The sequence below is a fragment of the Mucilaginibacter sp. PAMB04168 genome (genome assembly GCF_039634365.2).
GTDB lineage: Bacteria > Bacteroidota > Bacteroidia > Sphingobacteriales > Sphingobacteriaceae > Mucilaginibacter.
In genome coordinates this window covers 4556048-4613718 of record NZ_CP155079.2, presented here as the reverse complement: position 1 = coordinate 4613718, position 57671 = coordinate 4556048, and the positions used below count along the sequence as shown (strand labels likewise).

The 57671-nt window shown below is 43.1% G+C and carries 51 protein-coding genes (2 of these 51 running past the window's edge); 19 read left to right on the top strand and 32 right to left on the bottom strand.

The annotated features are described in order from the left end of the window. The 3 genes from ABDD94_RS19450 to ABDD94_RS19440 all read right to left on the bottom strand — a co-directional run. Nucleotides 1-2228, bottom strand: the 5' portion of a protein-coding gene (locus ABDD94_RS19450) for an outer membrane beta-barrel family protein (protein WP_345953623.1). 223 nt of this gene lie to the left of the window's left edge; the window shows 2228 of its 2451 coding nt (coding positions 1-2228); its start codon is at nt 2226-2228; its stop codon lies off the left edge, out of view. 330 nt (nt 2229-2558) lie between these two features. After that, the gene (locus tag ABDD94_RS19445; protein WP_345953622.1) at nt 2559-4316 is read right to left on the bottom strand and encodes a PspC domain-containing protein; all 1758 of its coding nucleotides are present in this window, start codon (nt 4314-4316) and stop codon (nt 2559-2561) included. A gap of 25 nt (nt 4317-4341) precedes the next feature. After that, entirely contained in the window at nt 4342-4674 is a 333-nt protein-coding gene (locus tag ABDD94_RS19440) for a PadR family transcriptional regulator (RefSeq protein ID WP_345953621.1), read from the bottom strand. Between the two features lie 171 nt (nt 4675-4845). On the opposite strand from ABDD94_RS19440, the gene ABDD94_RS19435 reads away from it, so the two are divergent. From ABDD94_RS19435 to ABDD94_RS19420, 4 genes are read left to right on the top strand one after another with little or no spacing between them, the layout of a single operon-like run. Continuing rightward, nucleotides 4846-8043, top strand: a complete 3198-nt coding sequence (locus tag ABDD94_RS19435; RefSeq protein ID WP_345953620.1) for a SusC/RagA family TonB-linked outer membrane protein — start codon at nt 4846-4848, stop codon at nt 8041-8043. Between the two features lie 15 nt (nt 8044-8058). After that, on the top strand, nt 8059-9522 hold the full coding sequence (locus ABDD94_RS19430) for a SusD/RagB family nutrient-binding outer membrane lipoprotein (protein ID WP_345953619.1): 1464 nt from the start codon (nt 8059-8061) through the stop codon (nt 9520-9522). Nucleotides 9523-9548: 26 nt separating this feature from the next. Next, a complete protein-coding gene (locus ABDD94_RS19425; protein ID WP_345953618.1) occupies nt 9549-10202 on the top strand; it encodes a DUF5011 domain-containing protein in 654 nt (217 codons plus the stop codon). A 19-nt stretch (nt 10203-10221) separates the two neighbouring features. After that, the gene (locus tag ABDD94_RS19420) at nt 10222-10695 is read left to right on the top strand and encodes a lipid-binding protein (protein WP_345953617.1); all 474 of its coding nucleotides are present in this window, start codon (nt 10222-10224) and stop codon (nt 10693-10695) included. Between the two features lie 65 nt (nt 10696-10760). Here ABDD94_RS19420 and ABDD94_RS19415 read toward each other — a convergent pair whose 3' ends face one another. Then, nucleotides 10761-11087: a hypothetical protein gene (locus ABDD94_RS19415; RefSeq protein ID WP_345953616.1), complete on the bottom strand. Its 327-nt coding sequence runs from the start codon at nt 11085-11087 to the stop codon at nt 10761-10763. 197 nt (nt 11088-11284) lie between these two features. On the opposite strand from ABDD94_RS19415, the gene ABDD94_RS19410 reads away from it, so the two are divergent. The 3 genes from ABDD94_RS19410 (at nt 11285) to ABDD94_RS19400 (ending at nt 16421) form a co-directional block, all read left to right on the top strand. Then, nucleotides 11285-12409 (top strand): DUF6515 family protein, encoded by a 1125-nt coding sequence (locus ABDD94_RS19410; protein WP_345953615.1) that lies wholly within the window; start codon nt 11285-11287, stop codon nt 12407-12409. A 338-nt stretch (nt 12410-12747) separates the two neighbouring features. After that, a complete protein-coding gene (locus ABDD94_RS19405) occupies nt 12748-14535 on the top strand; it encodes a PAS domain-containing protein (protein WP_345953614.1) in 1788 nt (595 codons plus the stop codon). Nucleotides 14536-14816: 281 nt separating this feature from the next. Next, the gene (locus tag ABDD94_RS19400) at nt 14817-16421 is read left to right on the top strand and encodes a catalase (RefSeq protein WP_345953613.1); all 1605 of its coding nucleotides are present in this window, start codon (nt 14817-14819) and stop codon (nt 16419-16421) included. A 90-nt stretch (nt 16422-16511) separates the two neighbouring features. On the opposite strand, the gene ABDD94_RS19395 is transcribed toward ABDD94_RS19400, so the two are convergent. The 13 genes from ABDD94_RS19395 to pdxA form a co-directional block, all read right to left on the bottom strand. Next, a complete protein-coding gene (locus tag ABDD94_RS19395; protein ID WP_345953612.1) occupies nt 16512-17090 on the bottom strand; it encodes a dihydrofolate reductase family protein in 579 nt (192 codons plus the stop codon). A 2-nt stretch (nt 17091-17092) separates the two neighbouring features. Continuing rightward, complete coding sequence (locus ABDD94_RS19390) at nt 17093-18484, bottom strand: LutB/LldF family L-lactate oxidation iron-sulfur protein (RefSeq protein WP_345950440.1); 1392 nt, start codon at nt 18482-18484, stop codon at nt 17093-17095. Nucleotides 18485-18633: 149 nt separating this feature from the next. After that, entirely contained in the window at nt 18634-20181 is a 1548-nt protein-coding gene (locus tag ABDD94_RS19385; protein WP_345953611.1) for a M28 family peptidase, read from the bottom strand. Nucleotides 20182-20263: 82 nt separating this feature from the next. Then, on the bottom strand, nt 20264-20698 hold the full coding sequence (gene rpiB / locus ABDD94_RS19380) for a ribose 5-phosphate isomerase B (protein ID WP_345953610.1): 435 nt from the start codon (nt 20696-20698) through the stop codon (nt 20264-20266). A gap of 39 nt (nt 20699-20737) precedes the next feature. Continuing rightward, the gene (gene tatC, locus ABDD94_RS19375) at nt 20738-21610 is read right to left on the bottom strand and encodes a twin-arginine translocase subunit TatC (protein ID WP_345953609.1); all 873 of its coding nucleotides are present in this window, start codon (nt 21608-21610) and stop codon (nt 20738-20740) included. 71 nt (nt 21611-21681) lie between these two features. Next, a complete protein-coding gene (gene accC / locus ABDD94_RS19370) occupies nt 21682-23022 on the bottom strand; it encodes an acetyl-CoA carboxylase biotin carboxylase subunit (protein WP_345950444.1) in 1341 nt (446 codons plus the stop codon). Nucleotides 23023-23110: 88 nt separating this feature from the next. Next, the gene (gene accB / locus ABDD94_RS19365; protein WP_345950445.1) at nt 23111-23590 is read right to left on the bottom strand and encodes an acetyl-CoA carboxylase biotin carboxyl carrier protein; all 480 of its coding nucleotides are present in this window, start codon (nt 23588-23590) and stop codon (nt 23111-23113) included. A 78-nt stretch (nt 23591-23668) separates the two neighbouring features. Next, the gene (locus ABDD94_RS19360) at nt 23669-24658 is read right to left on the bottom strand and encodes a beta-ketoacyl-ACP synthase III (protein ID WP_345950446.1); all 990 of its coding nucleotides are present in this window, start codon (nt 24656-24658) and stop codon (nt 23669-23671) included. Nucleotides 24659-24672: 14 nt separating this feature from the next. Then, complete coding sequence (plsX, locus tag ABDD94_RS19355) at nt 24673-25611, bottom strand: phosphate acyltransferase PlsX (RefSeq protein WP_345953608.1); 939 nt, start codon at nt 25609-25611, stop codon at nt 24673-24675. Between the two features lie 15 nt (nt 25612-25626). After that, the gene (gene rpmF, locus ABDD94_RS19350) at nt 25627-25818 is read right to left on the bottom strand and encodes a 50S ribosomal protein L32 (RefSeq protein WP_345950448.1); all 192 of its coding nucleotides are present in this window, start codon (nt 25816-25818) and stop codon (nt 25627-25629) included. A 17-nt stretch (nt 25819-25835) separates the two neighbouring features. After that, nucleotides 25836-26357 carry a DUF177 domain-containing protein gene (locus ABDD94_RS19345; RefSeq protein WP_345953607.1) on the bottom strand — a complete coding sequence of 174 codons (522 nt, stop codon included), beginning with the start codon at nt 26355-26357 and terminating at the stop codon, nt 25836-25838. A 108-nt stretch (nt 26358-26465) separates the two neighbouring features. Continuing rightward, nucleotides 26466-27647, bottom strand: coding sequence for a DUF5009 domain-containing protein (locus ABDD94_RS19340; protein WP_345953606.1), 1182 nt, complete (start codon nt 27645-27647; stop codon nt 26466-26468). A gap of 97 nt (nt 27648-27744) precedes the next feature. Further along, nucleotides 27745-28800, bottom strand: coding sequence for a 4-hydroxythreonine-4-phosphate dehydrogenase PdxA (pdxA, locus tag ABDD94_RS19335; protein ID WP_345953605.1), 1056 nt, complete (start codon nt 28798-28800; stop codon nt 27745-27747). 210 nt (nt 28801-29010) lie between these two features. Here pdxA and rsmA point away from each other — a divergent pair, with 210 nt between their 5' ends. From rsmA to ABDD94_RS19315, 4 genes are all read left to right on the top strand, one after another. After that, the gene (gene rsmA / locus ABDD94_RS19330) at nt 29011-29790 is read left to right on the top strand and encodes a 16S rRNA (adenine(1518)-N(6)/adenine(1519)-N(6))-dimethyltransferase RsmA (protein WP_345953604.1); all 780 of its coding nucleotides are present in this window, start codon (nt 29011-29013) and stop codon (nt 29788-29790) included. Further along, entirely contained in the window at nt 29791-30723 is a 933-nt protein-coding gene (locus ABDD94_RS19325; RefSeq protein ID WP_345953603.1) for a 2-hydroxyacid dehydrogenase, read from the top strand. A 167-nt stretch (nt 30724-30890) separates the two neighbouring features. Then, a complete protein-coding gene (greA, locus tag ABDD94_RS19320) occupies nt 30891-31364 on the top strand; it encodes a transcription elongation factor GreA (RefSeq protein WP_345950454.1) in 474 nt (157 codons plus the stop codon). Nucleotides 31365-31444: 80 nt separating this feature from the next. Continuing rightward, nucleotides 31445-31846, top strand: a complete 402-nt coding sequence (locus ABDD94_RS19315) for an HIT family protein (RefSeq protein ID WP_345953602.1) — start codon at nt 31445-31447, stop codon at nt 31844-31846. Nucleotides 31847-31925: 79 nt separating this feature from the next. Here ABDD94_RS19315 and ruvC read toward each other — a convergent pair whose 3' ends face one another. The 4 genes from ruvC to ABDD94_RS19295 all read right to left on the bottom strand — a co-directional run bounded on the left by ruvC (nt 31926) and on the right by ABDD94_RS19295 (nt 37255). Further along, nucleotides 31926-32465, bottom strand: a complete 540-nt coding sequence (gene ruvC, locus ABDD94_RS19310; protein ID WP_345952088.1) for a crossover junction endodeoxyribonuclease RuvC — start codon at nt 32463-32465, stop codon at nt 31926-31928. An 81-nt stretch (nt 32466-32546) separates the two neighbouring features. After that, complete coding sequence (gene aat / locus ABDD94_RS19305) at nt 32547-33185, bottom strand: leucyl/phenylalanyl-tRNA--protein transferase (protein ID WP_345953601.1); 639 nt, start codon at nt 33183-33185, stop codon at nt 32547-32549. Nucleotides 33186-33325: 140 nt separating this feature from the next. After that, a complete protein-coding gene (locus ABDD94_RS19300) occupies nt 33326-35266 on the bottom strand; it encodes a DUF3857 domain-containing protein (protein WP_345953600.1) in 1941 nt (646 codons plus the stop codon). Nucleotides 35267-35275: 9 nt separating this feature from the next. Continuing rightward, a complete protein-coding gene (locus ABDD94_RS19295; RefSeq protein ID WP_345953599.1) occupies nt 35276-37255 on the bottom strand; it encodes a DUF3857 domain-containing protein in 1980 nt (659 codons plus the stop codon). Nucleotides 37256-37489: 234 nt separating this feature from the next. Between ABDD94_RS19295 and ABDD94_RS19290 the strand changes: the two genes are divergently transcribed. Together ABDD94_RS19290 and ABDD94_RS19285 are read left to right on the top strand one after the other, a co-directional pair. Then, nucleotides 37490-38872, top strand: a complete 1383-nt coding sequence (locus tag ABDD94_RS19290) for a DUF1800 domain-containing protein (RefSeq protein ID WP_345953598.1) — start codon at nt 37490-37492, stop codon at nt 38870-38872. 102 nt (nt 38873-38974) lie between these two features. Further along, nucleotides 38975-40174, top strand: a complete 1200-nt coding sequence (locus ABDD94_RS19285) for a DUF1501 domain-containing protein (protein ID WP_345953597.1) — start codon at nt 38975-38977, stop codon at nt 40172-40174. Nucleotides 40175-40415: 241 nt separating this feature from the next. On the opposite strand, the gene mfd is transcribed toward ABDD94_RS19285, so the two are convergent. After that, nucleotides 40416-43769, bottom strand: a complete 3354-nt coding sequence (mfd, locus tag ABDD94_RS19280; RefSeq protein ID WP_345953596.1) for a transcription-repair coupling factor — start codon at nt 43767-43769, stop codon at nt 40416-40418. Nucleotides 43770-43962: 193 nt separating this feature from the next. Between mfd and ABDD94_RS19275 the strand changes: the two genes are divergently transcribed. From ABDD94_RS19275 to ABDD94_RS19255, 5 genes are all read left to right on the top strand, one after another. Next, entirely contained in the window at nt 43963-44373 is a 411-nt protein-coding gene (locus ABDD94_RS19275) for a DUF4199 domain-containing protein (RefSeq protein WP_345950463.1), read from the top strand. 169 nt (nt 44374-44542) lie between these two features. Beyond that, nucleotides 44543-44911, top strand: a complete 369-nt coding sequence (locus ABDD94_RS19270) for a TM2 domain-containing protein (protein WP_345950464.1) — start codon at nt 44543-44545, stop codon at nt 44909-44911. Then, nucleotides 44911-45144, top strand: a complete 234-nt coding sequence (locus tag ABDD94_RS19265; RefSeq protein WP_345953595.1) for a DUF2905 domain-containing protein — start codon at nt 44911-44913, stop codon at nt 45142-45144. The genes ABDD94_RS19270 and ABDD94_RS19265 overlap by 1 nt, the downstream gene beginning before the upstream one ends. 12 nt (nt 45145-45156) lie before the next feature. Further along, complete coding sequence (locus ABDD94_RS19260; protein ID WP_345953594.1) at nt 45157-46254, top strand: Nif3-like dinuclear metal center hexameric protein; 1098 nt, start codon at nt 45157-45159, stop codon at nt 46252-46254. Beyond that, the gene (locus ABDD94_RS19255) at nt 46254-47000 is read left to right on the top strand and encodes a C4-type zinc ribbon domain-containing protein (protein ID WP_345950466.1); all 747 of its coding nucleotides are present in this window, start codon (nt 46254-46256) and stop codon (nt 46998-47000) included. Before ABDD94_RS19260 ends, ABDD94_RS19255 begins: the two co-directional genes overlap by 1 nt. Nucleotides 47001-47158: 158 nt before the next feature. Here the strand turns inward: ABDD94_RS19255 and ABDD94_RS19250 are convergent, their stop codons facing one another. Further along, on the bottom strand, nt 47159-48031 hold the full coding sequence (locus ABDD94_RS19250; RefSeq protein WP_345955996.1) for an acyltransferase: 873 nt from the start codon (nt 48029-48031) through the stop codon (nt 47159-47161). A 155-nt stretch (nt 48032-48186) separates the two neighbouring features. Continuing rightward, the gene (locus tag ABDD94_RS19245; RefSeq protein WP_345953593.1) at nt 48187-49317 is read right to left on the bottom strand and encodes an acyltransferase; all 1131 of its coding nucleotides are present in this window, start codon (nt 49315-49317) and stop codon (nt 48187-48189) included. A gap of 32 nt (nt 49318-49349) precedes the next feature. Here ABDD94_RS19245 and ABDD94_RS19240 point away from each other — a divergent pair, with 32 nt between their 5' ends. After that, nucleotides 49350-50843 (top strand): tetratricopeptide repeat protein, encoded by a 1494-nt coding sequence (locus ABDD94_RS19240; RefSeq protein WP_345953592.1) that lies wholly within the window; start codon nt 49350-49352, stop codon nt 50841-50843. A gap of 179 nt (nt 50844-51022) precedes the next feature. Here the strand turns inward: ABDD94_RS19240 and ABDD94_RS19235 are convergent, their stop codons facing one another. From ABDD94_RS19235 to ABDD94_RS19200, 8 genes are all read right to left on the bottom strand, one after another. Next, nucleotides 51023-51421: a VOC family protein gene (locus ABDD94_RS19235; RefSeq protein ID WP_345953591.1), complete on the bottom strand. Its 399-nt coding sequence runs from the start codon at nt 51419-51421 to the stop codon at nt 51023-51025. Between the two features lie 180 nt (nt 51422-51601). Further along, nucleotides 51602-51847, bottom strand: coding sequence for a DUF1456 family protein (locus tag ABDD94_RS19230; protein ID WP_345950472.1), 246 nt, complete (start codon nt 51845-51847; stop codon nt 51602-51604). A 12-nt stretch (nt 51848-51859) separates the two neighbouring features. Further along, on the bottom strand, nt 51860-53161 hold the full coding sequence (locus ABDD94_RS19225; RefSeq protein WP_345953590.1) for a DEAD/DEAH box helicase: 1302 nt from the start codon (nt 53159-53161) through the stop codon (nt 51860-51862). Between the two features lie 161 nt (nt 53162-53322). Beyond that, a complete protein-coding gene (locus ABDD94_RS19220) occupies nt 53323-54393 on the bottom strand; it encodes a PA0069 family radical SAM protein (RefSeq protein ID WP_345953589.1) in 1071 nt (356 codons plus the stop codon). A 69-nt stretch (nt 54394-54462) separates the two neighbouring features. Beyond that, nucleotides 54463-55077, bottom strand: a complete 615-nt coding sequence (locus ABDD94_RS19215; RefSeq protein WP_345953588.1) for a SprT-like domain-containing protein — start codon at nt 55075-55077, stop codon at nt 54463-54465. A gap of 37 nt (nt 55078-55114) precedes the next feature. Next, nucleotides 55115-57226 carry a ferrous iron transport protein B gene (gene feoB / locus ABDD94_RS19210; RefSeq protein WP_345953587.1) on the bottom strand — a complete coding sequence of 704 codons (2112 nt, stop codon included), beginning with the start codon at nt 57224-57226 and terminating at the stop codon, nt 55115-55117. Between the two features lie 8 nt (nt 57227-57234). Further along, entirely contained in the window at nt 57235-57453 is a 219-nt protein-coding gene (locus ABDD94_RS19205; protein WP_345953586.1) for a FeoA family protein, read from the bottom strand. 88 nt (nt 57454-57541) lie between these two features. After that, nucleotides 57542-57671 carry the 3' end of an outer membrane beta-barrel protein gene (locus tag ABDD94_RS19200; protein WP_345953585.1) on the bottom strand. 2702 nt of this gene lie beyond the right edge of the window, so only the last 130 of its 2832 coding nucleotides appear in the window; its start codon lies off the right edge, out of view — the gene reads right to left on this strand; it ends in the stop codon at nt 57542-57544.

Below are 57671 nucleotides of genomic sequence, written 5' to 3'. Positions count from 1 at the left end.
TGCGCAAAAGATTTACTGATACCTGCATCAAAGTTATATTGATGACCAATATGGAATAAAGCGTAGGTTAACGGAGACTGATAGTTAAAGGTTCCTTCAAATTTTACGGTTTTACTTAAGGTAAAGGTGTTGATTGAATTGCCTTGAAGGGCATACTGCCCGTTATCTAATTCAAGTGCAGCAGATTTAAAGCCCAGGTAAAAACCGGTAACGTTGTTATTCATGTTCCACCATTTGGTGATACCGAACGGTAGGCTTAGGTTCAGGTTAAATGAATTTTGCTCGGCCAGGTTTTCGCGGGTAATAAAAGTTATCTTTTTATCGTCAATTTGTCTAGGTACCTCAGCCATTACATCGGTTGTTAGGCTGTAGCCTAAAGTAGCATTAAACCTCTTTTTAAAAGTGTATGACAATTCATAAGAGTTGGTGTACTGTGGCTTTAAATTAGGATTACCTTGCACATAAGTGTAAGCGTTCAGTATCTGGGTAAAGCTGTTCAGGTCATCATAACTTGGGCGATCTATACGGCGGCTGTAATTTAACCCGAGGCTGTGATTGTCCGAAAATTCATGGTTTACAAACACGCTTGGAAATAAGCTCAGGTAATGTCTGTCGTTCACGGTGGCTACATTGTAAATGTCGCGTGAATCGCCTTTAGAGTTCGTTTGCTCCGCACGCAAACCAGCCTGAACTGAGGTTTTTTTCCAGCTCTTACTAAAGTTAAAATAACCGGCATTAATGTTTTCAGTGTACTTGTACAGGTTAGTGCGTCCGGCATCTGTTACCCAATTACCGTTCAATATCGAGTCGGTACGTAAATCATTATCAGTACCCACATAGCTAAATTTTATACCTGCTTCCAACTTCATGGTTTTGCCAATTGGGTTGGTATAATCGGCTTTGTAGGTGGCAATGTTTATTTTGGTAGGCAGGTTGTTTCTAAGCAACGAGCCATATTTCAAAGTGCTGCCATCAGCCTGGAAAAAGTTGTTGGTGTAATTATTACTCTGCCTGTTAGCGAAGTGTGAATAATCGGCATCCATACTTAACTCTTTGCCTAAAGTGTCTAAAACAATCCGGTTGTTAATATTAGCGGTAATGTTGTTATATCTCTCGGCAGATGTGTTGCGGGTTGTGGTCACCGCACTGTTATTGATCCGATCCAGACTAATTAGTGTGTTATTGAAAGTATTGGCATCAAACGATGAGTTGTATCCGGTTAGTTGAATGCCAAGCGTGTTGGTTTTGCTCAAATCATAGTCTGCACCTAATTTATAATTGTGAGCGCTACGACTGCCTAACATATCGGTCGACTCGTTAAAAAATGTATTAACACCGGCATTGTTTATAGTCCGGTTCAGGTTTATATCCTGCGGACGTTTGTTGTTAAAGTAGCTGTAGTTACCAAAAACATTTAGCTTACCATCTTTATGGTTTAAGTTTAATGATGAACTGGCTTTGTGATTGTTGCCATAACCGCCTGTAGCTGCAATACTGCCGTTAGTACCGGCGTTGCGGTTCTTTTTCATCTTAATGTTAATGATGCCTGAATTACCGGCAGCATCATATTTAGCCGATGGGTTGGTGATAATTTCTATGGATTGAATAGAGTTGCCATCAGTAGAACGCAGCAGGCTTGATAGCTGTTGTGCCGAAAGGTAGGTAAGCTTACCATCAATCATCACAGTAACACCTTGTTTGCCTTTTAAGCTTATGTTGTCATCCTTATCAACCGTAACACCAGGGGCGCGCTCCAAAATCTCCATGGCAGAATTGCCGGCGGCCAACACACTGTTCTCCACATTCATTACGGTGCGGTCTATCTTGCGTTCAATTAAGGGCTTGGTGGCTACAACACTTACAGCTTTTAAGCTGTTGCTGCCTGGTACAAGTTTCAGCACGGGCACGCTTACTACAGCGTTTGCAGCAACGGTTACTGGTCCGCTAACTGATTTATCATACCCTATAATGGTGGCTTTAATTAAATAAGTACCGGCTACAACACGCTCAATAGCGTATTGGCCGCTTTCGTTGGTTAGGCTGCTTTTTACTATAGAAGAGTCTTTAACGCGTAACAGGCTAACGGTAGCAAAATCGGCAGGTTTTCCTTGTTCTGTAATTACCGAACCGGTGATTTTGCCGGTAGGGGCTGTATTTTGTGCTTTTACTGTACCTAGGCAGGTTGTAAGCCCTAAAAGTAAAAGTGTGTTATATAATATTGATTTCATGTGGGGTTAGGGTTTATGTGATTTGTAAAGTTTGGGCAATAGATATCCAGCTAAAGATTTATAGTCTTTTTTTAATTTATTAAACCTGATTGTTTTTGATTTATCTGCCAGTGCGGGCAGCTTGTGTTCTGTTATTTGATAGTAAGATGCAGAAAGGGGGCTTCTGGTTACACAAAAAATGAAATTTTTTAAAATACTATCGTCACCAGCTTTCAACCATAATTTTTTAACAACACACTTCCTCTACGTTATGGTAAATAATCGGTGTTAGCAAAATTAGCGCCCTGCCCATGTCATCATGAACCTTAGTACACAGGCAGGGCGCCGGTTTTATTGCTTTTTGTGTAAGCGGCGTATTACCACCGTTTTTTTGCGCACTGGTGCCGGAGCCACAGTGCTATCTATATAAACCGTATCTGTTGATACCTTAACTGTGGTATCCATTTGAGCTATGGTTGTATCTTTAACAGGAGCGTCTTGTTTTACAGCTGTTATTGCGCTGTCTAACTTACACTTTAAACCTTCCTCGGTCATGATGAATGGTGCGGGTTCAGTGCGGGAATGGTTTCGTTGACCCGGAAAGCAAGCATCAACATCCATATAGTTGGAGATAAATTCATTCATCTTATTGCTTACCATTATGGTTGCGTTAAGCGGAATGCGTAAAGTAAGTTTTACTTCTTCATTGTACCACTGATTGTTCTTCAATCTGCGAAGTTTTGAATCAAATTTTAAGATAGAATCCTGCTGAACAAAAACATAGCGGGTGTTGCGGGCATGATCCAGTGCATCCTCAAAATTTTTGCCCCGGGCGGTAAATTCTTCAATTAATACAGGGTAAGGTACATCACCTTTTTCGATGTCAATCCTAACGTTACGCGGCTCAAAGTCATCATCGCCCTCATCGGTCAGCGTTAGGTTTTTAAACTTGTTTTTGATGTCTAAACGGGCGCTGTCTTCTGCGGTTAAAAACATGGCATCGTTCAGTTCCAGGTAGTATATCTGTTTAGCATTAGGCTTTATATTTATAGTTTGCGTAAACCCGGCTGATTCTTTGAACTCTGCGGCCGCACGTGCACCATGGTAAAGCAACACAAACAAGGAGCTTACCCATATAATAAGCAAGGTATAACCAGCAGACCTGTTTAACGATACGGTATTAAACACAGCAGTTGAAATAACTACAATAAGCGCTGTAAGCGGTATAATAGTTAACAAGGCAAAGGCAACTCTCACCTGGTTGATGTACTCGTAGCTAAAAAACATGTCGGGTACGGAGAAATTGGTGTTCCCAAAAAACATGGTGCCTATTAATAATACTATAATGGCTATAATACCGGCAATACATGACAAGATGATGCCGATACCCAGCACCTTTACCAGCACACTGCCAGCACCTCCTAAAAACTTGCCAAGGTGATGGAAAAAATCGCTCACAAAATCGCGGGTTTTATAAGCTAAGGGGCGGGCTTCCTGCTTTACATCATGTAAACGGCCCCCAACTGCACTCAATTCAGCTTCAAAGTTTCGTTTAAAGCCTTGTAAATCTAAAGGTTCACCTTTCATGGCCATCCTGTCGGCACGGGTAACTGCCTTCGGAACGATTAGCCATAATATAACATACACAAGGAAACCGGTGCCGGCAAATACGAAAGCTACGGCAAAGAATAACCTTACCCAAACTGGCTGTATATCAAAGTAGTTAGCAATACCAGCGCAAACGCCGCCTATTAAATGGTCATCCTGATCGCGAAACAAACGGCGGGTACCAACAGGCGTTTCGAAAACGGGCTCACTAAAGCCTGCAGTACCTGTTTCATCAAGGGTTTCAAAATCCTTTACCGACCCCATCTGCTCTATAACTGCTTGTACATCCTGATCAACCAGTGCCTGGCGATTTTCCCGAGCAAGGATTTCAGTAAACATTTCGGCAATGCGGTTTTCGATGTCGGTTGTAATCTCCAAACTGTCGGCCGAGTTGAAAAAATGACGTTTTACGTCGGTCATGTACTCCTTAAGTAGCTCGTAAGCCTGCTCCTCTATGTGAAATACAGTGCCGTTTATATTGATAATGATTGTTTTGTTCATGATGATTTATAGTTTACTAAGGTTTTTATTTTCTTCCTTCGATAGAGGATTGCACGGCAAATGCCAGTTCCTGCCAGGTTTTGTCTAGCTGTTGGAGCACGTGGCGGCCCTCGTCAGACAGTACATAATATTTTCGTGGAGGCCCCGAAGTAGATTCGACCCAGTTGTAACTGAGCAGGCCGTTGTTTTTTAATCGGGTAAGCAAAGGGTATAGAGTTCCCTCAACTACAAGAAGTTGCGCTTTTTTCAATTCGGCAATTATATCCGACGCGTATATTTCGCCTCTGGCAATTATACTCAGTATGCAGTACTCGAGTATGCCTTTTCGCATTTGGGTTTGGGTGTTTTCTACAAGCATAATACAAAGATATATGTTTTGTAATGTATTATGCAATACATAGTACTAAATTATTTTTCTTAAATGGAATGTTTATAAATTTTTAATAATTTTTAACTAATACTTGTGTATTTGGGAACTTCAGCCTACTTTTATTAATTAACTATTAACTGATCTTATATTAACAAACAAATGAAGAAACTTCTACTTCTGAGTTTGTGCATGGTTTTGCTCTTTTTTGGGCAGAGTTATGCGCAAGACCGTACAGTAACAGGTACGGTTACAGGTAAAGACGACGGACAACCCCTACCTGGCGTTGTTGTGAAAATTAAAGGGACCCAATCTGCGGTTAGTACGGATGGGTTCGGTAAATACTCTATCAAGGCGCCAGCCAACAGTGCTTTGGTGTTTTCATTTATCGGCTACGTTCAACTTGAGGCTGCAGCTAAAGGCAACGTACTGAATGTTGCCTTGGAGCCTAACGTAAAGCAACTAGGTGAGGTAGTGGTAACAGCTTTAGGTACACGCCGCGAAAAGAAATCATTAGGCTATGCCCAAACAACAGTTACTGCTGAGCAAATTAATGCTTCATCATCAATAAACCTGTTTAGTGGTATACAAGGTAAAGTAGCTGGTGTTAACATTTCTAACACTTCGGGTTCACCCGGTGGTTCAACTAAGGTGATTATCCGTAGTTTCTCTTCTATCACTGGAAGTAACCAGCCTTTATACATCGTTGATGGTGTGCCAATTGACAACTCTCGCCCCGGCTCTGATAATAACTTCGACTTTGGTAACAACGCGAACGACATCGATCCTAACTCTATTGAGAGCATGAGCATTCTGAAAGGTTCAGCTGCAACTGCTCTATACGGCTCTCGTGGTTCAAACGGTGTTATTTTAATTACTACTAAAAGAGGTAAAGCAGGCAAGCCTGTTGTTGACGTTACACTGGGTACTACCCTAACAAGCTTGGCTTCAGTATATAACCCTCAAAAGGTTTTTGGACAGGGCTGGGATTCTCAATCTTACATATCTGAAAATGGTAACTGGGGCCCCAAATTTGATGGTGTAGTAAGGCCTTGGGGTGCTATTGTAAATAACTCACAATTGCTTAAGCCATTTTCTTATGTAGATAATAACGTAAAGAATGCTTTTGATACTGGTTTTGAAACCAACAACCAGATTGCCTTAAGCGGTGGTAACGAAACGTCTACCTATTACATGTCATACGGTAATGTATATAGCAATGGTATTCTGCCAACCAGCAACGATAGCTATAAAAGAAACAACTTCAGCTTAAAAGGATCTACCTCTTACAAAGGCTTTACTGCCGAGGCTTCAATGAACTACGTAAGCAAAGCTTCGAGGTTTGTAGCTACCGGCCAGGGTGATTCTGGTATTGGTGCTGGTTTTTATGAGGAAATACTGCAAATTCCGGGTAACATTCCAATCCGTGACTTACGCGATTACAAGAACCGGTATTTCAACGTAGATAATTACTTTACGCCATTTGCTGAAAACCCATACTACGTTTTAAACGAAAACGGCAGCCGTTATCGCAGTGACAGGATTTACGGTAACATTAACCTGAATTACAAAGCCAACAAATGGCTGTCATTCCAGATACAGCAAGGTGTTGACGTTAATAATGCCGGCGACAAAATCTGGCATAATGTAAACAGCCCTGTGCCGGGCAGCTGGAACGGTGGAGATGATACAATAGATCCAACCAATCCGGAAGGCGCTAAGCGCGCAGCTGATGTTGGTAACGTTATTGAGGAATCGTTTAAGCAATTTGAATATGATTCAAAACTTAACGCCTTATTCAATACAACAATTACATCAGACTTTGACGTGAATGGCTTGGTAGGTGTGAACTATAATGACAGAGGTACCCGTAGCCTGTATACTGAAGTTCAAGGATTAACTATTCCTGGATTCTATCAACTATCTAATACTTCTAACTTGCCAACTGCTAGTGAATCAGAAACACATCGCCGTTTATTAGGTGTATACGGACAGGCAACATTTGGCTACAAACGTTACCTTTATTTAACCCTTACAGGCCGTAACGACTGGTCTTCAACACTACCTAAAGGTGGTAACAGCTATTTTTATCCAGGAGCTAGCTTAGCGTATAACATAATTGAGTCGTTAGGTTTACAAAACACTGCTGTTTCGAGCGCTAAATTAAGAGCGAGCTATGGTAAAACCGGTAGTGATACAGATCCATATCGTATTATTAACACGCTTAACGCTACAAACGTGGTTTTGGGCTTTGGTAATAATACATTACCTTTTAATGGAGTTCCAGGTTATACCATCAATAACCAGTTAAACAACGGCACGCTGAAGCCTGAAACGCAAACCGAGCTCGAGTTGGGTGCCGAAGCTAACTTCTTTAAAAACCGTTTAGGTTTTGATTTTACCTACTACGCCCGTGTTAAAAAAGATCAAATATTACCGGTTGCTACAGCTCCTTCATCAGGATACACCACTGCGATATTGAACTTTGGTAAAGTAAGAAACCGTGGTATTGAGCTTGCCATTCATGGCACCCCAATACAGACCAAAACAGTTACCTGGGATGTAAACTACAATTTTACACGCAACCGCAACTTGGTACTTGAATTAAATAACGGTCTTGAAAAAGCTGTATTGACTTCTGCCTATGATGCTCAATTTGCTGCTATAGCTGGCCAACCATTGGGAGTTTTCCTGGCACCTGTACCAGTTTATGATCCAGAAGGCCGTATTGTAGTTAACAACCAGGGCTTCCCGGTTACTTCTACAGCGTTGGGTAACTATGGTACATCACAATCTGATTTTCAGATGGGCTTAAGCAACAGTATCCGCGTAAAAAACTTTGCACTAAGTTTTACATTTGACTGGCGTCAGGGTGGCCGTTTCTATTCTGGAACTGCAGATTTGTTGAATTTTGTGGGTGCTGATCAAAAAACATTATATAATGATCGTCGTCCGTTCATCGTTCCTAATTCGGTACAAGCTGTTGCAGGCCCAAATGGTACGACAACGTATGTAGAAAACACTACACCTATCAGCGAAATCAATTACGACGATTACTACTATACTAACCAAAACAAGGGGATAGCTTACCAAAACCGTATTTTGGACAAAACCTTCGTTAAGTTGCGTGAACTTACATTGTCTTACACTCTCCCAGTAGCTATTGCTCAAAAGATAGGTGCACAAAGAGCAATGTTTACGGTATTTGGCCGCAACCTATATACATGGTTGCCAAAACGTAATCAAACTATTGATCCGGAAGTGTCTAACCAGGGTATAGATTTGACCAGTGAGTTTGGAGAGTTTAGAACAGCACCTCCGTTAAGATATTTCGGAGCGTCATTGAAAGTTTCATTTTAATTTGATCTGAAAAACATGAAAAGAAATACATTATATAAATCAGCGCTTACATTTGGCATAGCATTTTTGTCATTTGGCTGTAGCAAAATTGCTGATATAAACGTTAGCCCCAACAACCCTTCGGTTGATGCGGCTACACCACAAATTTTGTTTCCTTCGGCTGTTCTTTCAGCAGCGGGCCGCATTGGCGGCGAGTTAAATATATTAGGAGGCGTTTGGTCACAGTATTGGACACAATCCAACAGTTCAGCCCAATACCGCAGTATTGATTCTTACAATCTGATACGTACCGATCTAAATGCGAACTATAGCGAATTATTTGCTGGCTCGTTAAGCGATTTGCAGTTAGCTATTACGCAGGCAAAAGCCGCGAATAACAATCAGTACTATTTAATGTGTACGGTGATGAAAGCTGTTGTATATGAAACACTGGTTGATTTGTATGACCAGGTTCCGTATACCGAGGCATTTAAGGGAATTGAGAACATACAACCAAAGTTTGATGACGGTTATAGCATTTACAAAGGTTTATTAGCCGAAATTGATGCGGCTTTGGCTACGAACTACAATGGTAAGCTGGTTGGATCAGCTGCTACCGCCGACCTAGTACTTGGCGGTGATATGGATAAGTGGCGCCAATTTGCAAATACATTAGAATTAAGAATGTATTTACGTATGATTAATGCCAAGCCGGCTGAAGCACAAGCCGGATACCAAAAGCTGGTAGCCCGAAAAGCTGATTACCTTACAGTAAATGCTGGCGTTACGCAGTACACTGATGCCACAGATAAACGTAATCCTTTTTACACTTATAACGTATTTGCCTTAAACAGTTCAACTAACTTAAGGGCCAGTACTACGTTGGTTTCTTACTTGAAAACCAATGGCGACCCACGTATAGTGCCTTATTTTACCTCAGCTACCACTACCTCAATTAATCAGGGCGATTTTAATGCAACACCTGCGGCACGCCCTGAATACTCAACTGCTAATACTCCTAATCAGGACGCTACAGATCCTGTTTTTTTCCTGACTGCTGCTGAGTCTTATTTTTTGCAGGCTGAAGCTGATTTGCGGTTTAATGGAGGTGTAAATACTGCTGCTTTGTACAACGAAGGTGTTAACGCAGCTTTTGAACAAGTTGGTGCTGTGCGCGGTAACCTTTATCCTTTCCCAACTGCAGGAACAACGGAACAAAAGATTGAAGCTATCATTGTACAAAAATGGGCCTCTTTGCCTAAAACCGGCCATACTTTAGAAGGCTTTTTTGAGCAGGAGCGTACAGGCTATCCAAGAATTAGCCCTGTGTACTCAACTGCCCTTGCTTATGTACCTGGTCAGTGGGTTTATTCTGCCACTGGTGTAACTACTGGCAAATTGTTCCCTAAGCGCCTGGTGTTTCCTGATGTTGAGCGTAGCCGTAACAACAATACTCCGGCCGAGGTGCCTATAACTACACCGGTATGGTGGGGTAAATAATTGTTCAAAAAAAATTGATTCTTATTATGAAAAAATATATAAAGCTTATTGGAATAGCATTAGTTTGTATTTCGGTATACTCATGCCAAAAAGATAAATTCGATTATAAGGAAGGGTACGTTGGCGAGTCGAAAATAACGAACTACGCGACGTTTACCATGAAAGGGGATACTTATACTTCTGTAGTAAAGGGTAGTACTTACACTGATGCCGGAGCGGCTGCAAAAGAAGGTAGTTCGGATTTGAAAGTAACTGCAACCGGTACAGTTAACACAGCTGTTGTTGGCTTATATACCATCAGCTACAGTGCAACCAACAGCGATGGTTTCCCTGCAAGTGTAACCCGTTACGTTGCTGTAATACCTACTGCTGAAGTGGCTGGTGTGAATGTTGCCGGAAGTTATGATTATGCTTCCGGAGGTACTACTGCTACGGTTACTAAACTAGCTCCAGGTTTTTACAGAACAAGTAATTTGTATTCAGCAGCTACAACAATTCCTGCATACGTTATTACAAGCGATGGTTTAAGCTGGACTATTCCGCTGCAAAGTACAGCCTATGGCCGCTTGCAGGGGACAGCAAAGTTAGCCGGATTTACATCGGGTAGTACTTTGAATTACTCTGTTGATTTGCTTGATCAAGGTATAGCCGGCTCAACTCGCAGATGGTTAAAACAATAACAAATTATTGATGAACATTATGAAAAAGATAGTTTATATACTGGTAGCATTTGCGTTTGCGTTTAGCTCTTGTCGCAAAGATGAAGTAGAAGCTGGAGGCACAAACGTGCAAGAGATGGCTGGTGAATTTTGGGTTCAGGCCAATGATGGCGATGATTCTTTTTATAAAATTACCACCTTTAATACTGCATCTAATTCTTCTACCCAAATGTGGCTAAAAGAAGAAGATTACGGGTACCAAACTTTGGTCAACGTAAATTTAACTGATGGTACGTTTTCTCAGCCAAACGGCACCGATATTACAGGAGGTTATATAGCTAAGCCAATAGTTATAACAGCTGGTAAAATTGTAAAAAATGGCACAAAGGCACCTGGCTCTGGTGTTCCTACCGACTTGATTACGTTTACTGCTACGTTTTCAAATGCTTCTGGTAACAACCAAGTTACTTACACCGGCTACCGGAGAACCAAATTTTTATCAGACGATCATTAATCGTTTACCACATTAAACAAAAAAGGAGCAGGTAACTGCTCCTTTTTTGTTTAAAACAATTCCGGTTATTCGCCATCAAGTCCTTCCGGGTCACCTTCCTGCTTCAGCTGGTCAAGCGACAGGTTTGTGGTGCCGCCCATATTTTCTTCAACCTCGCCAATATCACCTTGGGTAGTTAAAGGAGGCTGCGTTTCATTATGTTGCACTGCGCTACCGGCGTCAATGTTTTCAGCATCTCCGTATTCGGTCTCTTCGCGTTCATTTACGGCCTCTTCCTGCTCATCTGTGTTAAACTTTGCAGCATCGCTGTTGGCCATATCTTGTATTTTATCGTTATCGGTGTTTAAATAATCGTCCTGATTAGTTAAACCAGCATCATCATATTCTGTCATATATATAGTTTTATTAAACAACGTACAAAGCTGTTACTGGTTTTACTTTAAGTTAACAAGGGGTGTGCGCAGGGAATTAATGTTTAGTAAAAATTAATAGAGCGCTGTTAAACCGTAGGTAGTTTATACAGTCAAACTAATCAAATAAACAAAAACAACAGCTTGCTTAGGTAAGCTTTAAACTCCTCATATCATACATGAAAAAACTTAATAAATATTTGCTTACACTGGGACTTAGCGTTTTAACAACACTGTCCCTTTCCTTAACTGCAGATGCACAACGCGGCGGAAGAGGCGGTGGTTTTGGTGGTGGCAACCGCGGCGGCGGCGGCAGTTTTGGCGGGTCTCGTGATGGTGGTTTTGGCGGTGGCGGTTTTCAAGGTCGTTCAGGCGGTGGTTTCCAGGGCCGCTCAGGTGGCAGCTTTTCTCCACGGGGTGGCGATTTTGGTAATCGGGGCAGTTACAATACGCCACGAGGTAATTCAGGCCCAGGCCGCCAGAGTTACGGCATGCGTCCAAATTTTGGCGACAGGCAAGGCATTACACCTCGCGGAAGCTTTGATCGTAACCGTACTTACAGCGCACCCAGAGGTTCTTTTGGTTATCCACGCGGCAATTACAGCTACCGCGGCAATGTAGGCCGTCAGGGTTTCTATGGTCGTCCGGGTTACAGAGGCAGTGTTGGGCGCAGCTATTTTTATGGCCGTTCGTACTATCGTGGTGGTATAAGAGGTTACTACGGTCGTCCGTATACTGGCTTCTACCATAACTACCGGGGTTATTACAACAGTTATTATTACCCACGTTTAGGTTTTAGTCTTGGTGTGTTACCTTTTGGTTATTACTCATTTAATTGGGGAGGGAACCCGTATTTTTACAGCAATGGTTTTTATTATCAACAGTATAACAATCAATATACTGTGGTTGAACCGCCGGTAGGTGCCGAGATAGATCGTTTACCTGATGATGCCGAAGCCATCACCATTGATGGTCAGCAGTATTATGAATCGAATGGTGTATACTACCAGCCGGTTACTAAAGACAACGGCCGCATTGCTTACCGTGTAGCCGGTAAAGACGGCGAGTTGAATACCGATAATAACAACAGCCAATACAATGGCGACGATAATGGTGATTATCCGCAAATAGGAGACGTTATTGAAGAATTGCCTGATGGCGCCCGTAAGGTGAAGGTAGATGGCGAAAAATATTACGTAACTCCCGAGGGCGTTTATTTACACGAGCAACGCGATGCCAGCGGCAAAAAGATTTTCGTAGTAACCAGCGTACCCGGTAATGACGATAATGATGATCAGAATTAATTAATAAATGATAATAGTTTTTTTCTAAGGGTACGGCATATGCCGTACCCTTTTTTGTTCTTATACAAATAAAAATGTTTGCATTAACAAAGCACGGCAAAATGATAGCGGGTAATATGCAGCACTTTGCTCTTAGGTTTGGTGTATCGGAATAATTAAGAAACCGGCTCTCTGCTTTTGCTGTCCTATCAGCTAACAGCAGGATTCTTTTTTTCCGGCCATAACTTCTTTTGTAGTCTATACGTAAATAAGCTTTATAGGGATGCTGTATTGTTAGTCGTAATGATATATTTGCTTGCATCTATCTATGTATAAGTACTCCCTAATTAAGCCCGTGTATGGATGGAATTGTAAACCAAGGCGTAGAGCCATTTTTTAAGATCCTTTTTTATCAAAACCCACAACCCATGTGGTTTTTCGATACCGTTACTTTGCGATTTCTTGAAGTGAATGATGCCGCTACCAAGCACTATGGTTACAGTCGTGAAGCTTTTTTAAGCATGACGGTACGTGACATTCGTCCGGAGGAAGATCTGGAAAGATTTGAGGAGGTAAGGCGGGCCCTGAATGGTGCCAACACAATGCAACGCCCGTTCAGGCATATAAAAGGCGATGGCGCCATCATTCACGTACAACTTATTTCTTATCCTGTTGCATATGAGGGTTATAATGCCCGCCTAGTGATGGTGCATGATGTTACCGAACAAGAACTGCTTATTGAGCGGTTTAATCTGATTTCAAAGGCTACCCATGATGCTATTTGGGACTGGAACCTGGAAAGCGACGAGGTTTTGTGGAGCAAATCGTTTACGCAGATGTTCGGCTATACGGCCAGTGATATCGAGTCAAGTTCAAAATTCTGGTCGGCCCGTATCCACCCCGATGACCGGGACCGGGTAATGAGCAGTATATATGAGGTAATTAACACCCAAGAGAAGAACTGGACCGGGCAGTACCGCTTCTTAAGAGCTGACGGTAGTTATGCCTACATTTTGGATCGTGGTTATACCCTGTTTAAAGATGGCAAAGCTCTGCGTATGGTAGGGTCTATGATGGATACCAGCGAACAGGTTGAATTGTTGCAGGCCCGGTTAGATACGGAGGCGCGCTTGCATACCCTTACATCAGCATCGCCCACAGCTTTATGGATGTCAGATCACGACGGGGCTATCATTTACGCCAACCAAAAATGGAAAGACTGGTGTGATGTACAAGGCAATGAGGATTTGCGAGGCCAGTGGAGCCGGATCATTCATCCGGATGACCTGGAGATGGTTGTTGACCGTTTCACAAAGGCGCATATTAACCGGGTTGAGTACAACGTTGATTACCGTATTATATTGAAAGATGGTTCACTGCACTGGCTAACTTCAACTGGTTTGCCCCGTTATCAGGAAGATGAATTTTTGGGCTTTGTGGGTTCGTGTACCGATATTACCAGGCAAAAGTACCTGGAGTTGCAAAAGGATGAGTTTATAAGCACTGTAAGCCATGAACTGAAAACGCCGATTACCTCTATTAAAGCTTATGAGCAGCTAATATCGCGCTTAAAAACCGTAGATGACCCTAAAGCAGTTAGCTTCTTAGGGCGCATGCGACTACAAATAAGCAGACTGGATGCATTAGTGCAAGACCTGCTTGATATATCACGTATAGAATCGGGTAAATTAACATTCAATGCAACTGAACTGGAAATGGATGTGCTGCTTGCCGATCTGGTTAGCGACCTGCAATTGGTATTTACATCCCATCGCTTAGTAATAACCAAAAATCAGCCTTGCAAGATCAACGCCGATCGTAACCGTACAATTCAGCTCATTACCAATTTAATAGATAACGCCGTTAAGTACTCACCGTTAGGCAATGAAATATTTATTAACCTGGTGTGTGATGAAGCGTACCTGACATTTAGTATTCAGGATTTTGGGCGAGGTATACCGCGGGAGCAGCAGCCGTATATTTTTGACAGATTTTACCAGGTGAACGATGTTTATAAAGCACCAGGCTTGGGCATTGGGCTGTACTTGTGCAAGGAGATTGTTAAACATTTGGACGGTAAAATATGGTTTGAGAGCGAGCCGGGCGAAGGCACTACATTCTACTTCAAACTTTTACGGAATATCTAATGCCAAGAAGAACGGCGTATTAATTATTCGTTTATAAAACTTCCGTTTATCTGGCTTGTTTGTAATAAGCCTTATGCTGTGATTACAAATAGGCACATGTACGTTTATAAACGTCGTCTAATCACTTGATATTTTATATAGACAAATACTATACATTATCTTATTATTTGATACCCTGAACTTTTACAAAGTGTAGCTGTACTTTTATAAGTAGATTCAAAGAATAAACAGATTATAATTGATCTAAACCGTTAATTCTTACGCCAGCAAAACTTAACATTATGGACAACGGAAAAATTTTAAACTCAAACAGCCAGCAGGAGGGTGAAGGTGCTAAAACCTTAACCACCCGCCAAGGGCACCCCGTTACGGATAACCAGAACATTCGTACAGTAGGTAACCGCGGACCGGCAACGCTCGAAAATTATCAGTTCCTGGAGAAGATATCTCATTTCGACCGGGAGCGTATCCCCGAGCGGGTAGTGCATGCCCGCGGTGCAGGTGCTCACGGTATCTTCGAAGCTTATGGAACGGTAGGTGATGAGCCGGTAGGTAAGTATACCCGTGCCAGGTTATTTCAGGAGAAAGGCAAGCAAACACCCGTGTTCGTACGCTTTTCATCGGTTATACACGGCGGTAACTCGCCCGAGACCTTACGCGACCCGCGTGGTTTTGCCGTTAAATTTTATACAGAGGATGGTAACTGGGATTTGGTAGGTAATAACCTCAAAGTGTTTTTCATTCGCGACGCGATGAAATTCCCCGACCTTGTCCATGCCTTTAAGCCCGATCCTGTAACCAACAGGCAAGACGGCGAGCGTATTTTCGATTTTATCAGCAATACGCCTGAGGCTATGCACATGATTACGTTCTTGTTTTCACCCTATGGCATTCCGGCTAACTACCGCCAAATGCAGGGTTCGGGCGTAAACACTTACAAGTGGGTGAATAAAGAAGGAACCGGGGTATTGGTAAAATACCATTGGGAGCCGGTACAAGGCATTAAGAACCTAACACAGGAGCAGGCCGAAGCCATACAAGCTAAAAACTTTAACCACGCTACGCAAGATCTGTTTGATGCTATTGAAGCCGGTAATTATCCGCAATGGGAATTGCTGGTTCAAATTATGAGTGATGAGGAACATCCTGAGCTGGATTTTGACCCTTTGGATGATACCAAAATATGGCCTGAAGATCAGTTCCCTTGGCTACCTGTAGGGAAAATGACTCTCAACCGCAACCCGGTTAATTACTTTGCCGAGGTTGAACAATCGGCCTTTGGTACAGGTGTGTTGGTTGACGGATTAGATTTTAGCGATGATAAAATGTTGCAGGGGCGTACCTTCTCTTACTCCGATACGCAGCGTTACCGGGTAGGGTCAAACTATTTGCAACTGCCAATAAATGCACCTAAAACCCACGTGGCTACTAATCAGCGCGATGGACAGATGGCTTACCATGTAGATTTACCACAAGGTGCTAATGCGCACGTGAACTATGAACCTTCAACTTTAAACGGTTTGCAGGAAGCACCAAAAGCAGGTGCAGATCATGAGCCGGAATACAAGACCACTAAACTGGTTCGAAAAAAAATTGACCGCACCAACAATTTTGCCCAAGCCGGCGAACGCTATCACTTGCTTGAAGATTGGGAGCGTGATGACCTGATTAATAACTTGGTTAACACCTTAGCACCTGTTCAGAAACATATACAGGATAAGATGATCGAACTATTTACCCAGTGCGATGCAGATTATGGCCGCCGTGTAGCCGAAGGAATTAGAGCCGCCAGCGCTAATATCTCAAAAGGTCCCATCGGTGCTACCCATTCTGACGAAGCTGTTAAGCAGGCAGAAGACGTTGCGCAGGAATCAAAGCCTTATTAAACTCTTATTTAAATAAACAGAAAACGCCTGCAAAATTTGCAGGCGTTTTCTGTTTATATCCGTTTGGCAATTTCAGTGATCGGTTGCTCATCAAAAATCATCCAACCCCGAATGCACAAAAGGCGTGTCTAGCAGGCTGTTGTCAAACATAGGCTTTAGCGCATACCTGAGCTGTACTAAACCCGTATCATAAGTTTGGGTGTTTTGCAATAACAGGTCAACCCGATTGTTAAGCTCCGTAAATAAAGGCTTGCCGCTACCTAATATAAGCGGGTGAACAGATAGGAGCATCTCGGCAACTAATCTGCGTTGAAGAAAAGTTGATAGCAGGTTGGCTCCGCCAAATAACCAAATGTTGGAACCATCAAGTTCTAAAATGGCTTTTACGCGCTCATCAAAATCTGCGCTTTTAATAAACTCAACCTTTGCATTGGCAGCTGTATTCAAAGAATCTGAAAAAACATACACCTTTTGTATATGCGGAAAGTACTCATCCTCCATGCCTGCAATCATCTCATAGCTTTTACGCCCAATAAATATGGTATCGGTCTGCGCAAAAAATTCAGTCATGCCGTAGTCCTGATCGGCAAGGCACCAGTCATACTCGCCGTTAGGGCCTTCAATAAATCCATCAAGGCTAACGGCAAGGTTTAAAACAACTTTTCTCATTTTCAATCTTTTTCGGTTTGGTTGTGCTCTTCGGCCCAGCGTTGTGCAAATGATTTTTCGGCTACGGTAGGCATTTCGCGGTGATGCCCCCATGATTTTTTGAAGAAAGTACGCAATAAAAAGTTCTTCATTTTACCGCCGAAAAAATCGGTTAGTTTACGGCTTAGCATAGCTTTTTTCCAGCCGGCCCAGCTCCACTTCTCAACCGTATTCACCACGCCCGATTTTACAGCATCACGCCGGTTAAGTAACAGCATTTTGTGAATATCAATTTTAACAGGGCATACCTCGGTACAACGCCCGCATAAACTGGAGGCATAGCTTAAGTGTTTAAACTCTTCCATGCCTTTCATATGCGGTGTAATTACCGATCCAATAGGCCCGCTATAGGTGGTATTATAGGTATGGCCACCCACATTTTGATACACCGGGCAGGCATTTAAGCACGCCCCGCATCTAATGCAGTACAGACCCTGCCGCTGGTCTTTCTGAGCAAGCAAATCAGTACGGCCGTTATCCAGTAATATTACATACATTTCTTCCGGTCCATCCTTTTCGCCCGGCTGGCGCGGACCCGTTAAAATAGTATTGTATACGGTTAGGTTTTGCCCGGTGCCATGAGTGGACAAGAGTGGCCAAAACAGGTCGAGATCAGCAATAGACGGTATAATTTTCTCAATACCTACAACGGCAATATGTATTTTAGGAAAGGTAGTGCTTAAGCGGGTGTTACCCTCGTTTTCACTTAAGGCTATGCTACCCGTGTCTGATATCAGAAAGTTGGCGCCGGTAATACCTGCATCAGCCTGAAGGTATTTGTCGCGCAGTAATTCGCGGGCTTTGGCGGTAAGTTGCTCGGGTGTGGCATCTATGGGAGTGCCAAATTTTTCGTGAAACAGTTTGGCTATATCCTCTTTAGAGAGGTGCATAGCCGGTGTTACAATATGATAAGGCTTTTGGCCAAGCAATTGTACAATGTACTCACCCAAATCGGTCTCTAACGACTCTATGTTGTTTTGCTCCAAAAACTCATTTAAATGAATCTCTTCAGTAGCCATAGTTTTGGATTTGACCACCTTTTTAGCGTTTGCCCTTTGCAGAATACTAAGTATTTCCTGCTGTGCCTCAGCTACATCATTGGCCCAGATTACCTTGCCACCACGGCGCTGAAAATTAGCTTCAAACTCGGGTAAAAACTTGTCGAGGTTTTCCATCACCCGCCATTTTACTACGTGTGCTTTACGCTTAGCCGTTTCTAAATTGACTAAACGGGCAGTGCCACGGGCAACTGCCGTGTGGTACTTGCCCATGTTATAATTAATAATCTGGCGATGTTCAGGGTTGAATGCCTTCTCTTCCGAATCCACCAAAAATTTCTCGGCCGTGCTTCCCATATCCGCAAATATAATTGGTGAGTGAGTACTTAGTGAATAAATGAGTAGTTAAAATAGAAAAAGGCAGCTTATAGTTTGTATAAGCTGCCTTTTTATGATCAAAAATGTTTGAGCGGTTAACTTTTCATTCATTCCAACTCACACATTCATTAATTTCTGTTTGCCGGCATGTCGTTTTTCACATCAACAACGGGGCGTTCATCGCGGTTGGCTAAATCCCAACCGGTATAAAATACCAGCTGTGCGCGTTTAACTAATAATGGAAAGTCGATTTTATCTACCTCATCGCTTACACGGTGATAATCGGCGTGTACACCATCAAAATAAAATACGATTGGCACATTGTGCTTCGCAAAGTTATAATGATCTGAGCGATAGTAAATACGCTCAGGGTCTTTCGGGTCATTATATTTATAATCTACCGCTAACTTGGTGTAAGTGTTGTTGGCATTCTCGCTGATCTTGTGCAGCGTGGTGCTCAGTTTATCAGAACCAATCAGGTAGCAATAATCAGGTGTTTTTTCGTGAGCAGGGTCGCGGCGGCCAATCATATCAATGTTTAAATCGGTAATGGTATTAGCCAATGGAAATACCGGGTGCTCCGAGTAATACTCTGAACCTAATAAACCTTTTTCTTCACCTACGTTACCCAGGAACAGGATACTGCGGCGAGGGCCTTTACCGTCCTTTTTTGCTTGTGTGAATGCACGGGCAATCTCCAAAATACCGGTAGTACCCGAACCGTCATCATCAGCGCCGTTGTTAATGCGGTCGCCAGGCGTATCTTCGGGTTCCATGCCAATATGGTCATAGTGTGCCGAAAAAACTAAAACTTCTTCCTTTAATTTAGCGTCCGAACCTGGTAAAAAGCCTAAAACATCAACTGCTTTGGCATCTTTTACTACGGTTTCGTAATCGGCTGTAACATCGGCCTTAACGGTTTGTACAGCAGGTGAAGCTTTTAATTGCTCATAGGTTTTACCGCTTGCTTTAAGCAACTGGTCGGCAACGGCAGATGTAACGGTCAGTGCCAGTGGACGCGGCGTGATAGGGCGTGGGTTAGCTTGTTTAAGCGTTATACGCTCGCTTTGCTTACCGGCCATGCTGCCTTGAGTTACAGTGCCAACTGCAAGTACTAAAGCTGCATTTTTTGCACGTATACCTTGTACCAAACGTGTAAAGGCCATCATGGCTGCACGAGGATTGGAATTATCAACGGTAGTGCCTGGTTTAGGCTCGGCTATAACCAAGGCTACTTTGCCGGCAAGGTCAACATTGGCTAACTCAGCTTCGGTACCATAACCCACAAATACTACTTCGCTGGCTTTTACAGTTTGTGTGCCTGTACCACCCATCGATGTATAGTCTTTACCATAAGTAAGCGTGGTGCCGTTTAAGGTAACCGATTTGAGAGTGAAAGCTGTATTGGTTAAAGGTATATCCAAAAAATATGACTCATTAACCGGAGCCTGAAGGCCCATCTTTTTGAACTCGCCAGCTAGGTAAGCGGCTGCTTTGTCAGCGCCTGGTTTGCCGGTTTCACGACCCTCAAAAGCGTCGGAAGCAATAATGCTTAAGTGCTTTTTAGCATCGGCAACAGTTATATACTGCGCATATTTAACCGCAGTGGTATTTTTTTGGGCACATGCCCCCAGTGCTGCAACTAAGGCAGCGCTACATAATAATGTTTTTCTCATTTTCAAATACAACAATTACAAGCAGCAAGGTAACGAAACTTTACCAACTGCATGAGCAACAAATGCGTGACTTTATAATAAGCTAACAAGACATTTTACCAACCCGTGTAGCATGGCGGCCACCTTCAAATTGGGTTGTTAAAAACAACTCTACAATGGCTTTGGCATCGTCAAGTGATATGAAGCGCTCGGGTATGCAAACAATATTGGCATTATTATGCTGGCGTGCTAAACTGGCCAGCTCGGGCTGCCAGCATATAGCGGCACGTATACCCTGGTGTTTATTGGCTGTGATAGCTACACCATTGGCACTACCACAAACGAGAATGCCAAAATCAAATTCGCCGCTCTCAACAGCTGATGCCACAGGGTGTGCAAAATCAGGATAATCGGTTGAATCGGTTGAGTAAGTGCCGAAATCCTTAATAGCAGTTTGAGGCAACCACTCTAGTAAGGCTTGTTTATACTTAAAGCCGGCATGATCGGAGCCTATGGCTATTTTAAATTCTGTATTCATGAATTTTATAGAATTGACAGGAAAGATTCTATCACCTGTTTAATTTCCGGTCTTCATCACCTCATTATGCTTTTTGAGCTTACGTCGTTCAACCGAACCGGCTACAACAATGCCCACTTCATAAAGCACAAACAACGGTAAACTAACAATGGCCATGGTCATCATATCGGGCGTAGGGGTAATAACTGCCGCAATAATCAATATAGCTACAATGGCATAGCGGCGTCCCGAACGCATAAACTGGGGGGTAAGGATACCCAATGTTGATAAGATATAAACCAGGATTGGCAACTGAAATACTACACCTGTAGCTAATGTAAGCGTAGCTACTGATGATAGATATGAATCGATAGTAAACGTATTTTCTATAATATCGCTGATTTTATAACCGGCCAAAAAACTTATCGACTCAGGCGCTATAATGAAGTAACCGAACAGAATGCCCAGTATAAACAGCAATGAAGCATATAACACAAATCCTGAAGCCGCTTTGCGTTCATTATCATGCAGGGCCGGTTTAATAAAGCGCCATATTTCCCAAAGCAGGTAGGGAAAGCCGAGGGTAACACCTACTATAAGCGCCGAATTTATTTGCAGCGTAAACTGCCCGGCCATTTCAGTATTGATGATCTTTCCCTGAATTTCTTTTACGCAAAAACCCGGGCGGTTGAGGTAATCGCCCAGTTTACATAGCATGCGGTAGGTCCAAAAATCAGGGCGCATTGGGCCCATGATAATCTTATCGAATAAGAAATCATAATAATAAAAGGCCAGGGAAGTAAATATGAGGATTGCTATACACGCACGTATCAAGTGCCAGCGAAGCACCTCAATATGGTCAAAAAACGACATTTCGACCTCAAGGTCTTTACTCTTATCCTTTATTGCTTTTATTATCTTATTATCGCTCATGTACTGCAAACAAAAATACCATTCTGTATTACATACGAATGGTATTGTAGTTTAATTTTATTTCATGAAAATTATTCGGCTATCACAAAGCTTTCCATAAACTTGGTAGTAAAGTTGCCAGCCCTGAAATTAGGATCTTGCAACAACTGTAAGTGGAATGGAATAGTTGTTTTGATACCCTCGATTACAAATTCACTTAGCGCACGCTCCATGGTATTTAAAGCTTCTTCGCGGGTTTGTGCAACACAAATGAGTTTGGCTATCATGGAGTCGTAATTCGGTGGAATTACATAACCACTGTAAACGTGCGTATCAACCCGAACACCATGGCCACCCGGCGAGTGGAAATTGGTGATCTTGCCTGGCGAAGGACGGAAGTTGTTAAACGGATCCTCAGCGTTAATACGACACTCAATAGCATGCATAGTAGGCTCGTAATTTTTGCCCGATATAGGTGTACCTGCTGCCACTTTAATCTGCTCCTTAATAAGGTCCACATTGATTACCTCTTCGGTTACCGGATGCTCTACCTGTATACGGGTGTTCATCTCCATAAAATAGAAGTTGTGGTGTTTGTCAACCAAAAACTCTATAGTACCAGCCCCTTCGTATCTAACAGCTTTGGCGCCTTTAATGGCAGCTTCACCCATTTTTTTACGCAGTTTTTCGGTCATGAAAGGCGAAGGCGATTCTTCAACCAATTTTTGGTGACGACGCTGGATAGAGCAATCGCGTTCAGATAAGTGGCAAACTTTACCGTACTGATCGCCTACTACTTGTATCTCGATGTGACGTGGATCTTCAACAAATTTTTCCAGGTATATACCATCGTTACCAAAGGCAGCGCCGGCCTCGGCACGGGCCGAATCCCAGGCGGGTTCAAACTCCATATCGTTCCAAACAATACGCATACCACGGCCGCCGCCTCCAGCGGTAGCTTTCAGTATAATAGGGTAACCTATTTTGTTGGCTATTTGTATGCCTTCTTTAACGTCGTGCAGCAAGCCTTCAGAGCCCGGAATGGTGGGTACACCGGCTTTTTTCATGGTTGCTTTGGCCGCTGCCTTATCGCCCATGTCGTTAATCTGATCGGCTGTGGCACCAATAAACTTGATACCGTACTCGGCGCAGATGGCCGAAAACTTGGCATTCTCAGATAAGAAACCGTAACCAGGATGTATAGCATCAGCATTGGTTAACTCAGCTGCCGAAATGATGTTTGGTATATTTAAGTAAGAATCGCGGCTTGCCGGCGGACCAATACATACCGCTTCATCAGCGAAGCGTACGTGCAAACTGTCGCGGTCTGCGGTTGAATATACAGCTACCGTTTTTATGCCCATTTCCTTACAGGTACGGATAATGCGCAGGGCTATTTCGCCCCGGTTAGCAATCAGAATTTTTTTAAACATGTCTTTTTAGATGTGCTGATATGCAGATGTGCAGACAGGCAGATGATTGATTTCATTTGCACATCTGCACATTCACACATTTGCATATTTACATAGGTTCAACTAAAAACAAGGGTTGGTCGTACTCAACCGGAGATGAGTTATCAACCAGAACTTTCACAATTTTACCAGATACTTCTGATTCAATTTCATTGAACAATTTCATGGCTTCGATAATGCAAAGTACGCTGCCAGCCTGAATTTCGTCGCCAACGTTTACAAAATAAGGCTTATCTGGTGATGATGAACGATAAAAAGTACCAATCATAGGCGATTTGATAGTTACGTATTTAGATACATCAGCAGCGGCCGGAGCCTCTGTTGCAGCTGGTGTATGTACAGTAGCTACCGGTACAGCTGGCACTGCCGCTTGTACGGCAGGTTGACCTGTAGGGATAGTTGCATTAACTATAGTTGGTGCCTGATTGGTTTTTATGGTGATTTTGAAATCGTTCTGTTCAATGGATACTTCGTTTACGCCAGATTTTGAAACGAAGCGGATAAGATCTTGTATCTGTTTAATATCCATATTTAGGTGTAGTTGGGTTTTAAAAATGAAAATTAAAAACCTAAGTTATAACAAATTAAATAAAAATTGTTTCCAAAATTAGTAAGCCCATTTTAAATAAAGAGAGCCCCACGTGAAGCCGCCTCCAAAGGCAGCCAGCACGATGTTATCTCCTTTTTTAAATTTGCTTTCCCATTCCCAAAGGCATAGGGGTATAGTACCGTTGGTAGTGTTGCCGTAGCGTTCAATGTTAATTACTACTTTTTCATCACTAATGCCCATACGGCTTGCGGTTGCATCGATAATACGCTTGTTGGCCTGGTGTGGTACCAGCCAGGCAATATCATCGGCAACCAGGTTGTTACGCTCCATTATTTCGGCAGCAACGTCGGCCATGTTGGTAACGGCGAATTTAAATACGGTTTTACCTTCCTGGTAAGCGTAATGTTCGCGGTTGGTAACGGTTTCATGCGTTGCTGGGCGTAATGAGCCACCTGCTTTCATGTGTAAAAATTCGCGGCCCGAGCCATCGCTTTTCAGCACCGAATCAACCACGCCATAACCTTCCGTATTAGGTTCAAGCAGGGCGCAGCCACAACCATCGCCAAAAATAATACAGGTGGCACGGTCATGATAATCAATAATCGAAGACATTTTATCGCCGCCGACTACCAATACCTTCTTATGCTTGCCACTTTCTATAAATGCAGCGCCGGTGGCCAAGCCAAATACAAAGCCCGAGCAGGCCGCCTGCAAATCATAACCCCAGGCGTTTTTAGCGCCAATTTTATCCGCCAGTATATTGGCCGTAGCCGGGAAAGGCATATCGGGGGTGGTAGTGCAAAAAATAATCAGGTCAATTTCTTCGGCGCCGATGCCACGCTTTTTAAGCAAGCCTTCAACGGCCGGCACAGCCAAATCGGATGTAGCGGTGCCTTCGCCTTTTAGTATACGACGCTCTTTGATGCCGGTGCGGGTGGTGATCCACTCGTCATTGGTATCTACCAATGCTTCCAGCTCGTGGTTAGTGAGCACATATTCGGGTGCATAGCCATGTACAGCGGTAATTGCAGCCTGTAGTTTATGCATTTATCTAATTAGTTTTAAACGAAAGCCTGTTTAATCTTTTCAACCAGGTTACTCTCGGCCATATTGAGCGACAGGAGCACCATGTTCTTAATAGCTTCGGGGCTGGAAATGCCGTGCCCTACAACCACCGGTGCATTTACACCTAAAATAGGGCTGCCTCCGTATTGTTCGTAATTGAAACGGTTAAAAAATTCATCGTTGAATCCTTTTTTGCGGGCTATTACGTAATAGGACTCTGCCATTTTTATGATAACATTGCCCGTAAAGCCATCGCAAACAAATACGTCGGCGGCATCGCCAAAAAGGTCTCGGCCCTCTACGTTGCCCACAAAGTTAAACAGCGATGTGCCTTTCATAAGCGGGTAGGTGGCCTGACAAAGCATATTGCCTTTTTCTTCCTCTTCGCCAATGTTCATCAGCGCAACCTTAGGGTTTTCAAGGTGGTAAACATTTTCGGCCAATAGGCTGCCCAATACGCCAAACTGCAGTAGCACATCTGGCTTACAATCGGCATTGGCACCTACATCCAACAAAATACCCAAACCGCCTTTCAGTTTGGGTACAATGGTTGTCATGGCCGGACGAATAACACCCGGAATAGTTTTTACGCTGAACATAGCGCCCACCAGCATAGCTCCGGTATTACCTGCCGATGAGAAGGCCTGAATATGGTCTTCCTTTAGCAGCCTAAAACCAGTGGCAATGCTCGAACCAGGCTTTTGTGTAATAGCCTTGGTAGGGTGCTCGCCCATTCCAATCACTTCGGTTGTGTGTATAAACTCGAAGTGATCAGGATTGAAATCATTTTCCTGAAGAATACTTACAGCAACATCTTTATCGCCTACCAGTACCAGGGTTTGATTGCCTGGTAAAGCTTTATAAGCTTCGATTGCTCCTAAAACAGCGGCTTTTGGAGCATAATCGCCGCCCATAATATCTAAGCCTATCTTCATTGCAGAAAATTAGGCTTAAACAGTAGCAGCTTTTTCAATCAGTAATTTACCGTTGTAGTAAAGGTTACCATCAACAGTATAAGCGCGGTGCGGTAAATGCACAGCGCCAGTAGTGGCACATGTAGTTAAAGTAGGCGCTTCTGCTTTATAATGCGTTCTGCGTTTAGCAGTTCTTGATTTGGAGAACTTACGTTTTGGATTTGGCATAACTTCTTAGTATTATATCATTTTAACTTTTTAAGCGCATCCCAGCGTGGGTCGGCACTTTTCTCTTGTTCATCACCGCCCGATAGTTTATTTAAACGATCAAGCATATCTTTATCACAATAAGGCGTTTGGCCTTCGTTACCGCATGTTGCAATGAACGGAACGGCAACGTTAATATATTCATATATCAACCCTGAAATGTTGATTTCTGTCTCATTCTTAGTCAGGGTTATAATTTCTTCATCTGCATCAATCTCCTCTTCACTAAATTTTGCTACCTGCTGCTCATGTATATCCATCGGTTGCGGATATTCGGATAAACAACGGTCGCAGGTTAAATCAATGTTGCCAAAAATGTGGAAATTCAAAATAAGCATAGTTTCCTGCTTATCCAGCTCCACCTGGCATTGTAAATTGGCCTTTTTTACCAGCGAGTAGTCGAACTCTTTAAAAAATTCACTATCAATTACATACTCAAACTGATGCTTGCCCAGCTTAAGGCCGGTAAAAGGTATCGAATATGTCTTTAACGATTTCAATGAGCGATAATTAGCCCGCAAATGTAGGGAAAAATAATGTAATGGGAAAGTGTTTTTTCAAATTCCGGACACACAGTTTAAGCGCATATTTGCTGAGGCCAAAGTTAGTTATATTTTTAGCCGCACGTTAACCTTATCGAGCAGGCCGGCAACCCATATCATAACAAACGAAAATACCAGGCATTTAATTAAGCCGCCGGTGCCCTCGCTCAGGTACTCAGGGTATCCCACATCCAGCATACCATAAATAGGATAAAAGATAAAAGGAATTAAATAACAGGTAAAAGTGTTGGTGCCTGCCGGTTCAATTACTTTAAACCAGTTATAGCGCTGTTTTACATCTACCAAAAACAAAAATGCGATATAAGCTACCAAACTTATGGCGGTGCATATGAGTACCCATGATGGTGTATCGTGTGCTTTGGAAATACCGCCGCTTACGTAACGTACAATAAAGCCCAGGTTAGCAAGTATAATGGCTAATAAGATAATACCGGGCCATAAAAGGTTAAGTTCGCGGCTTTTCATTAAGCGCATGTACATAACCGATACCACTATGCCAGCCATGGTAAATGCCTGCATAGCGCCGTTGCCGGCCAGCCAAAAATAGCTTTTTAACTGCATTAAAAACGGCAGCCAGCCAAAATGAAAGTCGAGATTGATAAGAATGAAGATAACCCAGGCGGCGGCTTGTATCCACAATAAGCCTTTAGAGTAATGATAAATAAGGGCGCAAATCATGTACGACCAGCCAATTAAACCTAAAATACCCCACCAGCTAAAATGCAGCCACTGCCAATGGTTAGGGTCATTACTGCGGTATAAGGCCGACATGGTGACCAGCAGGACCAAACCGAAGCCTCGTAACATGTTGCGTGTTAATTTTGAGGTGTCGCGATAGTCCAGAAAAAGGAAAAAGAAACTAAAAGTAAGCAGGCTTTCCCAAACAGGTTTGGGCAAAAGTGTAGTAACATCATCATAAGTTTCCATATTGGCATGGAAAAAACCAATGAGGATGAGTGCCAGTGAGCGCGTTATGATACGGTAAGGAACCCGCCCGCCGCTGCTTTGCCTGTTTTGAAAAGCGAACGGTATGGATAAGCCAACAATAAATAAAAATGCAGGAAAGATAACATCGGCCAGGCCCAGTGCATCAACGTTTTCGCCGGCATGTTTTAGCCATTCCGGTACGTTGGGTACACCTTCCAAATCATTTACAAAAATCATCAGGAACATGGTAACCGCACGGAAGGCGTCTATAGAGCGCACCCGGATATATTGGTTATTCATTATGTGGTAGAAGTGCTAATATTGACAACTGATACCTTTTAGTAACGGCTGCATGGCGCAAACATTGCCACCGCAAGGCGGCAATGTTGTTAAAAAGCTAATCTCTGTCGCGGCTCAGCTTGCTAAACTGCAACGGATTTTCATTTAAGACGGCTGTTTCCCGACGGTGTTTTACAATGTGTATAGCCTGAAACAAGGCTTCACGGAAAGATACTTCTGACGCCTTATTTTTTCCAGCTATATCATAAGCTGTACCATGATCGGGCGAAGTGCGTACAAAGCTTAAGCCTGCTGTATAGTTTACACCCGACTCAAACGAAATTTGCTTAAACGGAATTAATCCCTGGTCATGATACATGGCCAGTACTGCATCAAACTGCATGTAGGCGCCGTTGGCAAAAAAGCCATCAGCAGGGTAGGGCCCCAGGGCTAAGATGCCATTAGCGCGTGCTTCTTCCAGCGCGGGCATAATGATGTCTTTTTCTTCGTTACCAATAAGGCCGTTATCGCCGGCATGGGGGTTGAGACCAAGCACCGCAATTTTAGGTTTACGAATCCAAAAATCCTGTTTTAAGCTGGTGTTCATTAGTTTTAGCTTAGCCAGTATCTTTTCGGCAGTTATACTTTGTGCTACCTGCGCTACTGGGATATGCCCGGTAACTACGCCTACCCGTAAGGTATCGCTCACTAAAAACATAAGAACTTCGGGCGAGTTATCTCGCTGTTGCAAATACTCTGTATGGCCCGGAAAGTTAAATTCCTCGTTTTGGATATTATCCTTATTAATAGGCGCTGTAACCAGCGCGTCTATCTGACCAGAAATTAAATCATCTGTAGCTCTTTGCAGCGACAGGAAAGCATATTTTCCTCCTGTTTCGTTAGCTGCACCAAGTTCAATCTTAACATCCTCTTCCCAGCAATTAATAATATTGGCTTTTTTGTGATGCGCATTAGCCGGGCTATCAATTACATTAAAATTAAGGTCGTGTACTTGAACTGTACGGCGGTGAAACGAGGCTACTTTAGTATGACCATAAACAATAGGTGTACAGTAATCAAATATGCGGGAGTCTGCCAGTGTTTTGATGATAACCTCAAGGCCAACGCCGTTAACGTCACCAATACTGATTCCTATTTTAAGCTTCTCACTCATAATAATATGTTTTGTGATTTCACTTATAGTTATGTGATTTCACTGATTAGCCGGTTGGTTATTGAGAAATGATGTGATCATTATGCAAGTAAGCAAGTAATCATAATAAACAACCAAACACGTAATTGATGCAAATAAAGGATTTTTGGTAATAATGTTTACCATAGGAGCGCAAATATCACGTAATTTGTAAAAATTTGAGTACCAATAATGTCATTAGTCCGCGCAAAGAAACACCTGGGTCAGCACTTTTTAACTGATAAGAACATTGCTTCCAAAATAGTAGAAAGCCTGAGGCCGGCCGGAAAATATACACAAGTGCTCGAAGTGGGTCCTGGAATGGGTATTCTATCCGACTTTTTGCTGCAAAAAACCGATTATCAAACTTATTTAATTGATATCGATACCGAGTCCTATCTCTTTCTGCAAAAAAAATATCCACAGCTACAGCAGCGCCTCATTAATGCCGATTTTTTGGAAATGGACTTCAACAGTGTTTTCAAAGAACCCTTTGCTATAATAGGCAACTTTCCTTACAACATATCCTCCCAAATACTATTTAAGGTATTAGAAAACCGCCAACAAGTAGTTGAGGTAGTTGGCATGTTTCAGAAAGAAGTAGCTGAGCGTTGTACCGCAAAGGCAGGGAGCAAGGAGTATGGTATATTGAGCGTGTTTTTGCAGGCTTACTATAAAGTGGAGTACCTGTTTACGGTAAAGGCTGGTGTATTTAATCCGCCGCCCAAAGTGCTATCGGCGGTAATAAGGCTAACCCGTAATGAGGTCGATCAGCTTAATTGTGACGAAAAGCTATTTTGGCAGGTGGTAAAAGCCGGTTTTAACCAGCGGAGAAAAACGCTGCGCAATGCCTTATCATCCTTAATTAATAAAGAGGCTATGGCGAATGAGCCAATGCTTGACCTTCGGGCTGAGCGCTTAACTGTAGCCAATTTTGTAGAACTGACTAATAAGATAACTGCAAACCGATAAATGAAGAATATACTCATTGTTGACGACCTTCATCCAATTTTTATTGAGCAAACCGAAGCTTTAGGGTACACCTGTGATTATCGGCCAACTATAAAATTGGAAGAAGCTTTAGCAATTTTGCCTGATTATGAGGGTTTAGTGATTCGCTCCAAGTTTCAGGTGGATAAAGCTGTACTCGATGCCGCCACTAACTTAAAATTTATTGCACGGGCCGGTGCTGGTATGGATAACATTGATGAGAATTATGCCGGGCAAAAAGGTGTAATATTAGTTAACGCACCCGAGGGCAACCGCGATGCCGTTGGCGAGCATGCCGTAGGTATGCTGCTCTCTTTAATGAATAATTTAAACAGGGGAAATGCCGAGGTACTCGCCGGCCTTTGGCAGCGCGAGGCCAACCGGGGTTATGAGCTAAAAGGCCGTACGGTAGGTATTATAGGTTACGGTCACATGGGCCAAAGCTTTGCGCGCAAGTTAAAAGGCTTTGATGTAGAAGTTATAGCTTACGATAAATATAAAACCGGCTTTAGCGATGGTTATGCCCGCGAGGTGAGCATGGAGGAAATTGTAAAGCATAGTGATGTGCTGAGCCTGCATGTGCCGCTTACGCCCGAAACTAAAGGATTGGTAAATGATGAATACCTGTTTCACTTTCGCAAGCCTATCTTTTTGTTAAATACCTCACGCGGTAAGGTTGTAGAGGTACAAGCTGTACTAAATGCCATTAAGCAAGGTAAAATATTAGGAGCAGGTTTGGACGTACTGGAAGTAGAAAAGTTTCCGGCCCTGGGCGAGCAGGCCTGGTTTGAGGAGTTGCGGCAAAGCGATAGAGTGTTATTGAGCCCACACGTGGCCGGGTGGACTTTTGACTCGTACCGTAAGATAAGCGAGGCGATGGCGGCCAAAATAAAAAATTTGGATATTCAAACTTAAATCACCTATCTTCGTTTTTATACCCACAAGACTATGCAGGCACAGGTGCCCGCATAGTCTTGTTTGTTTTTAGTAGCTGTCGCGTCCTTCTTATTGGTAACAGGAAGGGCGGTTTTTTTTGATAGCTCATCATCGATTAAATTATCTATTTAAAATATTTTGTGTTTATGGCAGACGTTGCATACTATACCAAAGAAGGTTTAGAAAGACTAAAAGAAGAATTACAACAATTAAAGACCAGCGGCCGTGCCCAGATAGCCAAAGCCATTGCTGAGGCGCGTGATAAAGGCGATTTATCGGAGAATGCTGAATATGATGCGGCAAAAGAAGCACAAGGGCATCATGAAACTAAAATTGCCAAGCTGGAAGAAACCTTAGCCAATGCCCGTTTACTTGATGAATCTAAAATTGACACATCAAAGGTACTGGCCTTATCTAAAGTGAAAATAAAAAATACCAAGAATGGCGCTACCATGACTTACCAGCTGGTATCAGAAAGCGAAGCAGATTTAAAAGCGGGTAAAATATCGGTAAGTTCACCTATTGCCAAGGGATTGTTGGGTAAAAAAGTAGGTGATACCACCGAAATACAGGTGCCTGCCGGTACAATTGAATTTGAAATTTTGGAAATAAACAGATAGTTTGTATTTGGGTTGCCAGATAAATGATTGTTCCACATCTCGCAACCCAACTAACAGATTAATTAACTTAATATTTACCTATGTCAACTATATTTTCAAAGATCGTGTCGGGTGAAATACCGGCTTATAAAGTAGCCGAAAGTATTGACTATCTGGCTTTTTTAGATATTAATCCACTGGCTGAAGGGCATGTACTGGTTATCCCTAAAAAAGAGGTAGATTACTTGTTTGACCTGGAGGATGAACTATATACAGGCTTACAATTGTTTGTTAAAATAGTAGCAACTGCCATGAAAGAGGTTATTCCATGTAAAAAGGTTGGCGTAGCTGTAATTGGCTTGGAAGTTCCGCATGCGCACATTCACCTAATACCTATGAATTCGGTAAGTGACCTGAATTTCTCTCGTCCAAAATTGACCTTGACACCCCAACAACTGGAAGCCACTGCCGAGAAAATTAAGGCTGCTTTGCGCGAAGAATAGTTTTATAGAAGGGGTACAGAATCAGGAATGCAGGGTTGATAAATAGTTTTTTACCCTTGTTCCTGATTCTGTATTTTTTTTACTCTTTTTTCTTAATCTGTAGGGGAGAGGCCACCCTTCTGCTGTTTTCCTTCACAAATGACTCCCAACCCGAGTAGCTTATTTTGCTACCACGGCCGGTGGTTATTCTTTGAAAACTGTGGCATACGGCAACAGCCAGCCCGTCTGTTGCATCTAAAAACTCAGGCGTTTCCTGAAAATTTAATAAGCGCTGCAACATGGCCGCTACCTGCTCTTTAGTGGCATTGCCATTGCCGGTGATAGCCTGCTTAATTTTACGCGGCGAATACTCGTTTACTGGTATATTGCGGGATAAGGCCGCTGCTATAGCGGTTCCCTGCGCGCGACCCAGTTTTAGCATAACCTGTATGTTTTTGCCATAAAAGGGTGCTTCAATGGCGAGTGCATCTGGGTGGTAGTTGTCAATAAGTGCAACGGTTTTCTCAAAAATGCGTTGCAGTTTTAGCATATGCTCATCGGTGGTTCCGGGTATTTTAACCACACCCAGGGCAATCAGCTCCATTTTAGAGCCGGTTTCTTTGATAATGCCATAGCCCATTACCGCTGTGCCCGGGTCAATTCCTAATATAATACGTTCTTTAAGCGGCTGTTGTAAGTTCACAAATACAAAGATACGCTTTCAATAAGCATCGCTTTGTAATATGTGCAGATAATCTTGTCGGCTTATCATGCGGGCACCCATGCTTTCAAGATGCTCGGTATGCAACTGGCAGTCTATCAAATGGTATTGTTCGGTTTGGCATAGGGTAATAAGCGCTGTTTTGGAGGCGTTACTTGCTCGGCTAAACATGCTCTCGCCACAAAACACGCGCCCCGCATGTACACCGTATAAACCTCCAACCAACTGCTCATCCTGCCAAACCTCATAAGAATGGGCATGGCCCAGCTGGTGTAAGTTAATGTAAGCCTGTTTCATATCGGCGGTTATCCAGGTGCCATCCTGCCCCTCGCGTGGTACTTGTGAACAGGCTTCAATCACCTCTGCAAAGCATCGATTTGTAGTTACCTTATATCGTCCGGAACGCAGCACCTGCCGCATGCTTTTACTCACCTTGAGCTCATGAGGGTGCAATACAAAACGTTCATGCGGCGAGTACCATAAAATGGGGGTATCGTCACTATACCACGGAAAAATGCCATGCTGATAGGCCAGTAATAAACGGCGGGCCGACAAATCGCCGCCAACGGCCAGCAAGCCATCAGGCTCCGCAAGTTCGGGGTTGGGAAAAACCAGGCGCTCATCTAACCGGAAAATCATGGTGCAAAGATATTTTGATTTCCGAATTCAAGCAATGAGTAAGCACATAACCGTTGCAAACAAAAAGAGCAGTGTAACTCCGATAGGGCTGACGTAGTTGCACTGCTCTTTAAGCCTACCTCAAATGAGGTACATTACTATTATGCTTTCTTATGCACAATGAGCTTTTTGTTTTGTGCTTTGGCTATGTTATCCATGTATTGCTGCAGCTCTGTATACTTTGCAGCCGGAATCACATGTTTGTTCATGTTAAAATTTACTACGCTAACTACTTCATTTTTTGCAGCATCATATTTGTAAGTAGCTTCATAGGTGCCATAACTGAATTTTAAGGTTACGTTTTCGGGTACCGATTCGGCCTCAAAACCTTCTGGCAAACTAATAACAGTAGTACAGGTTTTTTGCATGGGATGCTCAAAATAATAGTCGCCGCGGCGCTTCTCTGCCACGGGCAGGGTAAGGCCCCACAAATCAAAAACACGCGGGCGATAGAATTTTTTAGTGCCTGCCGCTGCCTCATTAAAGGTGTCGTAATTCAGTTCAAAGTTTACTTCTTTTACACCGGCACTGTCTGAAGCTTCCTTGAAATCAAAAAAGGCTGGCTGCTTAAAATTGAGCGTCCGTATGAGGTACTCCTTTTGTTTATCCTGACTTATAGTGGGTAAACCCTCTACAAATAAATCGCGATAGCCGCCGGTAGTTAAAATCTTTACTTTGGCTATAGCGCCGCCTTCAGCATCAAGCTTTACCTGTACCCGGCTGTTAAACTGATTATCTTGCAGGGTACTTTTAGGGGTACTTACCAATTTGCCACCCTCCTCGGTTACCAGTAAGGCATTGCGATTTTCGGTAAACGTGCCCAGCTTGCCGTAAGGCTGGGTGTGGCTGGTACATTCCAGCCAGGTAGTGTCGCCTTTAAACGGAATGCACAGAATTACATGGTTAAACGGATCGGCCGGGAAATTAGGATCTGCCGGCTCTTCATTTACGCCGGCATTAATCATGGCGTAGTGGGAGCGTATGCCAACAGCTTTCAGCATGGCATGCATGTAGTTAGTGAGCGCCTTGCAATCACCATATTTTTTCTGATCCACAAACGTGGCGGGAAAGGGCTTTAAGCCACCTATGCCTAACTGTATACTTACATAACGCATGTTTTGCTGCAAGTAGTTGTATAAAAACCGGGCTTTATCGGGGTCGGTCTTTAGATGAGCCGTCATCTGTTTAATCTCTTCGGCGCGTTGTGGCGGCAGGCTGCATACATCTGCGTTTAAGGCCAACTGCCAGTTGCCATAGTTTTTCCAGTTGCTGATATCGCCGGGCAAGCCGTTGTATGAAAACTTATCGGCTGCAAATATAATGCGTGGTGTAACTGTCCAGGCGGGTACATCCTCCTCAGGGGTAAGCGCCTTTAAGTTCTTTACTTCCCAGGTGTAAACATCAAACCCACCCTGCGATTCCTTTTTAGGCGCGATGCTTATATTTTTGTTTTTATAACGGAAGTTGACGCCCGGCACTACCGCTATTTTGTAAGCAGCGGTTTGTACCGCTGTTTCTTTAGTTTGAATATCCCATTCTGACAGATCGAGGTAACTGTTGTGAGCAATCTCGTAATAAGTCTCTACAGTAACAGGGTACGTGCCAATATCATGTTGGGCCACCATAAAACGGCTGTCGGTTATAATGGAGATGCCATCGGCTGCCGAGCGGTCGTACATGTCGCTTTTGCCGTATTTTTTTATGAGCTTACCTTCGGCATTGTAAACCAGCATTTGTGCCATGTTTACGCTGCTGAACTTTTTATCATAGGGTACATACAGCACCGCAGCGTCATCTGCTTTTTCATTAAGGATGGTAACAATCTGATGCCCTTTAGACAATAATTTGCCGGGACCGGATACTCTCATTTCCCTAAGCGAGTAACGGACTACCTTGTTGGCATCTTGCTTTAAAGAATCGGGAATTGCGGCAGCTAAATATAAGTCCTTAGGCAGGTTTTTATCCTGGCTTAAAGCCACAAAGGGATGCAACAAAAGCGTAGCCGCTAATAAGGCTACGCTTTTAATTTGTTTAATAAACATTGAATGGTTTTATGACTTTTTTAATACGATCTGCTCGTTCAGCAATTCATGCATTTTCTTGTAAAACGCATATAAATCAGGATAACTGTCCTTAAAAAAAAGCGACTTTTTGTAATTAATCATATAGCGTACCATTAGCGTTCCGTTCTCCTGCGCAACTATGCGGCGGCATACAATACTTTCATCCGGCATAATAATACTCATGGTTTTGGGCAGCGCTTCAAATGCATAACCCGCCGGTATTTTAATCAGGGCCGTTACATTGTAGTTGTTTAAGTGCCCAAAATCAATGTCGGTAACCCGGCTTTCGTTAATAAACGGATTGTTGTGGAGTGACGAGAATAGGTTGGCGTTAAAATAGATATAGTTTTTATCTGAGCCTGTTAGTTCCTGCTTAAAGGCCACATTTTGTGTAAGTGGCAAGCTGTCAACATCCATATTGTCCATCTTAAGCGATGTAATGCTGAGGCTGTTATTATTATCGCGCAAATAATCAATATATTTTTTCTCTCCGTTGGTTTTGTAATTTTCAAGACAGGTTAACCTGTTGTAGCTAAAAGCACTTATTTGTGCAGTACCGTCCATAAAACCCTCTGGCTTTATCTCAGCATTTACCACAATTACCTGCCTAACCGGCGTAGAGCGGTTGATCATGAGCATATCATACTGCTTATTTTCCTTGTCAATATACAAACCACTCGAGCCTAAAAGCTCAGCAGGGGTTTCCAGGTAGCTGTTGTATTTGTTGGTTGCGTCTAAAACATAGTTTTTAGTACTATCAACCGGTACGTAAACCACTGCCCGATTAAACTGGTATAAAAAAGAATAACTTGGGTTCACCTTTCCGTGTGAACGTGTACTTACCACCATAGGGTAGGCCTTTACGCCCGATTGTTTCAGTAAATGGTATAGTATCAGGTTTATTTCGGTTGAGTTACCAGTCTTTTTTTCCCAGGCCTTGCTGGTTCCATCATTGGTGTACCAACTGTCAACGTTGTTCCATTTCATGGCATTTTTTACCTCGTTAAAAACGTAGGCAATTTTCTCTGCATCTGTTTTTAAGGTTTTGGCCTTGTCAACAATTGCCGCTTCACCTAGCAATTTTTTCTTAAGCTGTGCACCAAAGTCTTCGTGGTCGGACAATATACCGCCTACTTTGGCCCAGCTGTCCGAAAAGGACTGCGTAAAGCCAGCTGGTGGCCTGAATGTGGTTAAGTGGTAATACAAACCCTGCCTGTTGTCTATCTCTGATGTCATGTACGGCTCCTTGGCCAGCGCTGGTACATTGGTCATTACATACTGCGTTTTGTTATCAATAAACAAAAGCGGCGATCCGCTGCTTACGCCTAATGACCTGGATTGCGTAGTGGTTTGGTAATTGCTAAAAGGCTTGTAACTACGCTGCTGTACATTGTAATAAAACCATTCAGGTATGGCGGTGCTCCAGTCGCTGGTTTTAACCGGTATGCTTTCCTGAAAAAACCAGCTTGGTATATTACTCAGCGAGTTAACGGTTTGCGTATATCGGTATTCGATAACAGAACCCGACTTGACGTTGGGAAAAGAGAAAACCAGTGCCTGGGTTATCTTGTCCACGTTTTCGGTGAAAAGCTGTTTCTTATCAAGCTTGGTTATTTCTACCTTACCATCAACCAGGTTAAAAATTTCGCCTTGCATGCCGGTGATATATTCAAACCGGTTGCCGCCATAAAATTCGATACGAACGTCGGCCTGTTTTTTTCCGGCCTCATTGAAGATTTTAATGCGTTTATGGTGCTGAATAACAATATTCAGATTGTCATCATAATAAAGGTCGCCTTTGTTAAATAACACCATAGCGTTGGCGTCTTTTTCAAAATCGCAGCTTTTTAGTTCGAGGTCGGCTTTGTCAATTTTACCATAAGGCATAATGTCCGACACATATTTTTGCGCCTGAGAGGTATTAGCGCCCATAAAAAGCACTAACAGTGCAGTAAAGGTTTTCTTCATTTGATAAGGTTTACTGCTACTAAAATAAATATATTAAAACATAATTAGAAATTATTTGTAGGTAGTCACTTACATGTCGTATAAATTAATTAAAACATTCTGCATCAATCAACTATTGATTAAAAAGCGCTTTTGGTAACTTGTTACAAGTTTATATTTCTACTAACTTTATAATATTATAAGTTTAAGCCAACAACTTTAAACGCTATGCCTTAGCGTTATATTCACGCTGTCATGGATAACTCAAAACAGGTAAAACATTTATACGCACGTGCAGGCTTTGGTATCGATTATAGTTTACTGCAGGAGCAGCGTAACTGGTCGGCTAAAAAAGCGGTAAAGAAGATAATTAAGGATTCGGAGCAGGTGACACCCATTAGAGCCGTTACGGAAAACATGGATCTGAACCCCATAAAAGATCCTACGGAGGAGCAGCGCAAGGCCTTGCAAGAAAAGCGTAACCAGCAGGAAAAAGCACTAAATAATGCCTGGATGCAGCAAATGAGCAACAGCTCCGCACAACTGCGTGAAAAGATGACGCTCTTTTGGCACAACCATTTTGCCTGCAATATTGGCAACTATTATTATCAGCAGCAACTTAATAATATTCAGCGCACGCATGCGCTGGGTAATTTTAAGACTTTGCTTACGGCGGTTTCGCAATCGCCGGCCATGCTGCAGTTTTTAAATAATCAGCAAAATTATAAAGGTCATCCCAACGAGAATTTTGCCCGGGAGTTAATGGAATTGTTTACGCTGGGCCGCGGCCATTATACCGAGCAAGACATTAAAGAATCGGCACGGGCATTTACCGGCTGGGCCTACAATGGTAAAACAGGCGACTTTGCTTTTAGGCCCAATAACCATGATGAGAAGCCAAAAAGCTTTATGGGTAAAGCCGAAAACTTTTGCGGAGAGGATATTATCAATATCATTTTAAATAATAAGCAAACGGCAAAATACATTAGCACCAAGTTGTACCGTTACCTGGTAAATGAAGTGCCCGACGAAGCGCATATAAACGAAATGGCCGACGTTTTTTATTCGGCTGATTATGAGATTAAGCCTTTGCTGGAACATGTATTTACAGCCGATTGGTTTTATGAAGATAAAAATGTGGGTAACCTTATTAAATCGCCGGTAGAACTGCTGGTTGATCTGAACCGTCGTTTTTATATCAGCTACCAAAATCCGGACGTGTTAATACAATTTCAACGCACTTTGGGGCAGGTGCTTTTCCGCCCGCCCAATGTAGCTGGCTGGCCGGGTGGCCGTAACTGGATCGACAGCTCATCGCTCATGTATCGTATCAAAATTCCGTCAACTATACTAAACGCCGGACTGATTGATTTTGCAGGCAAGGCATCGCCCGAAGACGAGGCTTACCTTGCGTCACAGCGCAAACAGCAACTGAATGTTATAAAACGTGTACAGGCCCAGCCCGATTGGAATAAGTTTTTAGAAGGTATACCACTAAAAATACCACACGAGCAGGTAGCCCAGTACTTACTTGAGCCAGCGCTCAATGCCCGCATTATTGCAGAAGTGAACCAGGCACCTGATATTAAGGCAATGGTAATACAGGTGGTATCCACACCGGAGTATCAGTTGTGCTGAAGCTAAACTGGAGCTGTTGAATGAAATATAGAGTGAGTAGAGAAGGGTGTTGATGATCACTTATTCACTGATCCGCTCATGCACTCATTAAAAAAATGATCTATGAAAAGAAGAGATTTTTTGAAAGGTACCGCCCTGGCATCAGGTGCGTTTTTGATACCGGCCTTTTTGAAGCCCATGGAGGCGTTGGCCATGAATGCTATTTCAGGGTACAAAAATCTGGTTATTATACAGCTCTCGGGCGGTAACGATGGCTTAAATACTATTGTGCCTTTTGGCAGCGATGTGTATTATAACAAACGTAAAACGTTAGCTATTCAAACCCCGGATGTAATTAAGCTGAATGATATGCAGGGCTTTAATCCTAACCTGGCTGCCCTGCAAGAGATATACGACCAGGGCTGGATGAGTATCATTAACTCGGTTGGTTACCCTAACCCCGATCGCTCGCATTTCCGTTCTATGGATATATGGCAAACCGCCAGTGACGCCGACCAGTTTTTAAGCACTGGCTGGATTGGCCGCTACCTGGATGCCAATTGCCAGAACTGCAGTTACCCTTACACAGCCGTAGAGGTGGATGATACACTGTCGTTAGCGCTTAAAGGTGCCAACCTGAAGGGTATAGCTGTGCAAGACCCTAACAAGCTCTTCCAAACTACACGCGAGCCGTTCTTTAAAGATCTGGTACATGCTCCTAAGGATGACCATCTGCACGAGGATAACCTGGGCTACCTGTATAAGACCATGATAGAAACCTACTCATCAGCCGATTATATACAAAAGACATCAAAAACATATAATGTTGCTGGGGTATATCCAACCACCGGCTTAGGCTACCAGTTAAAAAATGTATCTAAGTTTATCAACTCAGGCCTGCAAACACGTATTTACTATGTATCCCTCAGCGGATTTGATACGCATGTAGGTCAGCAAAACCAGCAGGGCCGGCAGCTGAAAACATATGCCGACGCAGTAGCCGCCTTTGTGAAAGACCTCAAACAAACCGGTAAACTGGATGACACCCTCATCATGACTTTTTCTGAATTTGGGCGCCGGGTTGAACAAAATGCCAGTAATGGTACTGACCATGGCACTGCTAATAATGTTTTCCTGTTTGGTGGTAAACTAAGCAAAGCCGGCATCTATAATGCGGCCCCGGACTTAACTAACCTCGAAAACGGCGACCTGAAATACCAGATTGATTTTCGTGAGATTTATGCCACCCTGCTAAATAAATGGCTAGAGGTTGATAACAGCAAGATATTGAATAAGAGCTTTAACGGGCTTGATTTTGTGTAGCATAGGTCAACAACATCACCTATTGCGCATTTTTTAATTGCTTGTTACCAGCAATTTCAAAGCGGAAGGATATTTGAAGCGCTTTCTTAACAGGCTATAATCGGTATAAGAGGTATATAAGGTGATAGTATATCTATATCTATGCCCTTATATTGAATGAAAGAAACCGAGACTTAAGCCCACACGGTTATGTGTATAGAAGGTTGTTCTAACAGTTACAACAACGTTGCTGACTAATGCACTAAGCCGTTACACTTAGCCCAATCTCGCTCAATAGATCCACCGCTTCCAATACGCTATGCACACCTTCAATACTAATGCGGAGGGTGTTTTTTACTTCTTTCATGTTTACGCGGCGCATGTTGGTTTTAACAAAGCTCAGTACCTGCATAAATGCGGGCGATTCAAAGTAGGCGGATTGCTGGTTCGATAAAAAATAGCCACGCAGCACGTTTTTCTTCAATGATATTTTCTCGAAACCAATGGCTTTGCCCAGCCATTGCAGGCGTATGGTATTCAACAGATCGTGCACCTGCGGTGGGATGGGACCAAAGCGGTCGGCCAGTTGTTTTTCAAAGGCGAGCAGCTGCGTTTCGTTGTCCAGTTTGGATATTTCTGTGTACAGGTTATAACGCTCGGTAAGGCTGGTTACATACTCATCGGGTATGAGGATCTCCATATCCGTATCAATCTGCGTAAAACTGATAAAAGGCCTTGGCTTTTCATCTTTAAACAGTTCTTTAAACTCTTCGTCCTTAAGTTCCTGTATGGCTTCGTCCAATATCTTGTGGTACATTTCAAAGCCAATTTCGGCAATAAAGCCGCTTTGCTCGGCGCCCAGCAGGTTACCGCTGCCGCGTATGTCCAAATCGCGCATGGCTACATTAAAACCGCTGCCCAGGTCGCTAAACTCTTCAATAGCGCTCAGGCGTTTACGGGCCTCTGGCGTTAGGGTAGAAAGCGGCGGGCTTAGCAAATAACAAAATGCCTTTTTATTGCTCCTGCCTACCCGGCCCCGCATTTGGTGCAAATCGCTCAGGCCAAACATGTGTGCATGGTTAATGATGATGGTATTGGCGTTAGGTATATCCAAACCGGCCTCAATTATGGTAGTGGCCACCAGTACATCATACTCATGGTTCACAAATTTAAGCATCACATCCTCCAAATCATCACCCTCCAGCTGTCCATGGGCTATACCTATGCGTGCTTTGGGTACCAGTTTTCGTATCATGCCACCCAGTTGCATTAAATCGGCAACGCGGTTATGAATAAAGAATATTTGTCCGCCGCGGTCAATTTCATATTCAACCGCTTCTTTAATCAGCTTGTCGTTGAACACGTGTAGTTCGGTTACTACCGGCTGGCGATTAGGCGGCGGGGTAGATATGATAGATAAGTCGCGCGCGCCCATTAAAGAAAAGTGCAGCGTACGCGGAATAGGGGTGGCCGTTAGCGTGAGCGTATCTACGTTGGCACGCATGGCTTTTAACTTCTCTTTAGTTGCCACGCCGAATTTTTGCTCCTCGTCAATAATCATCAGGCCCAGGTCTCTGAACTTTACATCCTTGCTAACCAACCGATGGGTACCTATAATAATATCCAGCTTACCTTCGGCCAGTTTAGCCAGGCTGTCCTTAATTTGCTTATTGGTTTTAAAGCGGTTAATAAAATCAATATTGGCTGGAAAGCCCTTCAACCGGTCAGAAAAGGTTTTGTAATGCTGTGCGGCCAAAATAGTGGTTGGCACCAGTACGGCTACCTGTTTACTATCGGCCACGGCCTTAAAGGCGGCACGTATAGCTACCTCAGTTTTACCAAAACCTACGTCGCCACAAATAAGGCGGTCCATAGGGTGAGGCGATTCCATATCCTTCTTGAAGTCGGCTGTGGCTTTTTCCTGGTCGGGCGTGTCCTCGTAAATAAAGCTCGCTTCTAACTCGGTTTGCAAATAACTATCGGGCGAGAAAGCGTTACCCTCTTTAGTTTTACGTATGGCGTAAAGCTTAATCAGGTCGCGGGCTATGTCTTTAACTTTTTTTTTTGTGGTCTTCTTTAACCGTTCCCAGGTATCGGTACCCAGCTTATTCATTTTGGGAACCGAGCCTTCTTTGCCGCTAAATTTAGAGATACGGTTAAGCGAGTTGATGTTTACATACAGCAAATCATTATCGGCATATATGAGCCGTATCATTTCCTGCATTTTGCCGTTTACCTCCACTTTTTCTAAGCCGGCATATTTGCCAATACCATGGTCAATGTGGGTTACATAATCACCAGGCTTAAGCTCGCGCAACTCTTTTAGGGTAATGGCTTGTGTGCGCTGGTACCCTTTGCGCAGTTTATATTTATAATAGCGGTCAAATATCTGGTGGTCGGTATAGCAGGCTAGTTTCTGCTCGCGGTCAATAAATCCTTCGCGGATGGAAACATGTACCGGCGTAAATTTCGCTGTCTTATCCAGATCATCAAAAATGGCGTATAAGCGCTCCACCTGTTTGGCCGAATCTGTAAAAATTAAATTCTCAATCCGCTCGGCATCGTTGTTCTTGATATTATGGATTAGCAGCTGGAAGTCTTTATTAAAAGAGGGCTGCGGCTTTATATCAAAGTTAATGCTATGATTAGCCGTATAAAAAAACTGTTTGCCAAACTCAACCACTGCAAAATCATGCAGCTGGTCGGCAATCATTTTTTCATCGGTAAAGGCATATTTAGGGTCAATCCAGTCGGGGTTTTGGTTCTTCTCATCAGCTGAAAGCGCTTTCCACAACTGGCTGGCTTTTTTATAGCCTTCCTGTATAATGTCTAAAGTAAATTGTACGTCTCTTATCCAAACTTGCGTATCGCCTTCGATATATTCCAGCAGTGAGATATTGTTTTCGGTCAAGAACTTTGACTGAACGTTAGGAACGATGGTAACGGTTTTAACCTTCTCGGCCGAAAGTTGGCTTTCTATTTCAAACGTACGTATCGACTCAATATGATCACCGAAGAATTCTACCCGGTAAGGCAGGTCATGTGAAAAAGAAAAGATATCAACTATACCACCCCGAATAGAAAACTGCCCGGGCTCGTATACAAAATCAACACGTTCAAAATCGTACTCAATTAAAAATTCATTAATAAAATCGATACTCAGCTTATTATTAACTGCAATTTCGAGCGTGTTTTTTTCGAGCGATGAACGGTCAATCACCTTTTCGGCAACAGCCTCGGGGTAGGTTACAATGATCTGCCCAAACTCGGTGGAGTGATTCAGTTCGTTTAAAACCTCGGCGCGGGCCAGCACATTGCTGCTGTCGGGCTGGGTAAACTCAAATGCTTTACGATAGCTGGAGGGAAACAGCAATACTTCCTTACCGGTCAGGTTTTCCAGATCGGCCATAAAATAGCTGGCCTCCTCGCGGTCGGGCAGAATGAAAAGCTGGTGCTTGTGCTGTAAAAAGTACAAGGCCACCGCAATAGTGGCATCACTTGATCCCACCAGTCCGCGCAGCTGCACCCTGGGGTTTTTGGAACTATTAAGTGCCTGGGCAAGCTCTTTTACCCGCTCGTCGGTTTTATACCTATCTAAAATATCACGAATGTTCAAAACAGTACAAAGATAAGCAAAAAAGATGCCGTTGAAGCCAGCGCTGACAAGAACAGAGAGCCAAGCTGTACAGGTAAGGATCTGGTTCCTAATTCTTGGCTTTTGTTTCTGTGCAGCGAGCAAACAATTACCCAGCTCTGTTCCTTTTAGTGATATTATAGATACTAAATAGATCAACTTAACCAATAATACCATGAAAAACGCAATTTCATCCGGATTAATAATAGGTGTACTAAGCGGGCTTTGGCTGTTTATCATGCGCTGGGCCGGCTATACAACGTTTAACGATCAGGTTTCACCTATCGAATATATATCGGTAATCATCCCTATAGTTGGGGTACTCTTAGGGCTTAAGAGCTACCGAGACCATGACCTGAATGGTAGAATGAGTTTTTTAGAAGGGCTGATACAAAGCTTTAAAATACTGGTAGTGGGCGGTATTGTAGCCATATTTGTAGGCATCATATATGTGAACTATGTAGAGTCACAACATAACATGCGCGATTTTTCGGGCCGATTATTTGGTGCATTGCTTATTGGCGTATTGTCATCATTAGGCGCTACGCTGCTGCTCATGACCAAATCAAAAAACAGCGTCGATTAATATCTTAGCTTAATAACAAAAAAAGCTCCGGAATTACCGGGGCTTTTTTTGTTTGAAGTGGTTTGGCAGTTGATTTCAATATTAACGCACCGTTAAAATTAAATGATGGTATGTAACAAAATAATTAGGTGCAAGTCTTATATTTAAAAACTAAGAAACTTAAATTATCATGCAACAAAATCCATTCATTATGCTGCCGGGCATCACACCCGAAGAGTTTGCCTTTTTACAACAGGCTACTGCAGGTTTAACCGATGAGCAAGTGAATAGCTTTAGGTTCGTTTATCAGGGCAAACGCCGCAATCCTTCCGATATATTGTTATTTACACTATTAGGTTTTATTGTTGTAGCCGGTGTGCAGCGTTTTGTAGTTGGCCAGATAGGCATGGGTATTATTTACTTGCTTACAGGTGGCTTTTGTTTAATAGGTACTATTGTTGACTTAATTAATTACAAAAGCCTGGCTAACGATTATAACAAAGATATGGCTTACGAAGCGCTGCAAATGGTAAATATGAGCGGCGGTTTTAAGGCTTAATGGTAGGTAACAGCACGGGTAAGTCGTTGATGTTTATCGGAGCGTTCATACTATTGGCGGGCGTTATCTGGTACTTTTTGGGTGATAAGTTGCGTTGGATAGGGCACCTGCCCGGCGATATCAATATTGAACGTGAAAAATTTAAATTTTACTTTCCTGTTGCCACGCTTATACTATTGAACCTATTAATATTTATCATCATTCGTGTTTGGAACTGGATAAGCAACAGCTAACTTGCCGCACTTATGAAGTTGAACGAATTAACCTCCTTTTTGGAAAGCGTAGCGCCGCTGGCTTACCAGGAAGATTATGATAACTCGGGCCTGATTGTGGGTAACGGAAACCGCGAAGTTACGCAGGCTCTCATTTCACTGGATTGTACCGAAGCCGTGGTTGATGAAGCCATTGCTTCCGGCTGTCAGGTTATCATCTCACATCACCCTATCGTATTTAAAGGTCTTAAAAAGTTTAATGGCAAAACGTATGTAGAGCGTGTGGTAGAAAAAGCTATTAAGCATGATATTGCGCTCTATGCCATCCATACTAACCTGGATAATGTAATGGACGGCGTAAATGCCCGCATTGCACAAACCCTTGGGCTGAAAAACGCCAGGATATTATCTGCCAAGGCGGGGTTGCTTAAAAAGCTGGTTACCTATGCACCGCATAGCCATGCCGATGTAGTACGTAACGCTCTATTTAAAGCAGGAGCCGGGCATATAGGTAATTACAGCGAGTGCAGCTTTAATACCGAAGGCACAGGAACGTTTAAGGCCGAACAGGGCACCGACCCTTACGTTGGTGAACCAGGCAAAATACATCAGGAAGCTGAAACCCGGATCGAGATCATCTATCCGGCACACTTGGAAAGTAAGTTATTGATGGCGCTTTTTCTAAACCACCCGTATGAGGAAGTAGCGTACGATCTGTACACACTAAGCAACCAGCACCAGCAAGTAGGTTCGGGCATGATTGGCGAACTAGAAAGCCCATTAAGCGAAAACGAGTTTTTAAGGCATTTAAAAAATACTATGAAGGCTGCCGTAGTTCGGCACACCCAACTTACGGGCAAACTGGTTAAAAAGGTAGCGGTTTGCGGCGGCTCGGGAGGCTTTTTGTTGAAGCAGGCGATAGCTGCCGGAGCCGATGTTTTTGTAACTGCAGACTACAAGTACCATGAGTTTTTTGATGCTGAAGGCCGCATCGTAATTGCCGACATTGGACATTTTGAAAGTGAGCAATTTACACAGCAGTTATTGTATGAAATAATACAGAAAAAATTTAGTAACTTTGCGGTCCGTTTAACAGAAATTAATACAAACCCCATAAAATATTTTATTTGATGGAACAAACCGTAGAACAAAAGCTGAAAGCTTTATATGACCTACAAACTATCCATACCAAGATTGACAGAATACGCCAGGTAAGAGGAGAACTGCCTATGGAAGTTGCCGACCTGGAAGATGATGTAGCTGGTCTGGAAACCCGCATTCAGAAAATAAAAAATGAGCTGGATGATGTGGAGGATGATATTGTAACCCGCAAGAACCTAATCCGTGATGCTCAGGCTAATATCAAAAAATATGAGGCGCAGCTAAACGAGGTTAAGAATAACCGCGAGTATGATGCCATCTCAAAAGAGATTGAGATACAAGGATTGGATATTCAGGTTAGTGAGAAAAAGATAAGGGAGTATGGTTTTGAGGTTACCTCAAAAACACAGATCTATGAAAAAGCTTTAGCCGAACTGGAAGGCCGCCGTGCCGACCTGGAAGCAAAAAGAGCTGAACTGGGTACTATTACTTCTGAAACTGAGAAAGAAGAAAACGAATTAACCGCACATGCAGAAGCTGCCAAGCAAAACATCGAAGAGCGTTTGCTGATAGCTTATAACCGTTTACGTGGTAACGCCAAAAATGGTTTGGCTGTTGTTACCATTCAGCGCGATTCGTGTTCAGGTTGTTTCAACCAGATTCCACCACAGCGTCAGTCTGACATTCGTCAGCGCAAAAAAATTATTGTTTGCGAACACTGCGGCCGTATTTTAGTTGATGAGCAAATGGCGCTTGAAGAAGAGCAAACTGCTTAATAAGCCAATTAAGAACATAAAACAAAAACCCTTTACTAATGGTAAAGGGTTTTTTGTTTTTATAATGTTTTGCTTAAATGCTGCTTGGGATGGTCACAGGAAGCGGCCTTTTCCTGTCGCCGTATTTAATTTTATTGGAAAGCCTGGCAAAAGGGTCTTCAACATATTTCCAGAATACCAGGCAAATCAAAATTACAAATACCAGGGTGCCTGAAAACAAGCCCAACCAGTAATTTGGGTTGATATGCGTCATCGCCACATTGATGAATTTTTACGCCGATAGGGTAGTGAATTAAATAAATGGAATAAGACACCTCGCCCATGTAATTAAAAAATGGACTGATTTCGCCTCTGAAGAAGAGTATAAACAGCACTGTAAACAATGCTGCCAAAGCTCCGCCAAAAGGATAATATACAAAAGTGAAAATACTCAAAGCTGCAAGTGAGGCCCATTCCAATATACCAGGAGCCTGTTTCATGTATATAAGGTAACCGGTTGCGCCGATTAAAAAGAACACCAGGTGCTCAAATAAGCCAATGTAATCGGGTAATTGGGTTTGGCTTAAAAACATAAACAGTGGGTAGCTTAAGCACATGGTTAGCTTAGGGAAGTTTTTAAGTAACACAAAGTACAGGCCCATGAAAATATAATATTCCGCCTCAATTTTCAAAGTCCAGAATACAGGTATGTGCTGCGGCTCATGCAAGTAAAAGCAGCTTTTGAGGGTCGATATAATAGTTTCGGGGTAAGGGATATGTTTAACCTTGTTAGCTAGAAAAATGATAACGAGTGTGAGCGCTAAGGCAACCAGGTAGGGTGGGTGCAAACGTACTGCACGCTTGGCTATAAATTTAAAGTAGTGTTTAATAGAATACTGGGCTTTATCCATACTGAGTGGTATAACAAAGCCTGATATGACGAAAAAAATTTGAACACCATGTACGCCGTATATTTTAAACCATTGAAATATTGGTGCTAAGGGGTTGTTTGCCACTAACGGATTAGCAAAATGACAAAAGCAAACCAGCATTACAGCTAAAAATCTCAAGAAGCTTAAACTATTAACCTTTTTGGTAGTTTCCATTATTGAACTTGTAGGGCTAAAATAATTAAATATTTTTAAGGTAATAGCTGTTTTATTGCTAAAACAATCGCTTACGGTACAACGCTTAATGTCTACCGTAATTAGACAGGCTTAGCTACGAATTTGCGCTGAGGCAAAAAACGATGTGTAATTTTTTCGGCAAATCGTGTTAAAGGCATTTCAACAATTCTGTAAAAAATTACACTAATACCCAAACAGATAGGAATAAGCAGCAGTAAGAAGATATTAGTATTAATATGCAAAGCATTAAATACCTTTGCAATAGCCGGATAAGTATGCATATGGATTAAGTAACAGGAATAAGAGGCATCACCACAAAGGATGAGTACATATGGTATTTTTATATTAAAGTGCTTTTCAGAGAAAACAACGCCTATTAAGAATATTGCGCTGGGTACGCCCATTATAATTACCCTTTTTAAAGCGGCCACATTATTGTTGGCAACCGTAGTTAACTCGCCAAGCATATTGCCATTATGGGTAGGCAATATAAATAGCGATATACAGGAGAGGCCTATGCCCAAAACAACAAGGAGCACTGAAACAAATTTGTAAGTATTATTAGAGAAAGCTATTGTATTAGCTCTTTCATAAATTAATCCGCAAATTACACCCATAGCAAATTCTAACAGCAAAGGGCTGGTAAGGAACTTAACTAACGGATTTACAGGATCCAGGAATGTGCCCACGGTGGCCAGGGCTGCTATAATGATTAAAAGATTTCGGTAAATATTCTTTTTCAAACAAATCATAAGGCAAACCAGGAGATAAAAGTACATCTCATAGGATAGCGTCCATCCAACAATGGTGTATGGTTTTACAAATGTAGACTGGTCGAAAAAAGGGAAGAAAAACAAGCTTTTGCATAGCACCTGCAAGTCTAACTGCTTATGATGTTTAAAAACCGCTATGCCCAAATCAAATAATGTGATCAGATAATATAAAGGGACAATTCTGACTACTCTTTTAATCGCAAATTTTTTCCATCCGCCTTCCTTTAAGTAGGATGGAACTACAACGGTCATGATAAACCCGCTAATGCAGAAAAATAAATCTACACCAATAAAGCCCCAGTATTTTAAATTGAAAAAGTGTTCAACAAAATTATTTGATGAGATGTTGATTTGCCTGTCGGCAGCTGCATGGATTAGAACAACTAAAGCCACAGCGATGGCTCTTAGCATTTGTAACGCAAGTATTTTTTTAGACATTAAGCATTATATTATCTAACACAGGTCGAATTTTGAAGCAATATATCCATTTATTGTTGGTTTTTCTGTTAATCCAACTCATATCAGTAAATAATACTTACGCTAATTTTGATGTAAACGCCAATTGCACGCAGGCCTACAAGAACATCCTAAGCTTTAAACTTAAAGCTGCACGTCAGCAAATCGATCATGAAAAGGCTGTTCATCCCCAAAACAGCTTTGCCATAATGCTTGATAATTATTACGATTACTTTTGGATGCTGAGTACGGAAAGCAAAGCCGAATACGACCGTCTGAAAGCAAATAAGTCTGACCGTTTGGACAAGCTGGACGATGAAGATAAAAACTCGCCCTGGCGTAATTTTGCGTTGGCCCAAGTAAACTTACAATGGGCGCTTCTGCATAGCCGCTTTGGCGATAATACAACCGCCGGCTTTGCCATTAACAGGGCTTACCGGTTGTTGCAGGATAACCAAAAGAAATTCCCCGCGTTTTTACCGGATGATATACCGTTAGGAGTGGTGAATGTAGCGCTTGGCGCTTTGCCAGACGGTGCGCTAAAGAGTGTACTGAACGTTTTTGGTATTAAGGGATCAATAATTGGCGGCATCAACATGTTGCAAACCGTAACTGCTCATTTGCCGGCATCAAAGTATGCTATGTTTTACGATGAGGCTGTGTTTTACACCACCTACTTGCAAACCGATGTGGTTGATGATCCGCAGGCATATCCTAAGATGCTGCAATACACCGGTCGTATAGATAGCAGCAGTTTGTTAAAGTACTATATGCAGGGCTATGTGGCATTGCGTACCGGACACAGTACTGAAGCCATCCGGTATTTTGATAAGCGCCCGGAGGGTGATGAATATCAGCCTTATCCTTACCTGGATTACTTAACCGGCATGGCCAGGATGAACGTGTCTGACGAGACAGCCATCAATTATTTCAACAAGTTTTTGCAAACGAATAAAGGTGTAAACTTTATTAAAGACACCTATCTGCGCTTAGCGTGGGACGCCTTATTGGACGGAAATACTAAGCGTTACACCGCGTTTACGCAACTGGTTAAAACCAAGGGCTACACCTATAATGATAAGGATAAGCGTGCCCTTACCGAAATAGCCGACCCGCAATACAATCCTACTCTGTTACGTGCACGCTTATGGTTTGATGGCGGTTTGTACAATAAGGCCTTAATGCTTTTAAAACAAAAAGAAGCAGATAGCTATTCGTCTGCACATGACAAGGCCGAGTACTATTATCGCCTGGGCCGCGTTTATGATGCCCTCCAAAAAGATAGCGATGCTTTAAGTAACTACCAGCAAGCCATTACGGTTGGAAAGGGAATGGCGTATTATTTTGGGCCCATGTCGGCTTTAAAAGCTGGAAATATTTACGAGCAGCGGCAGGATAAGAGTAAAGCCATCAATTATTACAACATGGCTATTGGTTTTAAAAATCATCAGCAGGAAAGTAGTATAGAGCAAAAGGCAAAAGAGGGCTTAAAGAGGCTGAAGCAGTAGCACGTAGTGCTTAACAGAAGGCTTTTGCTTATCAATGCTATCATGGTGGATCGTATGCGAGAGACCTTCTCTAAGCCAAACGTTAATCAGCTTAAAGATCTCTCGTACACGTTCGAGATGACCTATTGGTAAAATGTGTCGTTCTCAAGCTGTTCATTCCGGTGTTAGGAAAGGCGGCTCTACAAATATTTTTCGGGAAGCGAGTGTAGCGCAATTCTATTGCCTTCTGTATCCAGGAACACTGCCATATAACCGTACTCGGGCGATATTTCAACTTTAGGGCTTACAATGGTACCGCCGGCGGCCTCTATTCTGTCTGCTATGATTTGTACATCGGGGTTAGCGTTCAGGTAAATGAGGCTGCCGCTATCAGCGTTGGGTTTATGAAATTCTGATTGCTGGCAAATAGCGCCTCCAACACCGCTCATCGGATCTTCGAGCGGAAACATAGCCATTTTGTATCCCTCGTGCTCAATAGCCTGCATCTGAATGTCAAAAATGGCTTCATAAAATTTTTGCGCACGGGCAACATCTGTGGCTGGTATTTCGAACCAGCTGATAGCGTTTTTAAAGGTCATGACAAAATGATTGTAGGTTATTTGCTTAAAGGTAAGTGGCTTAACTTATAAAAGCAAATTTTTAGATAGCGGTGTTCTCGGTTGCCGATTACGACAACCGTCATAATGAGAAGCTCCGCGTCCTGCTTGAAATTAGGCGTTCTATCTTATCAGGATGCGGAGCTCAAATAACTTACAATGCTATGCTTTATCTTTTGGCTCGGGTTTTGGTCTTGGGCCGCGTTTGTAAATAATAAGGCCGTTCAAAAAATTACGCAGGATCTGATCGCCGCAGGGTTTAAAGTTTGGGTGATCATCAGCCCTGAAAATAGCCGTAATTTCAGTTTTTGTGATGCGAAAGTTTACCAGGTCCAGTACCTTGATAATGTCATCATCGGTAAATTTCATGGCTACCCGCAGCTTCTTCATGATATCGTTATTACTCATATTCTTTTTTAATTAGCGGGATATTTCAATCTTTATTTTCTTATTCTTAATCTTTTCGTCCTTCAGCAGCTTTACGGTACGTTCAATCAGGTTACGCTTTACAGCAGCATAAGATGAATTATCGAGCACTTCAATCAATCCCAGTTCATCTTTAGCCAGCTCTCCTTTTTTAAGTAATAACCCTACAATATCTACCTTGTTTACCTTGTCTTTTTTACCTGCGGCAATATAAAGCGTTGCCCAGGGCGATAGCTGCGGTGGTACCGGTTCTGCCGTAAGATCTTCGGTCTCGGGTATTTCTTTTAAGTAAGTTGGCTTTTCGGTAGGCGTAAGCATAAGGTAGGAGGTGCCCTTGGCATTCATACGTGCTGTACGACCGTTGCGGTGTGTAAAGGCTTCTTCGTTATGTGGCAGCTGGTAATGTACAATGTGTTCAATTTCAGGTATATCCAAGCCACGTGAAGCCAGGTCGGTTGTGATTAAGATTTTATGGCTGCTGTTTCTAAATTTGATTAAAGCACGTTCCCTATCGTCTTGCTCCATACCGCCATGAAAAATGCCATGCGGTATGCCCATATCCCAAAGCACATCGCTGATGCGGTCAACAGCATCGCGGTGATTGCAAAATACCAGGGTCGATTCGTTACCTATTTTACAAAGCAGTGCAAACACCGCTTCCAGTTTGTCTTCACTGGCCGCTATCACCGCTTTTTGCTTAATATCGGGTGCCGATGCTATGTTTGTTAAAAAATTAAGCGTAGCAGGGTTTATCATGCCGGTAAAATCCGGAATCTCGTCCATTTTGGTAGCCGAGGTAAGCATGCGCTTTTTAATAGCAGGCAGTTGCTTTATGATGTAAGCCATGTCCTCCTGAAAGCCAAATTCCAGCGCCTTGTCAAACTCATCCAATATAAGGGTGTGAATTGTGCGGGTACTAAAGCTTTCGCGGCGCAGGTGGTGTGCAATGCGGCCCGGTGTGCCAATAAGTACAGCCGGCGGGTGCGATAGGTTATTCAGTTCGGTTTTAACATCATGACCGCCATAGCAGCAGTTTACTTTAAAGCCGGTGCCCATGGTTTTAAAAACCTGTTCAATCTGTAAAGCCAGCTCGCGCGAGGGTACCAAAACTAATGCCTGTACGGTAGTTACATTGGGTTTCAAAGCGCCCAGCATGGGCAGCAAAAAACCCAGTGTTTTGCCCGAGCCGGTTGGCGAAAGCAAAATAACGTCACTTTTCTTAGCGGCGGCAATGGCTGCTTCCTGCATTGGGTTAAGCGCAGTTATTTTAAGATTTTTAAGGGATTGCTGGATCATGTATGTTATGGATTACCGCAAAGATAAGGTAATTATATGGGAGGGTGATTAGCTGTACATGCATCCTACCAACAACCAGCTGCTTTTCATTCAGGCATAAGGGATAAATATTGTCCAGCGACTTTAACTATCCACCTTAATTTACTATTCTTTACCTGTACTTAAAATAACGTAATCTGCCGGCCGGTCTTTGGCGTAAAAATGGAAAGGTTGTAACCGGGCATTTCCCTATCGGCCAGGTAGCGGTTGCAGGCCAGGCGGTAAAGCTGGTGAATCGAATCGGCTACTTGTCCATCGCCGCTCATGCGTCGGCCAAACTCGCTATCGTTCAGGTTGCCGTCATGGCATTCGCGTATTAGGTTTAGTACCTTCTCGGCCCTGTCGGGGAAAGTTTTGTGAATCCAGTCGGTAAACAGCTCGGCAATGCTACCGTTAAGGCGTACCATGGTAAAGCCAGCGGCCACTGCACCGCGGTTAGCCGCTGCTTTAATAATGGCGGGTACCTCGTTGCTATTCAGGCCAGGGATGATAGGCGCTGTCATTACTCGTACTGGTACACCTTTGGCAGCCAGCTTTTCAATCACATTTAAACGGCCAATAGAGGTTACGGTACGCGGCTCCAGCTTTTGGCGCAGTTGTTCATCCAGTGATGTAATGGATACATTGACGTGGATGAGGTTCAGTTTGGCCAACTCGGTAATAATATCCATGTCACGCAAAATGAGATTGTTTTTGGTGATGATGCTTACCGGGTGGCGGTATTGCAAAAATATTTGCAGCAGGCGACGGGTAATCTCCAGGTCGCGCTCAATAGGCTGATAGCAATCGGTATTGCCTGATAGTACGATGGGTGTAGGCTCATAACGGCGTTTGTTAAAATAGGCTTCCAGCAGTTCTGGCGCGTTACGCTTAACAATTATCTTGCGCTCAAAATCCAACCCGGCGCTAAAGCCATAGTACTCGTGGCTGTTGCGGGCGTAGCAGTAAATGCATCCATGCTCGCACCCCTGGTAGGGGTTAATGGAATGCATGTGGCTTAAATCGGGACTGTTAGACTTGCTGACGATCTTGCGGGGCGTTTCTTCAAAAATTTGAGTTTTGCTGTGTTGCAGTAATGGCTCGTCGAGTGCTTCGATATGTTGAGCTACATACTTGTTTTTCAGGAACTTGTTATGCGTGTTAACCTGTGCCCCCCGCCCCTTAAAAAAATCCTGATTCGCCTCAAATGCCATACAACAAATTTGCTAAATTAATTAGTAAACTTGCAAGGCCAAAAGCTAATTATTTTATAAAGGAAGTTGTTAAGCTACTTCAACCACTTCCACCTCAGCAACCGGACTAAATAAGTATACCCGCTTAGTACTTACCTCCACACATTTGAAACGCTTGCGCAACTGTTCCTCTTTACGAAAAACACGACCGTCTTTCAATTTAAACACAGCTTTCAACGGCAGTTTTTCAACCGTGGTTGCCGATGAATGTGCCGCGTCGTATTTGCGCAAAGCACGGTATAAATTCAAGTCAGAACAGCTGGATGCGGCCGGGTTATTCAAGTAAGCGGTAATGGCAATCTGTATATCAGCGGGGAAAACCCGCTGCTCAAAAAAAGGCTGCATCATTTTTTTGAAGTTAGCCTTCCATTCAGCACCATGAGGTTTAATAAGATGTTTATGTTGGTTCCAGGTATACAGGTGAGCAAACTCGTGTACGGTAGTCACCAAAAATGCATACGGGTTTAAGTTATGGTTTACTGAGATGCGGTGACCTTTTTTCTGAAACGGCGGACGATAATCACCAAACTTGCTATTACGGCTGCGCGAAATTTTAAATTCGCACTTAAAATAATCAATCCACTTCGCCAATAAAGGCGCAGCGCCGTCAGGAACGTATTTCTCTAAAACTTTAACTTTATCCAACTCAGATACTCCTGATCAAATATAAGAATGAAAGTGCCTATTTCAGTAATGTATAGGTAATGAAACTAGCTGTATAAGCCAGCGCCGTCATGTACACAAATTGTACTGCGGGCCAGCGCCAGTCTTTGGTTTCGCGGTAAACTACGGCTACCGTGCTGGCGCACTGCATGGCAAAGGCGTAAAACATCATGAGCGAAAAGGCCACAGCCAAAGTAAACGTAGGCTTACCGGTTTCGGCATTGCGGGCGTTATGCATTTTGGCTTTTACCGATTGAATTTCATCGGCGTTATCCACACTGTAAATGGTGGCCATAGTACCCACAAAAACTTCGCGGGCAGCAAACGAGGTAATGATCGCAATGCCTATCTTCCAGTCGAAACCAAGCGGTTTAATAACCGGCTCAATAACCCGGCCCAGGTGACCGGCGTATGAGCTTTCCAGCTTTTCGGATGCAATGGCATGGTCAACCTCGCTGGGTTTCATTTTCTGGCCGTATTGCGGTTCCTTATATTTCTTTTCAATCTGCTCAAAACTATTACCAGGGCCGTACGAAGCCAGCACCCACAGGATGATAGAAACGGCAATTATTACTTTACCGGCTTCCAGCACAAAGGTTTTGGCCCTATCAAACATGGTAAGCAGTACGTTGTTCCAGCGGGGCATGCGGTAAACCGGCAACTCCATAATGAAGTAACCGCGTTCGCGCGCTTTTAGAATATGCTTCATTACCCAGGCTATCACAATGGCCGATACCAGGCTTAACACATACATACCCGTAAGCGCCAGGCCCTGCAGGTTAAATATCCACCAGATATTACGACTAGGCACCACTAAGGCAATAAGCAGCGTGTAAACCGGTAAACGCGCCGAGCAGCTAATGAGCGGCGTTACCATAATGGTAATCATGCGGTCTTTCCAGTTCTCAATGGTGCGCGTACTCATAATAGAGGGCACTGCACAGGCAAAGCCACCTATAAGCGGTACAACCGATTTGCCGTTTAAGCCTACTTTGCGCATCAGCTTATCCATCATAAAGGTAACGCGGGCCATGTAGCCGGTATCTTCCAAAATAGCTATAAAGGCAAATAGGATAGCAATTTGCGGAATAAACACCAGTACGCCACTCAGACCGGCAATTACACCATCGGCCAGTAAATCGGTAAGCGGACCAGCCGGCAGCAGTTGGTGTACGCCGCCCTGCATCCAGATGAAAAGCGTTTCGATCAGCTCCATAGGGTAGGCCGACCACGCAAATATAGCCTGGAATATAAAAAGTAAAATGCCGAAAAATATAAGGAAGCCAAATACCCGGTGAGTTAATACTTTATCAATACGATTACTTGCACTTTCCTCGCGGGCAGCTTCTTTTACCTTTACGGTATCATATAGTAAATCGTTGATGTAATTATACCGGGCAATGGTTTCGGTAGCCTGGGCCTTTTGCGAGTGAAAGTTGTGAATTTGTTCCAACTCCTCTATGCGTCCGCTTTCGGTAACCGACAAGAAGCTTAGGTGCTCGTGCTGGTGCGCCAGCTGCAGGGCAAAGTATGGAATGTCTACGTTCAACTCCTCGCCAATGGCTTCCACCAGTTGAGGGGCTATCGCTTTAACATCAATACTGTCTTGCTGTAAGGCAAATGTATTAGCGTAAGAAATAGCTTTTTTTAGTTCATCAATACCCTCGTTACGGCGGGCAGATATAGGAACCACCGGAACGCCAAGCTTGGCCGAAAGGCCGTTTATGTCAATACTAATGCCGTCTTTATTGGCCACGTCCATCATGTTCAGCGCCACAATAACGGGTGTTTTTAAATCGGCAACCTGGGTATATAAAAGTAAATTACGTTTTAGGTTTGATGCATCCAGAATAACCACAATCAGATCGGGTGCCTGATCGTTCACACGATCGGCCAGTACGGAGAAGACAATAGATTCGTCGCGGCTTTTAGGATAGAGGCTGTAAGTGCCCGGAAGATCTATGATTTCGGCACGGCGGCCATCGGGCAAGTTGAGATAGCCGGTTTTTTTATCAACTGTTACACCCGGAAAATTTCCTATTTTTTGGTTAAGTCCGGTTAGTAAATTAAACAGGGTTGATTTACCGGTATTGGGATTTCCTACAAGCGCAACTCTAATCTCAGCCTTCAATGCAATAACTACTGTAAAATAATGGTCGAAGCTTCTTGCTTACGCAAGCTCAACATATAGCCAGACACGTTAACGGCAATAGGATCGCCCAGTGGTGCTACCCGCTCAACAACGATTTCTTCGCCGGGGAGGCAACCCATTTCCATTAATTTTAATGACATTTCAAGGTCTGTGAATTCTTTAATCACGCCTTTTTTACCTATCTGTAATTGCGAAAGCTTCTTCATAAACCGAAGACAAACATAGCGCTTATTTAAATCAAATCCAAATAAGAGAAGTGTTTGATTTCTGTAAAAAAGAGAGCCGTTTACAGCATTATCTCATAATGATCATGCCGCCAGGCGTGTTGCTGTTTGGGGTGCCCACGCGTGATATTTTGTAAGTTAGCCGCAGCGAAAAATATTGTCCGATAGTATTGGTTTGTGTACGCGTGGTTTGCCCCGTA

Coding starts and splice junctions, on each gene's coding strand:
- ABDD94_RS19445 (WP_345953622.1), bottom strand. CDS start 4,316: ATGAACAAAACAATCATTATCAATATAAACGGCACTGTATTTCACATA.
- ABDD94_RS19440 (WP_345953621.1), bottom strand. CDS start 4,674: ATGCTTGTAGAAAACACCCAAACCCAAATGCGAAAAGGCATACTCGAG.
- ABDD94_RS19435 (WP_345953620.1), top strand. CDS start 4,846: ATGAAGAAACTTCTACTTCTGAGTTTGTGCATGGTTTTGCTCTTTTTT.
- ABDD94_RS19430 (WP_345953619.1), top strand. CDS start 8,059: ATGAAAAGAAATACATTATATAAATCAGCGCTTACATTTGGCATAGCA.
- ABDD94_RS19425 (WP_345953618.1), top strand. CDS start 9,549: ATGAAAAAATATATAAAGCTTATTGGAATAGCATTAGTTTGTATTTCG.
- ABDD94_RS19420 (WP_345953617.1), top strand. CDS start 10,222: ATGAAAAAGATAGTTTATATACTGGTAGCATTTGCGTTTGCGTTTAGC.
- ABDD94_RS19415 (WP_345953616.1), bottom strand. CDS start 11,087: ATGACAGAATATGATGATGCTGGTTTAACTAATCAGGACGATTATTTA.
- ABDD94_RS19410 (WP_345953615.1), top strand. CDS start 11,285: ATGAAAAAACTTAATAAATATTTGCTTACACTGGGACTTAGCGTTTTA.
- ABDD94_RS19405 (WP_345953614.1), top strand. CDS start 12,748: ATGGATGGAATTGTAAACCAAGGCGTAGAGCCATTTTTTAAGATCCTT.
- ABDD94_RS19400 (WP_345953613.1), top strand. CDS start 14,817: ATGGACAACGGAAAAATTTTAAACTCAAACAGCCAGCAGGAGGGTGAA.
- ABDD94_RS19395 (WP_345953612.1), bottom strand. CDS start 17,090: ATGAGAAAAGTTGTTTTAAACCTTGCCGTTAGCCTTGATGGATTTATT.
- ABDD94_RS19390 (WP_345950440.1), bottom strand. CDS start 18,484: ATGGGAAGCACGGCCGAGAAATTTTTGGTGGATTCGGAAGAGAAGGCA.
- ABDD94_RS19385 (WP_345953611.1), bottom strand. CDS start 20,181: ATGAGAAAAACATTATTATGTAGCGCTGCCTTAGTTGCAGCACTGGGG.
- rpiB (WP_345953610.1), bottom strand. CDS start 20,698: ATGAATACAGAATTTAAAATAGCCATAGGCTCCGATCATGCCGGCTTT.
- tatC (WP_345953609.1), bottom strand. CDS start 21,610: ATGAGCGATAATAAGATAATAAAAGCAATAAAGGATAAGAGTAAAGAC.
- accC (WP_345950444.1), bottom strand. CDS start 23,022: ATGTTTAAAAAAATTCTGATTGCTAACCGGGGCGAAATAGCCCTGCGC.
- accB (WP_345950445.1), bottom strand. CDS start 23,590: ATGGATATTAAACAGATACAAGATCTTATCCGCTTCGTTTCAAAATCT.
- ABDD94_RS19360 (WP_345950446.1), bottom strand. CDS start 24,658: ATGCATAAACTACAGGCTGCAATTACCGCTGTACATGGCTATGCACCC.
- plsX (WP_345953608.1), bottom strand. CDS start 25,611: ATGAAGATAGGCTTAGATATTATGGGCGGCGATTATGCTCCAAAAGCC.
- rpmF (WP_345950448.1), bottom strand. CDS start 25,818: ATGCCAAATCCAAAACGTAAGTTCTCCAAATCAAGAACTGCTAAACGC.
- ABDD94_RS19340 (WP_345953606.1), bottom strand. CDS start 27,647: ATGAATAACCAATATATCCGGGTGCGCTCTATAGACGCCTTCCGTGCG.
- pdxA (WP_345953605.1), bottom strand. CDS start 28,800: ATGAGTGAGAAGCTTAAAATAGGAATCAGTATTGGTGACGTTAACGGC.
- rsmA (WP_345953604.1), top strand. CDS start 29,011: ATGTCATTAGTCCGCGCAAAGAAACACCTGGGTCAGCACTTTTTAACT.
- ABDD94_RS19325 (WP_345953603.1), top strand. CDS start 29,791: ATGAAGAATATACTCATTGTTGACGACCTTCATCCAATTTTTATTGAG.
- greA (WP_345950454.1), top strand. CDS start 30,891: ATGGCAGACGTTGCATACTATACCAAAGAAGGTTTAGAAAGACTAAAA.
- ABDD94_RS19315 (WP_345953602.1), top strand. CDS start 31,445: ATGTCAACTATATTTTCAAAGATCGTGTCGGGTGAAATACCGGCTTAT.
- ruvC (WP_345952088.1), bottom strand. CDS start 32,465: ATGGGCTATGGCATTATCAAAGAAACCGGCTCTAAAATGGAGCTGATT.
- aat (WP_345953601.1), bottom strand. CDS start 33,185: ATGATTTTCCGGTTAGATGAGCGCCTGGTTTTTCCCAACCCCGAACTT.
- ABDD94_RS19300 (WP_345953600.1), bottom strand. CDS start 35,266: ATGTTTATTAAACAAATTAAAAGCGTAGCCTTATTAGCGGCTACGCTT.
- ABDD94_RS19295 (WP_345953599.1), bottom strand. CDS start 37,255: ATGAAGAAAACCTTTACTGCACTGTTAGTGCTTTTTATGGGCGCTAAT.
- ABDD94_RS19290 (WP_345953598.1), top strand. CDS start 37,490: ATGGATAACTCAAAACAGGTAAAACATTTATACGCACGTGCAGGCTTT.
- ABDD94_RS19285 (WP_345953597.1), top strand. CDS start 38,975: ATGAAAAGAAGAGATTTTTTGAAAGGTACCGCCCTGGCATCAGGTGCG.
- ABDD94_RS19275 (WP_345950463.1), top strand. CDS start 43,963: ATGAAAAACGCAATTTCATCCGGATTAATAATAGGTGTACTAAGCGGG.
- ABDD94_RS19270 (WP_345950464.1), top strand. CDS start 44,543: ATGCAACAAAATCCATTCATTATGCTGCCGGGCATCACACCCGAAGAG.
- ABDD94_RS19265 (WP_345953595.1), top strand. CDS start 44,911: ATGGTAGGTAACAGCACGGGTAAGTCGTTGATGTTTATCGGAGCGTTC.
- ABDD94_RS19260 (WP_345953594.1), top strand. CDS start 45,157: ATGAAGTTGAACGAATTAACCTCCTTTTTGGAAAGCGTAGCGCCGCTG.
- ABDD94_RS19255 (WP_345950466.1), top strand. CDS start 46,254: ATGGAACAAACCGTAGAACAAAAGCTGAAAGCTTTATATGACCTACAA.
- ABDD94_RS19250 (WP_345955996.1), bottom strand. CDS start 48,031: ATGCTGGTTTGCTTTTGTCATTTTGCTAATCCGTTAGTGGCAAACAAC.
- ABDD94_RS19245 (WP_345953593.1), bottom strand. CDS start 49,317: ATGTCTAAAAAAATACTTGCGTTACAAATGCTAAGAGCCATCGCTGTG.
- ABDD94_RS19235 (WP_345953591.1), bottom strand. CDS start 51,421: ATGACCTTTAAAAACGCTATCAGCTGGTTCGAAATACCAGCCACAGAT.
- ABDD94_RS19230 (WP_345950472.1), bottom strand. CDS start 51,847: ATGAGTAATAACGATATCATGAAGAAGCTGCGGGTAGCCATGAAATTT.
- ABDD94_RS19225 (WP_345953590.1), bottom strand. CDS start 53,161: ATGATCCAGCAATCCCTTAAAAATCTTAAAATAACTGCGCTTAACCCA.
- ABDD94_RS19220 (WP_345953589.1), bottom strand. CDS start 54,393: ATGGCATTTGAGGCGAATCAGGATTTTTTTAAGGGGCGGGGGGCACAG.
- ABDD94_RS19205 (WP_345953586.1), bottom strand. CDS start 57,453: ATGAAGAAGCTTTCGCAATTACAGATAGGTAAAAAAGGCGTGATTAAA.